At 67.5% G+C, this 57,671-nt stretch carries 49 protein-coding genes, 1 tRNA gene and 1 pseudogene (2 of these 51 cut by a window edge); 28 read left to right on the top strand and 23 right to left on the bottom strand.

Annotated features, from left to right (window positions below; translation table 11 throughout):
* The 4 genes in view from N536_RS0115270 to N536_RS0115285 are tightly spaced (at most 2 nt apart) and all read right to left on the bottom strand, a layout consistent with a single transcriptional unit that may run on beyond the window.
* Window positions 1-1,179, bottom strand: the 5' portion of a protein-coding gene (locus tag N536_RS0115270; RefSeq protein ID WP_369798424.1) for a tetratricopeptide repeat protein. 1,098 nt of this gene lie to the left of the window's left edge; only the first 1,179 of its 2,277 coding nucleotides appear in the window; the start codon lies at window positions 1,177-1,179; its stop codon lies off the left edge, out of view.
* On the bottom strand, window positions 1,101-2,246 hold the full coding sequence (locus N536_RS0115275; RefSeq protein ID WP_029114400.1) for a hypothetical protein: 1,146 nt from the start codon (window positions 2,244-2,246) through the stop codon (window positions 1,101-1,103). Before N536_RS0115275 ends, N536_RS0115270 begins: the two co-directional genes overlap by 79 nt.
* Before the next feature lie 2 nt (window positions 2,247-2,248).
* Window positions 2,249-3,214 (bottom strand): glutamate ABC transporter substrate-binding protein, encoded by a 966-nt coding sequence (locus tag N536_RS0115280; protein WP_029114401.1) that lies wholly within the window; start codon window positions 3,212-3,214, stop codon window positions 2,249-2,251.
* Complete coding sequence (locus N536_RS0115285) at window positions 3,211-4,470, bottom strand: hypothetical protein (RefSeq protein ID WP_231514539.1); 1,260 nt, start codon at window positions 4,468-4,470, stop codon at window positions 3,211-3,213. Before N536_RS0115285 ends, N536_RS0115280 begins: the two co-directional genes overlap by 4 nt.
* 246 nt (window positions 4,471-4,716) lie before the next feature.
* Here N536_RS0115285 and N536_RS42215 point away from each other — a divergent pair, with 246 nt between their 5' ends.
* From N536_RS42215 to N536_RS0115330, 8 genes are all read left to right on the top strand, one after another.
* A complete protein-coding gene (locus N536_RS42215) occupies window positions 4,717-4,806 on the top strand; it encodes a potassium-transporting ATPase subunit F (protein WP_155948606.1) in 90 nt (29 codons plus the stop codon).
* Window positions 4,807-6,477: a potassium-transporting ATPase subunit KdpA gene (kdpA, locus tag N536_RS0115300; RefSeq protein ID WP_029114403.1), complete on the top strand. Its 1,671-nt coding sequence runs from the start codon at window positions 4,807-4,809 to the stop codon at window positions 6,475-6,477.
* 2 nt (window positions 6,478-6,479) lie between these two features.
* Window positions 6,480-8,639 (top strand): potassium-transporting ATPase subunit KdpB, encoded by a 2,160-nt coding sequence (kdpB, locus tag N536_RS0115305; RefSeq protein ID WP_029114404.1) that lies wholly within the window; start codon window positions 6,480-6,482, stop codon window positions 8,637-8,639.
* A gap of 2 nt (window positions 8,640-8,641) precedes the next feature.
* Window positions 8,642-9,535 (top strand): potassium-transporting ATPase subunit C, encoded by an 894-nt coding sequence (locus N536_RS0115310; protein WP_029114405.1) that lies wholly within the window; start codon window positions 8,642-8,644, stop codon window positions 9,533-9,535.
* Between the two features lie 7 nt (window positions 9,536-9,542).
* Window positions 9,543-12,065: a DUF4118 domain-containing protein gene (locus N536_RS0115315; protein ID WP_029114406.1), complete on the top strand. Its 2,523-nt coding sequence runs from the start codon at window positions 9,543-9,545 to the stop codon at window positions 12,063-12,065.
* On the top strand, window positions 12,062-12,742 hold the full coding sequence (locus N536_RS0115320; RefSeq protein WP_029114407.1) for a response regulator: 681 nt from the start codon (window positions 12,062-12,064) through the stop codon (window positions 12,740-12,742). The genes N536_RS0115315 and N536_RS0115320 overlap by 4 nt, the downstream gene beginning before the upstream one ends.
* 71 nt (window positions 12,743-12,813) lie before the next feature.
* Window positions 12,814-14,802 (top strand): APC family permease, encoded by a 1,989-nt coding sequence (locus tag N536_RS0115325; protein WP_029114408.1) that lies wholly within the window; start codon window positions 12,814-12,816, stop codon window positions 14,800-14,802.
* Between the two features lie 111 nt (window positions 14,803-14,913).
* Window positions 14,914-15,153, top strand: coding sequence for a hypothetical protein (locus N536_RS0115330; protein WP_029114409.1), 240 nt, complete (start codon window positions 14,914-14,916; stop codon window positions 15,151-15,153).
* Here N536_RS0115330 and N536_RS0115335 read toward each other — a convergent pair.
* On the bottom strand, window positions 15,150-15,977 hold the full coding sequence (locus tag N536_RS0115335) for a class I SAM-dependent methyltransferase (protein WP_029114410.1): 828 nt from the start codon (window positions 15,975-15,977) through the stop codon (window positions 15,150-15,152). The genes N536_RS0115330 and N536_RS0115335 overlap by 4 nt on opposite strands.
* A 134-nt stretch (window positions 15,978-16,111) precedes the next feature.
* On the opposite strand from N536_RS0115335, the gene N536_RS38545 reads away from it, so the two are divergent.
* Complete coding sequence (locus N536_RS38545; protein WP_036436452.1) at window positions 16,112-18,952, top strand: aminotransferase class I/II-fold pyridoxal phosphate-dependent enzyme; 2,841 nt, start codon at window positions 16,112-16,114, stop codon at window positions 18,950-18,952.
* Window positions 18,953-19,006: 54 nt separating this feature from the next.
* Here N536_RS38545 and N536_RS0115345 read toward each other — a convergent pair whose 3' ends face one another.
* Window positions 19,007-19,894 carry an alpha/beta fold hydrolase gene (locus N536_RS0115345; RefSeq protein ID WP_036436454.1) on the bottom strand — a complete coding sequence of 296 codons (888 nt, stop codon included), beginning with the start codon at window positions 19,892-19,894 and terminating at the stop codon, window positions 19,007-19,009.
* Between the two features lie 43 nt (window positions 19,895-19,937).
* Between N536_RS0115345 and N536_RS0115350 the strand changes: the two are divergent.
* A pseudogene (locus tag N536_RS0115350) lies at window positions 19,938-21,830 on the top strand (propionyl-CoA synthetase); the annotation flags it as partial.
* 104 nt (window positions 21,831-21,934) lie between these two features.
* Window positions 21,935-23,098: an SRPBCC family protein gene (locus N536_RS0115355; RefSeq protein WP_029114413.1), complete on the top strand. Its 1,164-nt coding sequence runs from the start codon at window positions 21,935-21,937 to the stop codon at window positions 23,096-23,098.
* Between the two features lie 221 nt (window positions 23,099-23,319).
* On the opposite strand, the gene N536_RS0115360 is transcribed toward N536_RS0115355, so the two are convergent.
* The 5 genes from N536_RS0115360 to N536_RS0115380 all read right to left on the bottom strand — a co-directional run bounded on the left by N536_RS0115360 (window position 23,320) and on the right by N536_RS0115380 (window position 27,576).
* The gene (locus N536_RS0115360; RefSeq protein ID WP_029114414.1) at window positions 23,320-24,267 is read right to left on the bottom strand and encodes a Ppx/GppA phosphatase family protein; all 948 of its coding nucleotides are present in this window, start codon (window positions 24,265-24,267) and stop codon (window positions 23,320-23,322) included.
* 10 nt (window positions 24,268-24,277) lie between these two features.
* A complete protein-coding gene (locus N536_RS0115365; RefSeq protein ID WP_029114415.1) occupies window positions 24,278-24,769 on the bottom strand; it encodes a DUF501 domain-containing protein in 492 nt (163 codons plus the stop codon).
* Window positions 24,762-25,460 carry a septum formation initiator family protein gene (locus tag N536_RS0115370; RefSeq protein WP_029114416.1) on the bottom strand — a complete coding sequence of 233 codons (699 nt, stop codon included), beginning with the start codon at window positions 25,458-25,460 and terminating at the stop codon, window positions 24,762-24,764. Before N536_RS0115370 ends, N536_RS0115365 begins: the two co-directional genes overlap by 8 nt.
* Before the next feature lie 10 nt (window positions 25,461-25,470).
* Window positions 25,471-26,760: a phosphopyruvate hydratase gene (eno, locus tag N536_RS0115375; RefSeq protein ID WP_029114417.1), complete on the bottom strand. Its 1,290-nt coding sequence runs from the start codon at window positions 26,758-26,760 to the stop codon at window positions 25,471-25,473.
* A gap of 84 nt (window positions 26,761-26,844) precedes the next feature.
* Window positions 26,845-27,576 carry a lytic transglycosylase domain-containing protein gene (locus N536_RS0115380; RefSeq protein ID WP_029114418.1) on the bottom strand — a complete coding sequence of 244 codons (732 nt, stop codon included), beginning with the start codon at window positions 27,574-27,576 and terminating at the stop codon, window positions 26,845-26,847.
* 163 nt (window positions 27,577-27,739) lie between these two features.
* Between N536_RS0115380 and efeU the strand changes: the two genes are divergently transcribed.
* From efeU to efeB, 3 genes are read left to right on the top strand one after another with little or no spacing between them, the layout of a single operon-like run.
* Window positions 27,740-28,729, top strand: coding sequence for an iron uptake transporter permease EfeU (gene efeU, locus N536_RS0115385; protein WP_029114419.1), 990 nt, complete (start codon window positions 27,740-27,742; stop codon window positions 28,727-28,729).
* Window positions 28,726-29,898 carry an iron uptake system protein EfeO gene (gene efeO / locus N536_RS0115390; protein WP_036436456.1) on the top strand — a complete coding sequence of 391 codons (1,173 nt, stop codon included), beginning with the start codon at window positions 28,726-28,728 and terminating at the stop codon, window positions 29,896-29,898. Before efeU ends, efeO begins: the two co-directional genes overlap by 4 nt.
* Window positions 29,899-29,911: 13 nt before the next feature.
* Entirely contained in the window at window positions 29,912-31,201 is a 1,290-nt protein-coding gene (gene efeB / locus N536_RS0115395; protein ID WP_029114421.1) for an iron uptake transporter deferrochelatase/peroxidase subunit, read from the top strand.
* Here the strand turns inward: efeB and N536_RS0115400 are convergent.
* The 3 genes from N536_RS0115400 to N536_RS0115410 are packed head-to-tail and all read right to left on the bottom strand — an operon-like array spanning window position 31,174 to window position 36,635.
* Entirely contained in the window at window positions 31,174-32,325 is a 1,152-nt protein-coding gene (locus N536_RS0115400; protein ID WP_029114422.1) for a nucleoside triphosphate pyrophosphohydrolase, read from the bottom strand. The genes efeB and N536_RS0115400 overlap by 28 nt on opposite strands.
* Before the next feature lie 19 nt (window positions 32,326-32,344).
* Window positions 32,345-36,010, bottom strand: a complete 3,666-nt coding sequence (gene mfd / locus N536_RS0115405; protein WP_029114423.1) for a transcription-repair coupling factor — start codon at window positions 36,008-36,010, stop codon at window positions 32,345-32,347.
* 34 nt (window positions 36,011-36,044) lie between these two features.
* On the bottom strand, window positions 36,045-36,635 hold the full coding sequence (locus N536_RS0115410) for a TetR/AcrR family transcriptional regulator (RefSeq protein WP_029114424.1): 591 nt from the start codon (window positions 36,633-36,635) through the stop codon (window positions 36,045-36,047).
* 128 nt (window positions 36,636-36,763) lie between these two features.
* Here N536_RS0115410 and N536_RS0115415 point away from each other — a divergent pair.
* From N536_RS0115415 to pth, 8 genes are all read left to right on the top strand, one after another.
* A tRNA-Gln gene (locus N536_RS0115415) sits at window positions 36,764-36,835 on the top strand.
* A 19-nt stretch (window positions 36,836-36,854) separates the two neighbouring features.
* Window positions 36,855-38,333 carry a bifunctional UDP-N-acetylglucosamine diphosphorylase/glucosamine-1-phosphate N-acetyltransferase GlmU gene (glmU, locus tag N536_RS0115420; RefSeq protein WP_029114425.1) on the top strand — a complete coding sequence of 493 codons (1,479 nt, stop codon included), beginning with the start codon at window positions 36,855-36,857 and terminating at the stop codon, window positions 38,331-38,333.
* 102 nt (window positions 38,334-38,435) lie between these two features.
* A complete protein-coding gene (locus N536_RS0115425) occupies window positions 38,436-39,416 on the top strand; it encodes a ribose-phosphate diphosphokinase (protein WP_029114426.1) in 981 nt (326 codons plus the stop codon).
* The gene (gene arsC / locus N536_RS0115430) at window positions 39,416-39,760 is read left to right on the top strand and encodes an arsenate reductase (glutaredoxin) (RefSeq protein ID WP_029114427.1); all 345 of its coding nucleotides are present in this window, start codon (window positions 39,416-39,418) and stop codon (window positions 39,758-39,760) included. The genes N536_RS0115425 and arsC overlap by 1 nt, the downstream gene beginning before the upstream one ends.
* Entirely contained in the window at window positions 39,757-40,413 is a 657-nt protein-coding gene (locus N536_RS0115435; protein WP_029114428.1) for an LpqN/LpqT family lipoprotein, read from the top strand. The genes arsC and N536_RS0115435 overlap by 4 nt, the downstream gene beginning before the upstream one ends.
* Before the next feature lie 14 nt (window positions 40,414-40,427).
* Window positions 40,428-41,294 carry an oxidoreductase gene (locus tag N536_RS0115440; protein WP_029114429.1) on the top strand — a complete coding sequence of 289 codons (867 nt, stop codon included), beginning with the start codon at window positions 40,428-40,430 and terminating at the stop codon, window positions 41,292-41,294.
* A 144-nt stretch (window positions 41,295-41,438) separates the two neighbouring features.
* Window positions 41,439-42,107, top strand: a complete 669-nt coding sequence (locus N536_RS0115445; RefSeq protein ID WP_029114430.1) for a 50S ribosomal protein L25/general stress protein Ctc — start codon at window positions 41,439-41,441, stop codon at window positions 42,105-42,107.
* An 8-nt stretch (window positions 42,108-42,115) separates the two neighbouring features.
* Complete coding sequence (gene pth, locus N536_RS0115450) at window positions 42,116-42,694, top strand: aminoacyl-tRNA hydrolase (protein WP_029114431.1); 579 nt, start codon at window positions 42,116-42,118, stop codon at window positions 42,692-42,694.
* Between the two features lie 112 nt (window positions 42,695-42,806).
* Here pth and N536_RS0115455 read toward each other — a convergent pair whose 3' ends face one another.
* Complete coding sequence (locus N536_RS0115455; protein ID WP_029114432.1) at window positions 42,807-43,850, bottom strand: 4Fe-4S binding protein; 1,044 nt, start codon at window positions 43,848-43,850, stop codon at window positions 42,807-42,809.
* A 111-nt stretch (window positions 43,851-43,961) separates the two neighbouring features.
* On the opposite strand from N536_RS0115455, the gene N536_RS0115460 reads away from it, so the two are divergent.
* Window positions 43,962-44,480 carry a DUF6611 family protein gene (locus N536_RS0115460; protein WP_029114433.1) on the top strand — a complete coding sequence of 173 codons (519 nt, stop codon included), beginning with the start codon at window positions 43,962-43,964 and terminating at the stop codon, window positions 44,478-44,480.
* Window positions 44,481-44,488: 8 nt separating this feature from the next.
* On the opposite strand, the gene N536_RS38550 is transcribed toward N536_RS0115460, so the two are convergent.
* Both N536_RS38550 and N536_RS38555 read right to left on the bottom strand, forming a co-directional pair.
* Window positions 44,489-45,067 carry a VOC family protein gene (locus tag N536_RS38550; protein WP_029114434.1) on the bottom strand — a complete coding sequence of 193 codons (579 nt, stop codon included), beginning with the start codon at window positions 45,065-45,067 and terminating at the stop codon, window positions 44,489-44,491.
* The gene (locus tag N536_RS38555; protein ID WP_081809219.1) at window positions 45,064-46,485 is read right to left on the bottom strand and encodes a cytosine permease; all 1,422 of its coding nucleotides are present in this window, start codon (window positions 46,483-46,485) and stop codon (window positions 45,064-45,066) included. Before N536_RS38555 ends, N536_RS38550 begins: the two co-directional genes overlap by 4 nt.
* Before the next feature lie 85 nt (window positions 46,486-46,570).
* Between N536_RS38555 and N536_RS0115475 the strand changes: the two genes are divergently transcribed.
* Window positions 46,571-48,154, top strand: coding sequence for a PucR family transcriptional regulator (locus N536_RS0115475; RefSeq protein ID WP_231514540.1), 1,584 nt, complete (start codon window positions 46,571-46,573; stop codon window positions 48,152-48,154).
* On the opposite strand, the gene N536_RS0115480 is transcribed toward N536_RS0115475, so the two are convergent.
* The 4 genes from N536_RS0115480 to N536_RS0115495 all read right to left on the bottom strand — a co-directional run bounded on the left by N536_RS0115480 (window position 48,147) and on the right by N536_RS0115495 (window position 51,850).
* The gene (locus N536_RS0115480; protein WP_029114436.1) at window positions 48,147-49,265 is read right to left on the bottom strand and encodes an NADH:flavin oxidoreductase; all 1,119 of its coding nucleotides are present in this window, start codon (window positions 49,263-49,265) and stop codon (window positions 48,147-48,149) included. The two genes, N536_RS0115475 and N536_RS0115480, sit on opposite strands and share 8 nt — an antisense overlap.
* A gap of 4 nt (window positions 49,266-49,269) precedes the next feature.
* Complete coding sequence (locus N536_RS0115485; RefSeq protein ID WP_231514541.1) at window positions 49,270-49,884, bottom strand: DUF1989 domain-containing protein; 615 nt, start codon at window positions 49,882-49,884, stop codon at window positions 49,270-49,272.
* Window positions 49,885-50,054: 170 nt separating this feature from the next.
* Window positions 50,055-50,903, bottom strand: coding sequence for an ABC transporter permease (locus N536_RS0115490; RefSeq protein WP_029114438.1), 849 nt, complete (start codon window positions 50,901-50,903; stop codon window positions 50,055-50,057).
* Window positions 50,900-51,850, bottom strand: a complete 951-nt coding sequence (locus tag N536_RS0115495; RefSeq protein WP_029114439.1) for a daunorubicin resistance protein DrrA family ABC transporter ATP-binding protein — start codon at window positions 51,848-51,850, stop codon at window positions 50,900-50,902. The genes N536_RS0115490 and N536_RS0115495 overlap by 4 nt, the downstream gene beginning before the upstream one ends.
* A gap of 121 nt (window positions 51,851-51,971) precedes the next feature.
* Here N536_RS0115495 and N536_RS0115500 point away from each other — a divergent pair, with 121 nt between their 5' ends.
* The gene (locus N536_RS0115500; protein ID WP_029114440.1) at window positions 51,972-53,408 is read left to right on the top strand and encodes a lipase maturation factor family protein; all 1,437 of its coding nucleotides are present in this window, start codon (window positions 51,972-51,974) and stop codon (window positions 53,406-53,408) included.
* Here the strand turns inward: N536_RS0115500 and N536_RS38560 are convergent.
* Together N536_RS38560 and N536_RS0115510 are read right to left on the bottom strand one after the other, a co-directional pair.
* Window positions 53,383-54,861, bottom strand: coding sequence for a PLP-dependent aminotransferase family protein (locus N536_RS38560; RefSeq protein WP_051574520.1), 1,479 nt, complete (start codon window positions 54,859-54,861; stop codon window positions 53,383-53,385). The genes N536_RS0115500 and N536_RS38560 overlap by 26 nt on opposite strands.
* A gap of 25 nt (window positions 54,862-54,886) precedes the next feature.
* Window positions 54,887-56,107, bottom strand: coding sequence for an MFS transporter (locus N536_RS0115510; protein ID WP_036436459.1), 1,221 nt, complete (start codon window positions 56,105-56,107; stop codon window positions 54,887-54,889).
* Between the two features lie 245 nt (window positions 56,108-56,352).
* Here N536_RS0115510 and N536_RS0115515 point away from each other — a divergent pair, with 245 nt between their 5' ends.
* The 3 genes in view from N536_RS0115515 to N536_RS0115525 are tightly spaced (at most 38 nt apart) and all read left to right on the top strand, a layout consistent with a single transcriptional unit that may run on beyond the window.
* A complete protein-coding gene (locus tag N536_RS0115515) occupies window positions 56,353-56,580 on the top strand; it encodes a hypothetical protein (RefSeq protein ID WP_029114442.1) in 228 nt (75 codons plus the stop codon).
* Window positions 56,580-57,164, top strand: a complete 585-nt coding sequence (locus N536_RS0115520) for an NAD(P)H-binding protein (protein WP_029114443.1) — start codon at window positions 56,580-56,582, stop codon at window positions 57,162-57,164. The genes N536_RS0115515 and N536_RS0115520 overlap by 1 nt, the downstream gene beginning before the upstream one ends.
* A gap of 38 nt (window positions 57,165-57,202) precedes the next feature.
* A protein-coding gene (locus N536_RS0115525) for a TIGR00730 family Rossman fold protein (RefSeq protein WP_029114444.1) crosses the window boundary here: on the top strand, window positions 57,203-57,671 show its 5' portion. 83 nt of this gene lie beyond the right edge of the window; the window shows 469 of its 552 coding nt (coding positions 1-469); its start codon is at window positions 57,203-57,205; its stop codon lies off the right edge, out of view.

Raw genomic sequence — 57,671 nt, forward strand, 5'->3', positions numbered from 1 at the left:
GATCGCGCGGTACAACGACTCGTACTTCGCCAGGACCGGGACCTCGGCAGGCCCGGGTAGCTGCTCGACGAAGTGCCCGTTCTCCTGGGGAACGTCCATGACGAGGACGGCGAGCGTCCGCCCGACCGTGTACACGTCGCTGGCGACGGTGGGGCCGGTCTCGGCGATCTCGGGCGCCTGGTAACCGAGCGTCCCGTAGAGCGCGCTCGTCTCGTCGTCCATGGGGACCACGGCGCCGAGGTCGATCAGCTTGAGCTGCTCGTCGGTCTGCATCACGTTGTCCGGCTTGAAGTCGCAGTAGGCCAGCCCTTCCGAGTGCAGGTAGCCAAGAGCCGGTGCGATCTCGACGATGTAGGCGACGGCCTGGTCGGCGGGAAGGGGGCCGTTGCGGGCCTTGCGGATCTGCTTGAGCGACGTGCCGCCGACGAATTCCATGACGATGTAGCCGACGGGGACGCCGGCAGCGTCGGGATGGGTGACGAAGTTGTAGATCCGGACGATGTTCGGGTGTTCCACCTCGGCAAGCGCGAGCACTTCGGCTGCGGCGGCGGCCATCGCGTCCGCATCGCCGGAGTTCAACAGGCCCTTGAGCACCACCCAGCGGTCGTGCACGTTGCGGTCGATCGCCAGGTAGATCCAGCCGAGCCCGCCGTGCGCGAGGCAGCCCTGCACTTCGTACTGACCGCCGACCAGGTCGCCGCGAGACAGCTTGGGCACGAACGAGTATCGGGTGCCGCACTGGGTGCAGAAGCCCTCCGGCCTGCCGGGTTGCCCCTCGCGTCCACGCCCGACGGGCTGATGGCATTCGGGATTGCCGCAGAACCGCTTGCCCTCCGGCACCTGAGGGTCCGTCATGATCGCCGAGGAGGGATTGCCCTTCGGAATCCGCGGCATCGCGACCACTCCTGCGCCGAGACGGCCGCGGGCACTGGACGATCGCGACGACCCCGTGCGTGCGGTGCGCGCCGACGGAGCCGATCGGGCGGTCGACTCGCTGCGGGCCGTTGCCGCCGGCTCTTGCACGCCGGTCGCGGGCGCGGTGCCGCAGACGTCGCAGTAGCCGTCGACGACGGTTCCATCGCATCCCGGTTCGGCACACCTCATCTCGTCGTCCCCTGCTTCTGCACGATCAGCTGCTGGTAGTCGGTGATGGCCCGCGTCGCGGCGCGCAGGTCGCATGGCCGCCGCGACAGCAGGCCCGCGGCAATCCGGCCGGACGCCAACAGGTCTGGCTCCTCGCCGAGTCCGAGCCTGGCCGCCTTCGCCTGGTAGGCCGTCAGCCGCCCCTTCAGCTCGCTGCGCCGGTCGAGCAATCCCTGCGCGAGCTGTTCGTCATCCTCGACGATCCGCAGCGCAGCGTCGATCCGCTGTCGCAACGACCGCAGCGCCGCCGGATCCGGCGCGGTGATGGACTCGAGCGTTGCGCGCAGTTCGGGTTCGACGTCGCCGTGTACTGGCAGTGGTCCGGACACGACGGCTTCCTCGACGTGCGCGCGAACCTGCGCCGCGCGTTGGGTCGCGTCCCGCAACGCGTCCAGCCGCATGGCGGTCGTCGCGACCGCATCCGGCCAATGTGATTGCAGTGCAGCGAGGTCGGCGAGTTCGGTCGATCGTCGGTCGACGATCTCCACGATGGCGTCGATGCGCCGCCCGACGTCCTGCGGCGTCAGCGACAGCGGATCGGTGGCCGAGACCTGCAACAGGTCAGCGATCTCGGATGGGCCGGCCGCACCAGCTTCGTCGAGCCGGTCCTGCGTCGCCCCGAGCCGTTCGGCGATCAAGGAGTTGACCGCGTCGATGGCATCGAAGAACTCGGCGACCGCCGGATAGTCGGCCTGCATCCGCTCCGCGAGGACGGCGAGTCCGACCGACTCGACCGCTTCCGCGGGTCCGGTGATGGTGCGCTTGCCCAACGGGATTCGCTGGCGCGACACTTCGAGCGGACGTCCGAAGAGCAGCCTGGTCAACTCCGCACGATCGTCGTCGTCGACGTTGTTGCGCCGTCCCCGCACCGCCCGGGCGGAGTCCAGGATGGACGTCATCCGCCCCAGGTCTTCCCACAACTCCGCCAGTTCCTTCTCGACCACCACCCAGCGCTGCGCGGTCAGGCCCGTCGGCGGATAGCGGCGCACGTGCTCGAGGCCGGGATGGCTTTCCAGTTCGATGAGCGTCGACGACATGGCCTCGACCTCCTTGGTGCGCGAGGCGAGCGCGCGATCGATCTCTTCGGTGCTTCTGGAGACCATGGTCAGTCCTCGTACCGCGGCGTCGGCGGGCCGGGTGATGGTCCGAGGCCGCCGCGCAACCAGGCGTCGTAGATGCGTTGCCACGTCCCATCGGCACGCATCTCGTCGAGAGCACCGTTGACGAACCGAACCAGATCCTTGTTCTCCTTCTTGATCCCGACCCCGTAGGGCTCGAGTCCGAGGCTCGGTCCGATCACCTCCACGTTCGGATCCTGCTTCGCTAGGCCCGCCAACACGGCGTCGTCAGTGCTGATCGCGTCGACCTGGCCCTGTTGCAGCATCACCAGGCAGTCGGTCCAATTGCTAACACCGAACAGCGTCGGCCTCGGGTCGAGCGCGAACAGTGCCGACAGCGACGTCGTGCCTTTCACCGCGCACACTCGCTTGCCTGAAAGCGCACCGGGAGAATCGATTCCGGACCCCTTCAAGGCGAGGATGCGCTGGCTGGCATTGAAGTACGTCGTGGAGAACGCGACCTCCTTCTTGCGGTCGCAGGTGATCGAGTAGGTCCGGACCACGAGGTCCACCTCACCCGATTGCAACGCCGCTACCCGTTGGCTCGCTTCGACTGCACGCAGATCGATGCGGTCAGGATCTCCGAAAATGCTTCGGGCGATCTCGCGGGCGACGTCGATGTCGAAGCCCTCCAATCGTCCCGAGGAGGGATTCCGGAATCCGAGTAGATACGAGTTCTGGTCGACACCGACGATGAGCCGGCCACGTTCGGCGATCTTCGCCATCGTCGAACCGGGCGGCATGGCACCCGGCCGGGGCTGCGGACCGGGGCGCAGGCTGGCTTCGCGATCGCAGTCCGCGTTCCCCGCGACGGGAGCAGTCGTGACTTCCTCCGCCTTGGCGGGCATGGCGTCGACCGGCGCGACCGTCACCGACGGCGGCGGTGTTGACGAGGATCCACATCCGGCGGCGAGCGCCACTGCGAGCGACGCCACGATGACTCGGGCTCTCATAAGAACTCCTTGAGTCGCGGCCACAATCCGACGACCGCCGCCGCCGCCGCGACGATCATGAGCACGAGCGTCCCCGTTGGGCTCCACGCAAGGAAGTCGCCCGCGGCAGACACTCGGTCGCGGAGGGTGGCGCGGGTTTGTTCGATCTCGTCGCGCAAGCTGGCTTCGACGACGGTGAACTGCGCTGCCGACGCGGCTGGATCGGTTCCGATCGCCTGCGCAAGTGCGGCCGGATAGTCGCCGCCCAGGTAGGCCTCCACCTGCTTGCGGTGGCTCGCGGTCCATTTGGCGACAGCATCTGCAGCTGCCTGCGGCCCCGTGCCTAGATGGGCGACCAGATCGTCGATGTGACCGTTGAACGACTCTTCGCCGGCAGTGACGTCGCCACGAGCGATCAGTTGCAGGGTCTCGTCCGTACGGGCCTTCTGCGCGAGGATGCGAGCCTGCGCGAGCTGATCGAACCTCGCGGTGCCGTCGGCTCGGCTGTCCTCGATGGCGCCCGCCGCCAAGCGGGTGGCCGTGACGATCCACGCGATCACCAGCAGCACCACGGCCCCGGCGACGACGAGCCCGAGGTTGAAACTTCGGTTCGTGCGGCGGCGCACGATTACCGAGCCGACGGCGATCGCAACCAGGACGAGTCCCAGCAACACCAGGCTGGCCATGGGCATCGAACCAACGGCCCGCTGGTCAGCGTCGACCGTGGCGAGGTCACCGGCGTAGATCTTCTCGGCGCCGGGAAGCAACGAGGTCTGCATCAACGACGACGCTTCCCGCAAGTAGGCGGACCCGACCGGATACCCCTGTCGACTGTTCGCCCGCGCCGACTCCACCAGCCCGGTGTATGCCGCCAGTTGCGCCGATATCTCCGCCACCGCGTTGCGAGTCTTCGCATCAGTGGCGCCCCCGGTCACATCCGCGAGTGCCGATGCCGAGTCGGCCAGGGCCTGTTGATAACGCGCCCGCACCGGGGCTGTTTCGATCCCGCCGAGGAACGCCGATGCCGCTGCAGCATCGGCGGCCGAAAGCGCGGCGTAGAGGTTTTGCGCCCCGTAGGCGAGCGGTTCGGAGCGGTCCATAACCGCGTTGCGCTCGTCGATCCGCCCGTCGAGCTGACCCCCACACACCACCCCGGCGATTACGCACAGCGCCGCGACGGCGACGGCGACGATGCTGACCACACCGGGCGTCGTACGGGTGAAGCGTCGCAACCACGCAACCGTCGACCGCGCCTCCACCGTGCGCGGAGAGCTCATCTCGTCCACCACCCCGCTCCCCCCAAAACGTGATCGTAAGCGCAGATGGGGCGACCGTAGCTTGATTTGCGCCCACCCGCGCACGAGAGCCGTAAAGACGGCGCCGGCCGGCGTCAAGAAACCGTTAGGGCGCCCGTTTGGCCTATTGGCGCCGCATAGCGTCGGCGACATGGCTGTCCTGGTATTCGTGCTGCTGACGCTCGCGGTCTTCGCGCTACTCGGCGTCGTTCAGAAGATGTTCGAGTCATGAGCCTCGCCAACACGGTCGGGCTGATCCTCGCCGTCCTGTTGGCGGTCTTCATGGCCGCCGCCCTGCTGTTCCCCGAGAGGTTCTAAGTGACGTCGACTACGGCGGGAATCCTGTTTCTCGCTTCGCTGATCCTTGCGCTGGCGGCCGTGCACGTGCCGCTCGGCGACTACATGTACCGGGTGTACAACTCCGAGAAGCACTCTCGGGTGGAACGCGTCATCTACAAGGCCATCGGGGCAGACCCGAAGTCCGAACAGGGCTGGGGCGCTTACGCCCGCAGCGTGTTGGCGTTCTCCGCGGTCGGCGTCCTGGTGCTCTTCGTCTTCCAACTGGTGCAGGGCAAGCTGCCGCTGCACCTGAACGATCCCGGCACCCCGATGACGCCCGCACTGGCGTGGAACACCGCGGTCAGCTTCGTCACCAACACGAACTGGCAGGCCTACTCGGGTGAGTCGACGCAGGGTCACCTGGTCCAGATGGCCGGCCTCACCGTGCAGAACTTCGTCTCCGCGGCGGTCGGCATGGCAGTGGCGGTCGCACTGGTACGGGGGTTCGCGCGTCGTCGGACCACGGAGCTCGGCAACTTCTGGGTCGATCTCGTCCGCGGCACGATCCGCATCCTGCTGCCGATGGCCGTCGTCGCGGCCTTGGCGCTGATCACCGGCGGCGTCATCCAGAACTTCCACCTGCACGACCAGGTGGTGAACACCATCGCCGGTGCGCAGCAGACCATCCCGGGCGGACCGGTCGCCAGCCAGGAGGCGATCAAGGAACTCGGCACGAACGGCGGCGGCTTCTACAACGCGAACTCGGCGCACCCGTTCGAGAACCCGACCGCATGGACCAACTGGCTCGAGATCTTCCTGCTGCTGGTCATCTCGTTCTCCCTGCCGCGGACGTTCGGCCGGATGGTCGGCAGCCGCAAGCAGGGGTACGCCATCGTGGCGGTCATGGGTGTCATTGCGACGCTGAGTGTTTCACTGATGCTGTTCTTCCAGATCCGCCACCACGGGACGGTGCCGACGGCGGTCGGTGCGGCGATGGAGGGTGTCGAGCAGCGGTTCGGCGTGCCCGACTCGGCGGTGTTCGCCGACGCGACGACGCTGACGTCGACGGGCGCGGTGGACTCGTTCCACGATTCCTACACCAGTCTCGGCGGCATGATGAACCTGTTCAACATGCAGCTGGGCGAGGTGGCGCCCGGCGGCACCGGCTCTGGCCTCTACGGCATGCTCATCCTCGCGGTGATCACGGTGTTCGTCGCGGGCCTGATGGTGGGCCGGACGCCGGAGTACCTCGGCAAGAAGATCACGCCGCGTGAAATCAAGCTCGCCGCAGCCTATTTCCTGGTCACCCCGCTGGTCGTGCTGACCGGTACGGCGCTGGCGATGGCGATGCCCGGGCAACGGGCAGGCATGCTGAACACCGGACCGCACGGCCTCTCCGAGGTGCTGTACGCCTTCACGTCGGCGGCCAACAACAACGGTTCGGCGTTCGCGGGCATCAGCGTCAACACCGAGTGGTACAACACCGCGCTGGGGTTGGCGATGCTGTTTGGCCGCTTTCTGCCGATCATTCTCGTGCTCGCGCTTGCGGGATCGCTGGCAGCGCAAGGCAACACGCCCGCGTCGGTCGGCACGCTGCCCACCCATCGTCCTCAGTTCATCGGCATGGTCACCGGCGTGACGCTGATCCTCGTCGCGCTGACCTTCCTACCCATGCTGGCACTCGGACCACTCGCCGAAGGAATTCACTGAAAATGACGGTCACCACGGTCGCATCCCACAAACCGAAGGGCGACGAACCCGAACCCGCACCGAAGAAGCGCGCCGTAGGAGGCGGCCTGCTCGACCCCCACCTGCTCTGGACGTCGCTGCCCGATGCGCTGCGCAAGCTGGATCCCCGCACGCTGTGGCGCAACCCGGTGATGTTCATCGTCGAGGTCGGCGCCGTATGGTCCACGATTCTGGCTGTTCTCGATCCTACCTGGTTCGGCTGGCTGATCGTGTTCTGGCTGTGGCTGACGGTGATCTTCGCCAACCTGGCCGAAGCGGTCGCCGAGGGTCGCGGCAAGGCCCAGGCCGACACGCTCCGAAAGGCCAAGTCCGACACCGTCGCCCGGCGCCTCACCGGGTGGGCGCCGGGTCGACCGGGCACCGAAGAGGAAGTCGCCGGACCGCTGCTGCAGCAGGGCGACATCGTCGTCGTGGAAGCAGGCCAGGTGATTCCCGGCGACGGCGACGTGGTGGAAGGCATCGCGTCGGTGGACGAGTCGGCGATCACCGGCGAATCCGCACCGGTGATCCGCGAATCCGGCGGTGACCGGTCCGCGGTGACCGGCGGCACCACGGTGCTGTCCGACCGCATCGTCGTAAAGATCACCCAGAAGCCCGGCGAGAGCTTCATCGACAGGATGATCGCGCTCGTCGAAGGCGCCAACCGGCAGAAGACCCCGAACGAGATCGCGCTCAACATCCTGCTCGCCGCGCTGACGCTCATCTTCGTGTTCGCGGTCGCGACGCTGCAGCCGCTGGCCATCTACTCGAAGGCGAACAACCCCGGCGTGCCGGACACTTCGGCGCTGGACGGCAACGGCATCAGCGGCATCGTGATGGTCGCCCTGCTGGTCTGCCTCATCCCGACCACCATCGGCGCGCTGCTGTCGGCGATCGGCATCGCCGGCATGGACCGCCTGGTGCAACGCAACGTGCTGGCCATGTCGGGGCGCGCCGTCGAGGCCGCAGGTGACGTCAACGTGCTGCTGCTCGACAAGACCGGCACCATCACGCTGGGCAACCGGCAGGCCGGCGACTTCGTACCGCTGCCCGGGGTGACGCCGGAGCAGCTCGCCGACGCCGCGCAGTTGTCCAGCCTGGCCGACGAGACGCCGGAGGGCCGGTCGATCGTGGTGTTCGCGAAGGAGAACTACGGTCTGCGGGTACGTACGTCGTGTGAACTGAGCGACGCCCACTGGGTGGAATTCACTGCCGCCACACGGATGTCGGGCGTCGACCTCGCGGAGGGACATAGCCTGCGCAAGGGCGCGGCCGCCTCCGTCGCCGATTGGGTGCGGGGTCTCGGCGGCACCGTTCCCCCCGAACTCGGCGCGATCGTCGACGACATCTCGTCGGCGGGCGGCACACCGCTCGTCGTGGGCCAAACGTTGAACGGCAAGGCCGAGGCGCTGGGCGTCATCCATCTCAAGGACGTCGTCAAGGAGGGCATGCGGGAGCGGTTCGACGAGATGCGCCGGATGGGCATCCGCACCGTGATGATCACCGGCGACAACCCGTTGACGGCCAAGGCCATTGCCGACGAGGCCGGTGTCGACGACTTCCTCGCCGAGGCCACGCCCGAGGACAAGCTGGCGCTGATCAAACGCGAACAGGAGGGCGGCAAGCTCGTCGCGATGACGGGCGACGGCACGAACGACGCTCCTGCCCTCGCGCAGGCCGACGTCGGCGTCGCGATGAATACCGGCACGTCGGCCGCCAAGGAGGCCGGCAACATGGTCGACCTCGACTCGGACCCAACCAAACTCATCGAGATCGTCGAGATCGGCAAGCAGTTGCTGATTACCCGCGGCGCGCTGACGACGTTCTCCATCGCCAATGACATCGCGAAGTACTTCGCGATCATCCCGGCGATGTTCGTCGTCTTGTTCCCCGGCCTCGACCTGCTGAACGTCATGCGGTTGCACAGCCCGCAGTCGGCGATCCTGTCGGCGGTCATCTTCAACGCGCTCGTCATCATCGCGTTGATCCCGTTGTCGCTGCGCGGCGTGCGCTACACGCCGAGCAGCGCGTCGAAGTTGTTGAGCCGCAACCTCTACGTCTACGGGCTCGGCGGCATCATCGCACCGTTCATCGGCATCAAGCTCATCGACCTCGCAGTCCAATACCTCCCCGGGATGTCCTAACCATGAAGTTCTCCAGCATCGTTCGCCAGCACTGGGCCGCGCTTCGCGCCCTGGCCGTGCTCACCGTGATCGTCGGAGTGGCGTATCCGTTGGCCATCTGGATGATCGCGCTGCTTCCCGGACTCAGTGAGAAGGCCAACGGTTCCATCGTGCAGGTCGCCGGAAAGCCGGTCGGCAGCAGCCTGATCGGCCAGCTGTTCACCGACGCCGACGGCAACCCACTGCCGCAGTACTTCCAGAGCCGGCCGTCGGCCGCGGGCGATGGCTACGACCCGCTGGCCTCGGGCGCAAGCAATCTCGGCCCGGAGAGCATCGTCGACGCTCCCGTCGGCGGTGCCGACAATCCGGCCGAAGCCAAGCCCAGCCTGCTCACCCAGGTGTGCACGAGAAGCGCCACTGTCGGCGCGCGCGATGGGGTCGACGGCGCCCGCCCGTTCTGCACCGGCAGTGGTGTCGGGGCGGTGCTCTCGGTGATCGGACCCCGTGACGCATCGGGCGTGGTGGCCCACCCGACCAGGGTGGTCAGCGTCAACGAACCGTGTGACACGACCACCACACCGTTCCTGAACACCTACGAAGGCGTGCGGGTCGAGTGCGCAAAGCCCGGCGAGGACTACGCGCTCGGCCAGCTCGTGCCGATCCGCGGCGTGGCGGCCGCCGACCCAGAGGTTCCGGCCGACGCCGTGACCGCCAGCGGCAGCGGCCTGGACCCCGACATCTCTGCCGCGTATGCAGAACTGCAGGTCAATCGGGTCGCGAAGGCCCGTGGCATCAGCCCTGACGAGGTGCGCGGCGTCGTCGCCGCCCACACCACCGGACGCGCGCTGGGCTTCATGGGCGAACCCGCTGTCAACGTGCTCGAGGTCAACCTCGCCCTCGACCAGCTAGGTGGATGATGGGCAGGTGAGCGTCGCGCCGCCCAAACCGAAGAAGCGGGGTGAGCTGCGCGTATACCTCGGCGCGGCACCCGGCGTCGGCAAGACGTTCGCCATGCTCGGCGAGGCGCAGCGCCGCCGGGAACGGGGCACCGACGTGGTGGCCGCGGTCGTCGAAACCCACGGCCGCAAGAAGACCGCCGACATGCTCGACGGCATCGAGATCATCCCCCCGCGCTACGTGACCTACCGCGGCTCCGACTTCCCCGAACTCGACGTCGAGGCGGTGCTGCGCCGCTGCCCGCAGGTGGTGCTCGTCGACGAGCTCGCCCACACCAATACCCCCGGCAGCAAGAACGCCAAACGGTGGCAGGACGTCGAGGAGCTGCTCGACGCAGGCATCACCGTCGTCTCGACGGTCAACGTGCAGCACCTGGAGAGCCTCAACGACGTCGTCGCGCAGATCACCGGAATCGAACAGCAGGAGACCGTTCCCGACGAGGTGGTGCGCCGAGCCGGGCAGATCGAGCTGGTCGACATCACCCCGGAAGCGCTGCAGCGCAGGCTATCCCACGGCAACGTGTACGCACCTGAGCGCATCGACGCCGCATTGAGCAACTACTTCCGCCGTGGCAACCTCACCGCCCTGCGCGAGCTGGCATTGCTGTGGCTGGCCGACCAGGTCGACGCCGCACTCGCGAAATACCGTGCGGAGAACAAGATCACCGATACCTGGGAGGCGCGCGAACGCGTCGTCGTCGCGGTGACCGGTGGTGCCGAGTCAGAAACGTTGGTGCGCCGCGCCTCTCGCATCGCCTCCAAGTCCAGCGCCGAGCTGATGATCGTGCACGTGGTGCGCGGCGACGGGCTGTCCGGCGTGTCGGCCCCGCAGATGGGCAAGGTGCGGGAGCTGGCGTCGAGCCTCGGCGCGACGGTGCACACGGTCGTCGGCGACGACGTGGCCGGGGCGCTGCTCGACTTCGCCCGTGAAATGAACGCGACCCAGCTGGTGCTGGGCACCTCGCGCCGGTCGCGCTGGGCCCGCGTCTTCGATGAGGGCATCGGCGCGGCCACCGTGCAGCGTTCGGAGAAGATCGACGTCCACATGGTCACCCACGGAGAGGCCGGATCGCGACGTCGGATGCCGCGCCAGGGTCACGTGACGTCGTGGTTGGCTGCCCTCGTCGTGCCGTCCGCGATCTGCGCCGTCACCGCGCTGGTGCTGGACCGGTTCCTGAGCATCGGCGGTGAGAGCGCGCTGTTCTTCGTCGGGGTGCTGGTCGTTGCGCTGCTCGGCGGCGTCGCACCGGCGGCGCTATCCGCGGTGCTGTCGGGGATGCTGCTCAACTACTTCCTCGTCGAACCCCGCTACACCTTCACAATCTCCGAACCGGACAGTGCCATCACCATCGTGGTGCTGCTCGCCGTCGCCGTTGCCGTCGCTGCGCTGGTGGACGGCGCGGCCAAGCGGGCGCGGGAGGCCCGCCGCGCCTCGCAGGAGGCCGAGTTGCTGGCCCTGTTCGCCGGCTCGGTGCTGCGCGGCGCCGACCTCGACACGCTGCTGGAGCGGGTCCGCGAAACGTATGCGCAGCGTTCGGTCAGCATGTTGCGCTCCCGTGACGGCGGCGATCAGATCGTGGCGTGCGTAGGCGCCGACCCATGCGTGAACGTCGAATCCGCCGATACGGCAATCGAAGTCGGCGATGACGAATTCTGGATGCTGATGAGCGGACGGCAGCTCGCCGCCAGGGACCGGCGGGTGCTCACGGCGGTCGCCAAGCAGGCTGCGGGCTTGGTGCGCCAACGCGAACTGATCGAAGAGGCAGGCCGCGCCGAGGCCATCGAGCGAGCGGACGAGCTGCGGCGCTCCCTGTTGTCGGCGGTCAGCCACGATCTGAGGACGCCACTGGCCGCGGCGAAGGCGGCGGTCTCGAGCCTGCGCGCCGACGACGTCGGGTTCTCTCCCGAGGACACCGCGGAACTGCTGGCCACCGTCGAGGAATCCGTCGACCAGCTGACGGCGTTGGTCGGCAACCTGCTGGACTCGTCGCGGCTGGCCGCCGGCGTCGTCCACCCGGAACTGCGCCAGGTCTACCTCGACGAGGTGGTACACCGGGCGATACTCGGAACGCCAAGGGCGGCGGGCGGTCCCGGATGGCCGGGCGTCGGCCGAGTGAAGGTGGAAGTCGGCGACACCTCCGTCATGGCCGACAGCGGACTGCTGGAACGCGTGCTGGTCAACCTCATCGACAATGCGCTGCGCTACGCGCCCGACGGCGTCGTGCGGGTCAACGCGGGTCGGGTGGGCAACCGCGTGTTGATGAACGTCGTCGACGAAGGCCCCGGCATCCCGCGCGGAGCGGAGGACCAGGTGTTCGCACCCTTTCAGCGCCTCGGCGACAACGACAACACCACCGGCGTGGGCCTCGGCCTGTCGGTGGCCCGCGGGTTCGTCGAGGCGATGGGCGGCACGATCTCGGCGACCGATACCCCCGGCGGCGGGTTGACCGTCGTCGTCGATCTGGCCGCCCCGGATGGAGAGCGGCCGTGACCCGGGTATTGGTGATCGACGACGAGCCACAGATCCTGCGCGCCTTGCGAATCAACCTCTCGGTGCGCGGCTACGACGTCACCACCGCGGCCGACGGGGCCAGCGCATTGAAGGCGGCGGCCGAGCACCGTCCCGACGTCGTCGTGCTCGATCTGGGTCTGCCCGACATGTCCGGCATCGAGGTGCTGGAGGGCCTGCGAGGGTGGCTCACGGCGCCGGTCATCGTGCTGTCGGCGCGCACCGACTCGTCGGACAAGGTGGAGGCGCTCGACGCGGGCGCGGACGACTACGTCACCAAGCCGTTCGGCATGGACGAGTTCCTGGCCCGGTTGCGGGCGGCGGTCCGACGTGGCGCCGCGGCATCCGAGACCGACCAACCCGTTGTCGAAACCGCCTCGTTTACCGTCGATTTGGCTGCCAAGAAGGTGATCAAGGACGGCAACGACGTGCACCTCACCCCCACCGAGTGGGGCATGCTCGAGATGCTGGTGCGCAACCGCGGCAAGCTCGTCGGCCGCGACGAGTTGCTCAAGGAGGTGTGGGGACCGGCCTACGCCAAGGAGACTCATTATCTCCGCGTGTACTTGGCACAGCTACGGCGCAAGCTGGAGGACGACCCGTCACACCCCAAGCACCTGTTGACCGAAGCCGGGATGGGTTATCGCTTTCAGGAGTAACCGAGAATCTTTACGGAATCCGTACACCTGTGAGCCGTTCTCGATGGGCGGGGCGACACTAGGCTCCGACCGTGTCGTCACCGACGTCAGTGTTGAAGCGCTTGGTAGTCGGGCGGCCGTTCCGCAGCGACCGACTGGGCCACACGCTACTGCCCAAACGGATCGCCTTGCCGATCTTCGCGAGCGACCCGTTGTCCTCGGTCGCGTATGCGACGCAGGAAATCCTGCTGATGCTGACCTTGGGTGGTCTCGCCTACCTGTATTTGACGCCGTGGCTCGCCGGCGCGGTCGTGCTGTTGCTGGCCGTCGTGGTGTTGTCCTATCGCCAGGTGGTGCAGGCGTATCCCAGCGGTGGTGGTTCATACGAGGTGGCCTCGAAGAACCTGGGCCCGCGTGCCGGACTGGTCGTGGCGGCCGCGTTGCTCGTGGACTACGTGATGACGGTGGCCGTCTCGGTGGCAGCGGGAGTCGACAACATCATCTCGGCGATACCCGAGCTGAATCCGTATCGGGTCGCCGTCGACATCGGCTTCATCGCGTTGCTGACCGCGATGAACCTTCGCGGGGTACGTGAATCTGGGCGGACGTTCGCAGTGCCGACGTATGCGTTCATCGCCGGCGTGATGCTGATGATCGGACTCGGCTTGACCCGAGCGCTTCTCGGTGACGCACCGCGGGCGGAGAGTGCCGGTTACGGCATTCGCGCGGAACACGTCGGTCTCAGCGGTCTAGCGATCGCCCTACTGGCACTTCGCGCCTTCGCCTCCGGCTGCACCGCCCTCACCGGCGTGGAGGCTATTTCCAACGGCGTGCCCGCGTTCCGTAAACCCAAGGCTCTCAACGCCGCCCGGACGATGACGGCCATGGGGATTCTGGCGATCACGATGTTCGCCGGAGTGACCGCGCTCGCACTGGTTTCGCACACGCGAGTCGTCGAGAACACCTGTGACCTGATCGGATTCACCGGCGATTGCAACCGCGACCCGCAACGCACGGTGATCGCCCAGATCGCCGCCGCCGTATTCGGCAACAACAGCGTGATGTTCTTCTTCATGCAGGCGGCGACGGCGCTGATCCTGATCCTCGCGGCGAACACCGCGTACAACGGGTTCCCCCTGCTCAGCTCGATCCTCGCGCGCGACCGCTACCTGCCCAGGCAACTCCACAGTCGCGGCGACCGGCTAGCGTTCTCGAACGGCATCATCCTGCTGGCCTCGATAGCGGGTGTGTTGATCTACACGTTCGACGGGTCCACGACCCGGCTCATCCAGCTCTACATCCTCGGCGTGTTCACCTCCTTCACGTTATGCCAGATCGGCATGGTGGTGCACTGGAATCGGCAGTTGGCCGTCGCCGTCACGCCGGCGGAACGGCGGCACGTTCACCGCGCCCGAGCAATCAACGCACTCGGCGCCTGCTTCACCGGCGTCGTGCTGGTCGTGGTCATGGTCACCAAGTTCACCCATGGCGCCTACCTGGTGGTCATCGCGATCCCGGTGCTCTGTGTCCTGATGCAGAGTGTCCACCGGCACTACGCCGCGGTCCGTGCCGAGCTTCGTGAAGGCATGAACGACGACCGTGTGCTGCCGAGCCGAGTGCACGCGATCGTACTCATTTCGAACTGGCACAAAGCAACTCAGCGTGCGCTGATGTTCGCCAAGGCGACCAGGCCGGATACGCTCACCGCGCTCACCGTGAACGTCGACGACGATGACACCAGGGCCCTCCTTCAGGAGTGGGAAGAGCTCGAGATCGATATGCCTCTCATGGTCATCGAGTCGCCCTACCGGGAGATCACCCGGCCCGTCGTCGACTACGTGAAGAAGTTGCGAGGAAACCAGCCCCGCGACGTAGTCAACGTCTACATTCCCGAATACGTAGTCGGCCGGTGGTGGGAGAACTTGCTACACAACCAGAGTTCACTGCGACTCAAGGGACGGTTGTTGTTCGAGCCGGACGTCATGGTCACCAGCGTGCCCTGGCAGTTGCACTCATCGGAGCGCCTCGACCTCGCCCGAGTCACGCACGGTCCCGGCGAAATCCCAAGTGGCATCGAGTGAGCAAGGGCTGGGTTACCGCACCCAGGAGTACCGAGCCCCCGCCGAACGTGAGCATGTGGTCGAGATCCGGGCCGGACTTCGACAACTCGCTCACGTTCGGCGTCGACCTCGGTGCCGCCAACCAGCAATATCGTCGCCGCGCTGCTCGAAATGATGGGCACCCCAGCGTCATCGGCGGATGCGAGCGGCCGTCAGCGCCACTACGTCGGTGCGATCACCGCGCCCGTCTTCAACGCCGTTGGCCGCGTCACGCACAACATCAGCGTGCACCCGTTCGCCAATCTCTCACCACGAAAGATCGAACAAATGGGCCGTCGGCTACGGCGGGCTGCCGACGCCGTCGACGACTAGCCCTTGACCGCCTGCAGGGTGTAGGTCATAGGCATCCGGTCGGCGTCGTGCGCGAGGATGAATTCACCCTTGAATTCGGGGCTGGGAACCATGCTGTCACCCAACGGATTCCACGGCACTTCGCGGTGCTCCTCCAACGCGGTGACCGTCAGTCCGGCATCGGTCAGCGCGGTGAAGATCTCACCGAGCCCGTGGTTGAAGATCACGGACTCGGGCGCGGCGACGACGCCCGAGCCGCCATAGGTGTCGTGTTCGACGAACGTCGTTCCCGCCGTTTCGAAATAGGGAAATTCGATCACCAGCAGTCCGTCGTCCCTCGGGTCGGACATCGCCCACAGCACCGGGTGGCTCTCGCGGATGAACAACCGACCGCCCGGCCGCAGCAGGCCTGCAACCACGTCCGCCCAGCGGCGGATGTCGGGCAACCAACACAGCGCGCCGATGCCGGTGTAGACCACGTCGCAGCACGCCCCACCCAGCGTCGCGACGGCGTCGAAGACGTCGGATTCGACGAAGCGCACGTCGGCGCCCGCGCGTTCGGCCAGCGCGCGGCCTGCCTCCAGCGCGGAGGGCGAGAAGTCCAGCCCGGTCACTGACCGCGCGCCGAGGCGGGCCAGTGACACCGTGTCGGTGCCGATGTGGCACTGCAGATGGACGACGTCGCGGCCGTCGAGTCGCCCCAGCCGCGGCACGTCGTAGCGCACCACGTCCGACAGATAGTCGGGGTCGTCGAAGGCGGCGAGGTCGTACCCGCCGGGTGCGGTGTGGAGCGGGACGCGTGATTCCCAGTTCGCCAGGTTGATGCTGCGCCAGTCGTCGGTCACGGCCTCATTCTCACAGGTCGACGTCGGTTGGTGGTCACGTGATCGACGTACACCGTTCGTCTGATGATCGCTTGCCCGTCTGTGCTGCGGTGCCACGCTTGACGCCAGCAACGATCAGGGCGAAAGGGCCGACCATGTCAGACAATTCGCACGCCTACAACAGCGTATGGCAACTGCGCGGCGACGCGTGGTGCCGGCTGGAGGAGGCCGCCGACCGGCTGACGCGGACCACCACCACAGGCGAGCTCAAGGACCAGTACGTCGGCATCTGCCACGAGTTGCTCGCGACGCTCACCCCGCTGGAGCCGTACTGGGCGTACCCAGGGTCGCCACAGTTCGCGAAGGTGCAGCGGCTGTTCAACGCCGGTAATTACGACAAGTTCTCCCATTCGGTCGCCAGGATCAACCGCGCGCTGACCACCGAGTCGTATCGCAGCGGCGACGTCGATACCGCCGGGCTCGACGACACCGACATGTTCCCAGCCGACCCCCGCACGCTTGAGCAGCAACCGGTCAACCGCAAGGAGCAGCTCTACTTCGAGGTGCTCGTCGTCGAGAAGATGACCGAGGCCCAGGAACGCGCGCTGCGCAAGGAGGTCCGCAGCTGGCGGCGGCCCGACGACGAGTTCGTCTACGAGTTGGTAGTGGTGTCCAGTGGCGACGAGGCGCTGATCGCGGCGCGACTCAACGTCAACCTTCAGGCGGTGGTGATCCGGCGGCGGTTCAGTCACCAGTCGTCGCGCGACCTGACCGCGCTGGCCGAGTTCGTCGACACCCGGGTATCGGCCGAACTCGACGACCACAAATCCCCCGACGAACGCGCCCAGATCCTCGCCGCGTCACTGCGCGACTTACGGCCCGAACTCGACATGTATCTGATGACCGAGATCGAGGTCGAGCAGATCGCCGGCCGGCTTGGCCCCTTCTTCCGCCGCGTGTTCCATGCTCGCGAGGGCGTATTGGAGCTGCACCTGTCGATCCTGCACGGTGTCGCCGAGCGGTATCGGACGCCGTTCTTCAGCGCGCTGAAGCAGTACAGCCACCGTCCCACCGGGGTTTTCCACGCTCTTCCGATTTCGCAGGGCAAGTCGATTGTGAACTCGCACTGGATCAAGGACATGGTCGGCTTCTACGGCCTTGACGTGTTCATGGCCGAGACGTCGGCCACCTGCGGCGGCCTGGACTCACTGCTGGAGCCCACCGGTCCGCTGCGCGAAGCCCAGCAGCTGGCGTCGGAGGCGTACGGCTCGCGGCACACCTACTTCGTCACCAACGGCACGTCGACGGCCAACAAGATCGTCACCCAATCATTAGTGGCGCCCGGGGACATCGTGCTGCTGGACCGCAACTGCCATCAGTCCCACCACTACGGGATGATGATGGCCGGCGCGAATGTCATCTACCTCGAGGCGTATCCACTGCCCGAATACACCATGTACGGTGCGGTGCCGCTGCGCGAGATCAAGTCGAAGTTGTTGGCGCTCAAGCGCGCAGGCAAGCTCGACCGCGTCAAGATGATGTCGCTGACGAACTGTACGTTCGACGGCATCGTCTACGACGTCGAGCGCGTCATGGAGGAATGCCTCGCCATCAAGCCGGATCTGGTGTTCCTGTGGGACGAGGCATGGTTCGCGTTCGCCCGCTTCCACCCCGTGTACCGCGGACGGACCGCGATGGCCACCGCGCGCAAGTTGCGAGAACTCCTGCAGGACAAGGTGTACCGGGCCGAGTACGACGAGTACCTCAAGGTCGAGTCGGAACATCCGTCCACCGACGAGGATCTGCTGAACCGCCGGCTTCGACCCGATCCGGCCAAGGCGCGGGTCCGGGTGTACGCCACCCAGTCGACGCACAAGACGCTGACCTCGCTCCGCCAGGGCTCGATGATCCACGTCTTCGACCAGGACTTCGAGCAGAAGGTGGCCGAGGCGTTCCACGAGGCCTACATGGCGCACACGTCGACATCGCCGAACTACCAGATCCTGGCGTCGCTCGACCTAGGCCGGCGCCAGGTCGCACTCGAGGGCGTCGAGCTGGTACAGCGCCAGATCGAGAACGCCATGCAACTGCGCGACGCCATCGACAACCACCCGCTGTTGAGCAAGTACATGACGTGCCTGCGAACCTCTGACCTGATCCCGGACGAATTCCGGCCCTCGGGCATCGGGCAGCCCTTGCGGTCCGGGCTGCGGAACATGATGGCGGCGTGGGACTCCGACGAGTTCGTACTCGATCCGTCACGAATCACGTTGTCAATAGGCCGCACCGGATACGACGGTGACACGTTCAAGCGCGAGCAGTTGATGGACCGCCACGGCGTCCAGATCAACAAGACGTCTCGCAACACCGTGTTGTTCATGACCAACATCGGCACCACCCGCAGCTCGGTGGCATTTCTGGTCGAGGTGCTGGTGAAGATCGCAGGCGAACTCGACGAGAGCATCTCGGAGATGGGGCTTGGTGAGCGCGGCCGCTTCGAGCAGAAGGTGCGCCAACTCACCACTAACACCGCGTCGCAACCAGACTTCAGCGGCTTCCACCCGGTGTTCCGCGACCTCACGGGGGAGCAACCGACGCCGGAGGGGGACGTGCGGCGGGCGTTCTACCTGTCGTATGACGACACCAATTGCGAGTACCTGACCGGCGAGGAGATCGACGACAAAATCGACGCCGGGATCGACGTCGTCTCTGCGACGTTCGTGACGCCCTACCCGCCGGGCTTCCCGGTGCTGGTTCCAGGCCAGATGTTCAGCCGCGAGATCCTGAAGTTCATGCGCGAACTCGACACACCCGAGATCCACGGCTACAAACCGGAATTCGGGTATCGCGTCTACACCGAGAAGGCCATCGAAATGTGCCGTCCGACGCCGGCGGTGCAGCCAGTGCTGATCGACGCTCCGCTGCCGACGCCGCCGCAGCCGTCGAAGCCGAAGAAGAGCAACGGAAACAAGCCGCCGGAACCCGCCCTCCCCTGAGCGATTTCGGCGTGATTCGTTGCGCCCAGCGAGACGGATCACGCCGAAATCGCCCTAGCGGGGGACGGTTTCGGCGGCCAGCTCGATCAACGCCGCGCGCACCAGCTCGGGCCGCTCGTCGACGATGAAGTGCGACGCGTCGGCCGTTTGCAACGTGTAGTCGTCGGCCTTCGCCGTTTCTGGCGCGACCAACGACAGATGCACCGCCGCGTCGCCCGTTCCGAACAGCGCGCGGATCGGCACCGTCGCGCGGCGTCGCTCAGGATTCCGTCGCCCCTCGGGAACCTCGCGGAGCAGGAACGTCCGATACGTGTCGCGGCCGGCACGCGCACCGACCGCGGTCCGGAAGCGGTCGGCATAGACGCGCACCGTCGCGGCGTCCAACCGCGATCCAATTTTGAACACCAGGTCGACGTACTTCATGTGGCGCTGTGCCGAGATACCGAACGACGCGAGCGGCAACTGGTAGGCGAAGCGCCACAGGATCGGCAGCACGGTTCGTGGCTTGATCCCCCAGGGGTGGGCCATGTTCAGCGCGAGATAGCCGTCGAAGCGCTGCGGTTCGCGCAGCACCATCAGATAGCCGACGTAGCCGCCCCAGTCGTGGCCGACGAGGATGACCCGATCGAGGCCGAGCGCGTCGATCAGGGCCAAGATGTCGCTGGCGACGTCCTCCTTGGCCCACCGGTGCGGCGGCGGCCCGGACCAGCCGTACCCCGGCAGATCGGGGGCGATGATGCGCAACCCGGGCGGCGGGTCGGCCAGCAGATCGCGGTACGCCCAGTGGTGCTGCGGCCAGCCGTGCAGGGCGATCACGGGTCGACCGTCCTCGGGCCCTGACTCCGTGACATGGAACCGCACCCCGCGCGCCTCGACGAACGACCGGCGCACCCCGGCAATGGCGGGCGGCTCGCTGCTTGTTGACGTTTTGTCAGTAACCATCCCTGGACTATAGAAACCCGTCGATGAGCCAGACAAGACCGCCCCGCGCGCTAACGTGCCCGATATGGCCGGCTACCGCGAACTGTTCGACGCCAGCATCGACGACCCCACGACGTTCTGGGCCGACGCCGCACGTGCGGTGACCTGGGCCCGCGAGCCTCAACGCGTCCTCGATGACTCCAATCCGCCGTTCTACCGGTGGTTCCCCGATGGGGAGCTCAACACGTGCGCCAATGCGCTCGACCGCCATGTCGAGCAGGGCCGCGGCGAGCAGGCAGCGCTGATCTACGACTCCCCCGTCACCGGCACCAAGCGCACCTACACCTACCGCGAACTGCTCGACGTGACGGCACGGTTCGCCGGCGTCCTGCGCGGCCTCGGCGTCGACAAGGGCGACCGCGTGGTGATCTACATGCCGATGGTGCCCGAAGCGGTCATCGCCATGCTGGCCTGCGCGCGGCTGGGCGCCGTGCACTCGGTGGTGTTCGGCGGCTTCGCCGCACACGAACTCGCCGCCCGCATCGACGACGCCCGCCCGGCCGTCGTCGTCTCCGCGTCATGCGGCGTCGAACCGACCCGCATCGTCGACTACAAGCCGATGCTCGACGCGGCACTCGAGCTCGCCGAGCACGCCCCGCCGCACTGCGTGATCTTGCAACGCGAGCAGCATCCCTGCGCGCTGGTGCCCGGCCGCGACGTCGACTGGGCCGAGGCCGTTGCCACCGCCGAGCCCGTAGCGCCCGTCCCGGTCGCCGCGACCGACCCGCTCTACGTCCTGTACACGTCCGGCACCACCGGCAAGCCCAAGGGCATCGTGCGCGACAACGGCGGCCACGCCGTCGCGCTGCTGTGGACGATGCGCCACATCTACGACACCAAGCCCGGCGAAGTCTATTGGGCCGCTTCGGATGTCGGCTGGGTGGTGGGGCACTCCTACATCGTCTACGGCCCGCTGCTGCTCGGTGCGACGACCGTGCTCTACGAGGGCAAGCCCGTCGGCACCCCCGACGCGGGCGCGTTCTGGCGGGTGACTGCCGAGCACGGCGTGACGACGTTGTTCACCGCACCGACCGCGATGCGGGCGATCAAGAAGGAAGACCCCGAAGGCACCCACCTCGCCCGCTACGACCTTTCGGCGCTGCGCCACCTGTTCCAAGCCGGCGAGCGGCTCGATCCGGGCACCTACCACTGGGCGGCGCAGCGCCTCGGCATCCCCGTCATCGACCACTGGTGGCAGACCGAGACGGGATGGCCGATCGCCGCGGGACCGATGGGCATCGAGGCCATGCCGGCGAAGCCGGGTTCGGCGACGGTGCCGATGCCCGGCTACGACGTCCGCGTCCTACGGCCCGACGGCACCGAGTGCGACGCAGGCGAGGAGGGTGCGATCTGCGTGAAGCTGCCGCTCCCGCCCGGCACGTTGCCGACGTTGTGGGGCGACGACGACCGGTACGTGGCGTCCTACCTCTCGGCGTTCCCCGGTTACTACCTATCGGGCGACGGCGGCTACGTCGACGAGGACGGCTACCTGTTCGTCATGGGCCGCACCGACGACGTCATCAACGTCGCGGGCCACCGCATGTCGACCGGCATGATCGAAGCGGTGCTCGCCACCCATCCGGCGGTCGCCGAATGCGCCGTGATCGGCGTCGCCGACGACATCAAGGGACAGGTGCCACGGGGATTCGTGGTCCTCAAGGCGGGCGCCTCCGCCGAGGACCTGACCGGCGAACTGGTCGAGGCGGTGCGGCAGAACATCGGCGCGGTGGCCAGCCTGAAGCGCGTCGACGTCGTTGCGGCACTTCCCAAGACGCGCTCGGGCAAGATCCTCCGCAAGACGATGCGGGGCATCGCCGACGGTCGCGAAGAACCGCCACCATCGACGATCGAGGACGTCGCGGTGCTCGACGCGCTGCGGCCGGTGCTGCAGAGTTGACTCTGCGCGTATGGCGCAAATGTGCGAGTGGCCAACGCCCCCAGCGCAGAGTCAACGGTGCGCGAGCCATTGCCGCGGGACGAGTTCTGTGATACTCCCCCAGTATGGGCACTCCGACAACTACGTCGGTCGCCGGGGACGCGGAGATCGTTCGCCGCATCCTCGCGCACATCGACGCGGGCACGACCGATGAAGGTGACGCATGGCGGGAGCCGGTCGAGAACTACCTGGACCCAACCCGATTCACCAATGAACTCGCGACGTTGCGCTCATACCCAAGCGTGTACCTACCGTCAGCAGCGATTCCCAACGCGGGCGACCACGCCGAACGGGTCACCTTCGGCATACCGCTGTTCGCGGTGCGCGACCGCGACGGCAGGGCGCGGGTATTCCGCAACTCGTGTCGCCACCGCGGGATGGCCCTCGTCGAAGGGCCGGGTTGCTCGCACGCGTTGGTGTGCCGCTATCACGGCTGGACGTACCGCCTCGACGGCTCGCTCTCGCACGTCCCGCACGCGGAGGCCTTCCCCGACCTCGACGTGGCTGCCCGCGGGCTGGTCGAGGTCGACAGCCGCGAGGTCGACGGCCTGATCGTCATCGGCCCGCTGCAATCGCCCGCGCCGCATGCCGACGCGGCGATGGCCGCGCTGTCCGACGGCAGCCCGTGGCGCGACAAGCTGCTACCCGCCGGGCGGCTCTTCGCCGTGCGGCCGGCGCTGCGCGCGATGAACTGGAAGGTTCTGGTCGAGCAGTTCCTGGAGGGCTACCACATCCGCACGACGCACAAGGACACCTTCTATCCGATCCAATACGACGACCTCAACGTCGTGGAACCATTCGGCCCGAACACTCGAATTACGTTCCCCTACCAGAACATCGAGCGTCTGCGTGACCGTCCCGAGGCCACCTGGAACGTCGACCACCGAGTGACCTACGTCTACCACCTGTTCCCCAACGTCATGGTCGCGACGTTCCCCAATCAGGTGCTGGTGATCACCATCGACCCGATCGACGTCGACCACACCACCGTCACGATCTACGCCATGGTCGCGCATGACCTGGCCAAGCGCGTTTCGGCGAGCCCCGACGCGAACGCGGGCGCTCGCGACCTGCTGAACGAGGGCGGCGTCGAGGACAACGAGATGTCGGAAGGCGTACAGCGCGGCCTGCACGCCGGCGCCAACACCTTCGTGGAGTTCGGCACGCACGAAAGCGCGATCGGGCGCTTCCACGCCAACCTCGACGAACGGCTGACGTGCGTCCGGTGAACGCCCGATCCATTGATGCCGACTTTCCCTAATTCCGGCGCGGCGCGAACTATGGTGATCTCGGCATGAGTTGATACCGACAAAGGAGATTGGCGATGCGCAAATCGGAAGCCAAGGCAGGATCCGGGTGTACGTGTAAGTGCAATGCCTGCGACGGCGGACATCACTGCGGCAACCCGCCGAACTGCAACATCAGGAGGTAGCCGCCCGGCGGGGAGCCCTCAGGCGATCGACAGCGCGATCCCGTCGAGGATGTCGTGCTCGCTGACCACGAGTTCGTCGATCCCGGCACGGCCGCGCAGTTCGCGCGCCAACTCTTCGACGACGATGGCGCCGCCGCCGATCACGTCGACGCGACCCTCATGCATGGGGCCCAGCGCCGCGCGCTGCTTGCGCGTCATCGCGATCAGGTCCTCGCAGACCGGCAGTAGTTCGTCGAACCCGACGCGCGACAGGTGAATCGCGTCCGAGTCGTAGGTGGCCATCCGCTGAGCCAGCGCCGACAACGTGGTCATCGTGCCGGCCACGCCAACCCACGTCCGCGCGCCCTCGACGGGCACGGCGCGGAACGACTGAGACAGCCCGTCGCGCACCACTTCTCGGGCGGCCTCGATCTCGGCGGCGGTCGGCGGGTCCGAGTGCAGGCAGCGCTCGGTCAGCCGCACGCACCCGATGTCGGCGGAGAAGCTGGCCGTCACGCCCGTCGAATCGGGACGGTCGCCCACCACCACCTCGGTGGACCCGCCGCCCAGGTCGACGACGACGAAAGGCGCTGCCGAGGCGTCCAATTCGCCGACGGCACCCGTGAACGACAGCGCCGCTTCCTCGGTTCCGCTGATCACCTCGGCGACGGCGCCGGACACCACCGGGTCGAGCAGCTCGGCCGTCATCGCGAAGAACTCCTCCCGGTTGCCGACGTCCCGAGCGGCCGACGTCGCGACCATCCGCACCCTCTCGACCTGGTGGACCTTCAACTCGTCGGCGTACTCGGCGAGCGCCGCGCGGGTGCGTGCCAGCGCTTCCGGCGCGAATTGCCCTGTGGCGTCGACACCTTCGCCCAGCCGGACGATGCGCATGTCGCGAAGCACGTCACGCAGCCCGCCGTCTCCCACGTCGGCGATCAACAACCGGATCGAATTGGTTCCACAGTCGATCGCGCCAACCCTCATGCTTCGACCCTCACGTCCAGCTCCCCTTGTCCAGAATTCCCGCCATCCCCGGCTCGACGGCCAACACGGCCAACGCCTCGTCCCCCAGCGGGTTGACGCCACGCCCCTTCGCGAGCGAATGCGCCATCAGCACGTGGAGGCACTTGACCCGGTCGGGCATGCCACCGCCGGAGAACGTCGTGCCCAACGGCTCGATGGCGTCCCGCTCGGCCAGATATGACTCATGCGCACGGCGGTAGGCGGCGGCCAGCTCCTCGTCGTGTTGGAGTCGTTCGGTCATGTCCCGCATCAGCCCCGAGGACTCCAGCCGGCTCGCCGCGGCCGTCAGCGCCGGGTGCGTCAGGTAATACAACGTCGGGAATGGGGTGCCGTCGGGCAGACGCGGCGCGGTCTTGACCACTCCCGGTTCGCCGTTCGGGCAGCGGTAGGCGATCTCCAGGACGCCGCGGGGCTCGCGGCCCAGCTGCCGCGCGACGGCGTCCAGGTCGGCTTGCTCAACCACCGGCGGGTGCGGGGGGTGGCAGCGGAACACCCGGGTCGACGGGCGGCGGCGCGGCCGGTGGTGGCCCGTGCGGCGCATCGGCGATGGTGTGCCACAACGACGTGTACCACGGCTGCCCGCTGGGCACTGCTGTAGCGGCCGTCCCGGGCAGCGCTTCCGGCCCGACCGTCTGAGGCAGCTGCACCTGGTACGGAATCTCACCGGGCATCACGAACCCGAGCCGTTCGCGCGCTTGCGCGGCGATGAACACCGGATCACCGAGCTTGACCTTCTGTTGCTCCAAATCGGCGATCTGCGAGCGCAACTGGGATTGCACGTCCTGCAGCTGCTTCATCTCGGTCCGCTGCCCGAAGTAGGTGCGCACCGGTCCGGCGATGGTCAGCGTGAGCACGCAGACCACCGCGGCGAGGATCGCCGCGCGCCGGGCCGCCGAACCCAACCGCTGCTCGGACTGCAGCTCGGCGGCGTCGGCGATCGACTGCCTGATGGGTTCGACGGCGGTCGACGTCTCCGTCGTCTCGGTCTTGTCCGCATCGTCGGCCTGCTCCGACGCGGCCCGCGGCAGCGCCGGCCGGGGTTCCCGCCGCGAGGGCGCTGCACCCCGCGGGCGACCCCGCCCCGACTCGCCCGGCTTGCCCGGTCGCGACGCTGGAGTGCGTCGCTTCGGGTCTGGCCGCTTCGGGTCGGGCATGAATGAAAAGCTACTGGGTCGCCGGCGAGAACCGCGGGAACGACAGGTCACCGGCATACCGCGCGGCGTCGCCCAGGATTTCCTCGATGCGCAGCAACTGGTTGTACTTGGCGACCCGCTCGCTGCGGGCCGGCGCACCGGTCTTGATCTGCCCGCTGCCCACCGCGACCGCAAGGTCGGCGATGGTGGTGTCCTCGGTCTCGCCAGAGCGGTGGCTCATCATCGTCCGGTAGCCGCTGTTGTGCGCAAGGGCGACGGCGTCCAGCGTCTCGGTCAGCGTGCCGATCTGATTGACCTTGACCAGCAGCGCGTTGGCCGCGCCCTTGTCGATGCCCTCCTCGAGACGCTCCGGGTTGGTGACGAACAGGTCGTCGCCCACGATCTGGACGCGGTCACCGATCGCGGCGGTCAGCGACACCCAGCCGTCCCAGTCGTCCTCGGACAGCGGATCCTCGATCGACACCAGCGGGTAGGCGTCGAGGAGCTCGGCGTAGAACGCGGTCATCTGCTCGGCGGTGCGGGTCTGCTTCTCGAAGGCGTAACCCGTGCCGTCCGTGTAGAACTCCGTGGCCGCGACGTCGAGCGCGAGCGCGACATCGGAGCCGAGCGTGAAACCGGCGCCTTCGATCGCGGAGCTGATCAAGTCGAGCGCGGCCTTGGTGCCCGCGATGTCGGGAGCGAAGCCACCCTCGTCGCCGAGACCCGTGGACAGGCCCTGCTTCTTGAGCACCGACTTCAGCGAGTGGTACACCTCGGCGCCCCAGCGCAGCGCCTCCTTGAACGACGGCGCACCGATCGGCGCGACCATGAACTCCTGGACGTCGACGCCGGTGTCGGCGTGCGCGCCGCCGTTGACGATGTTCATCATCGGCACGGGCAGGATGTGCGCGTTCGGGCCGCCGATGTAGCGGAACAACGGCAGACCCGCCGACTCGGCCGCGGCCTTGGCCACCGCCAGCGAGACGCCGAGGATGGCGTTGGCGCCAAGCCGCGACTTGTCCGGGGTGCCGTCGAGGTCCAGCAGCGCCTGATCGATGACGCGCTGATCGTCGGCGTTCAACCCGATGACGGCGGGCGCGATCTCGTCGAGGACGGCCTCCACCGCCTTCTCCACGCCCTTGCCGAGGTACCGGTCGCCACCGTCGCGCAGTTCGACGGCCTCGTGCTCGCCCGTCGACGCACCGGAGGGCACCGCAGCCCTGGCGAACGTGCCGTCGCTCAAGGCCAGCTCGACCTCGACCGTGGGGTTGCCGCGGGAGTCGAGGATCTCGCGCGCGCCGACCTGCTCGATGATGGGCACTGGCATCTCCTTAAGAGGTGGTCCGGATTGCGCCCATCAGCCTAGAGGGTGGGCGAATCGCACGCCGATCGCGAGTCCGAGGACCTACAGCGGGTGGCCGTTGGCGTAGGCGGTCGCCCAGTCGCGGACCGTGCGGGCGTACTGGTCGGACAGGTTGTAGGCGCGCAACGCGTCCATCCAACCGCGCGGCTTCGACAGGTCCTTGCCCCGCCAACACAGGTAGCCCGCCGCGGACAGCGCGGCGTCGTCGATGTTGTCCGGGCTGATCACGCCGTCGTTGTTGGCGTCGACGCCGTACAACCGCCACGTCTCGGGGATGAACTGCATGGGCCCCATGGCCCGGTCCAGGGTGGCGTCGCCGTCGAGCTTGCCGCCGTCGGTGTCGGGGATCTGCATGTTGCCCATCGACCCGTCGAGCCGAACGCCGCGGACGGGTGGCGAGACGGTGCCGTTCGCCGCGACCACGGAGCCGCGGTAGGTGCCGTGATGGCTCTCCACCATCCCGATGCCCGCCAGCGTGGTCCAGGCCAGATGGCAGTCGGGGTTCTCCACCTCCGCCACCCGCGCGGCGTAGGCGTACGCCTCCAGCGCCGTGACCGGGATGCCGAGAGCCGGGGCGCGCTTCACCGCCCAGTCGTGCAGCTGGTCGGCGGGCCGCCCCTTGGCATGCGTGTCGACCTGAGGCACCGGGTCGCCGGTGGGCGGCGGTACACCCTCGGGGATCGGGATGCCGGTCTGCCACGAACAGCTGGATGCCATGAGCAGGGCCGTTGCGCAGATGACCACGACGGCCCGCAGCCAACGCACTGGCGACACTGCACTCCCTCGACCTACTCGAATCAACGCCATCGTCCCACGCGTCGCGAGTGTGCCAGCGCAGCGTTGGGGAGCGCTGCAGACGCCCCGGTCGCGCTGCTAAGGTCAGCCATACCTAGCATTGGCTAGCCAAAGCTTGGTTGCGGAAAGGATCGACATCGGGATGACCGCCGTCGGAGACGTTTCGGTGTCCGTTCTGGCCGCCGGCGCCAGCGTTTCATCACAACTGTTCGGCAGCGGGTTGATCGGCCTGCGCGAAGGCCTCGAAACCGCCATCGTCGTCACGATACTGGTCGCCTTCCTGGTCAAGTCGGACCGACGCGACGCCCTCAAGTGGGTGTGGGCGGGCGTTGCGGCGGCCGTTGCGATGACCGTCGGGGTCTTCCTGGTCATCCAGTTCGGCGAGAACACCATCACCGGACTGGCAGCCGAGGCCATCGCGGGCGTCGCCTCCCTGATCGCCGTGGCCATCGTCACCACCATGGTGCTCTGGATGAAGAAGGCCGCCGCCACCATGTCCGGTGCCCTCAAGGGCGACATGGCGCGGGCGCTCGAGACCGGCGGACTCGCCGTCCTGGCGCTGGCCTTCCTCGCCGTCGGCCGCGAGGGCGTCGAGACGGCGCTGTTCATGGTCGGCTATGCCGAGGCCGAAACCGCCTGGCCTCTGGTCGGACTCATCGTCGGGGTGTTGATCGCCGTCGCCATCGCCTACGGCATGTACATCGGCGCAGTGCGGATCAACCTCGCCAAGTTCTTCAAGTACACCGGCGTGTTCCTGATCGTCGTCGCCGCCGGCATCCTGTCGTACGGGATCGGCGCCCTGCAGACCGTCGGCTGGCTCCCCGGCCTGGCCAACAAGGCCTTCGACATCAGCTCCTGGTTCGACTGGTCGTCCTGGTACGGCGAGGTCATCCAGGGCGTCTTCAACGTCACGCCCACCCCGACGGTCCTTCAGTTGACCGCCTGGCTGGCCTACCTCGCCGTCGTCCTCGTGCTGTTCCTGCGCCCGATGCGCGCATCCGCCACCCCGAGCGACACGCCACCGCCGGACACCACTCCCTCCCAAGCAGACCCCTCCCATGCCGACCCCTCCCACTCCGATCCGACTCCCGAACCGGAGCCGGCAACCGCATCCGAAAGGTCCAATTCGTGATCCTCACCCCCCTGCCTGCCAAGGCCGGCGTTGCCGCGACCGCGGCACTGCTGACCGGGCTCTCCCTCGTTGGCTGCACCGCAAAGGATTCGGCTCAGTCGACCGACGGCGGCAAGACCGGCCCCGGGCAGATCACGGTCGCCGCGTCCGACACCGAATGTCAGCTGTCGGGCACTGAGGCGACCACCGGTCCCAGCACGTTCGTGGTCACCAACAACGGCACCAAGGTCACCGAGTTCTACGTCTACGGCGAGGGCGAGCGGGTGATGGGCGAGGTGGAGAACATCTCCCCCGGACTGGAGCGCAAGCTGATCGTCCAGCTGACCGAGCCCGGCACCTACCAGACGTCGTGCCGGCCCGGGATGATCGGCGACGGCCTCCGCGGCGAGTTCAAGGTGACCGGCGACGCCGTTCAGATCGACACCGAGGGCAAGTTCAAGGAAGCCGCCGACAGCTACAAGCGCTACGTGATCAGCCAGTCCGACGCGTTGGTGACCGCCACCGAGGCGTTCGTGGCGGCCGTGAAGGCCAAGGACGTCGCGTCCGCGAAGGCGCAGTTCCCCACCTCGCGGGTGTACTGGGAGCGCATCGAGCCGGTCGCGGAGTCGTTCCCCAACGACCTCGACCCGCGCGTCGACCTGCGTGAGGCCGACCTCGAGCCCGGGCAGAAGTGGACCGGCTTCCACCGCCTGGAGAAGGACCTCTGGGTGACGGGCCTGCAGCCCGACTCCAACGCGATTGCCGACCAGTTGGTCGCAGACGTCAAGGAGCTCAACGCGGGTGTGAAGGCCCCGGACTGGACCATCGACTCCACCCAAATCGCCGGTGGCGCACAGGGTCTGCTCGACGAGGTCTCGGCAAGCAAGATCAGCGGCGAAGAGGACATCTTCAGCCACACCGACCTCTGGGACTTCCAGGCGAACGTCGAGGGCTCGCAGACCGCCGTGGCGTCGGTGCGACCGATCCTCGACGAGCGCAACGCCGAACTCGGCAAGAAGGTCGACCAGCGGTTCGCCGAAGTCGAGGCGCTGCTGGCCAAGTACCGCCAGGGCGACGGCTTCGTGTCCTACGACAAGGTGACCGAGCCGCAACGCCAGGAACTGTCCCGCGCGATCGACGCCCTCGGCAAGGAAGTCAGTCAGGTGCAAGGTGTCATCGCACCCCAGTGATCAGGCGCCGGAAGTGACTCCGGCCGAACCTGATTCGACGCGAACGGGACTGTCGCGGCGCAAGCTGTTCGGTGCGGCCGGAGTGGGCGTGGCCGTGGTCGGCGCGGCCAGCGCGGGTGCCCTGGCCGGCAGGGCGTCAGCGGCCGCAACCGAGCTCGGGCTGCACCAGCCGGTGCCGTTCCGCGGCGAACGCCAGGCCGGGATCATCACTCCGGCACAGGATCGCATGCACTTCGCGTCCTTCGACGTCACCACCGACAACCGTGAAGACGTCGTGGCGATGCTCAAGGAGTGGACCGCCATGGCCGAGCGGATGACGCGCGGCGACGAGGCCGTGGCGGACGGCGCGATCGGGCTCAATCCGTATGCGCCGCCCGCGGATACCGGTGAGGCCCTTGGTCTTCCGGCCTCAGCGCTGACGCTGACCATCGGGTTCGGCCCGTCCTTCTTCGAGAAGGACGGCAAGGATAGGTTCGGCATCGCCGATCAGCGCCCGGCCGGGCTGGCCGATCTGCCGAAGTTCACCAACGAGATCCTCGACCCCGCCAAGTGCGGCGGCGACATCTGCATCCAAGCCTGCGCCAACGACCCGCAGGTCGCCGTGCACGCCGTCCGGAACCTCGCCCGCGTCGGCTTCGGCACCGTCGCGGTGCGGTACTCACAACTCGGGTTCGGTCGCACCTCCTCGACGACGCGTGAACAGTCCACCCCCCGAAACATGCTCGGGTTCAAGGACGGAACCAACAACATCAAGGCCGAGGACACCGCGACGCTGGACAAGAACGTCTGGGTCGCCAAGGGTGACGGTCCCGACTGGCTGGCCGGCGGCAGCTACCTCGTGACACGGCGCATCCGCAACCGGATCGAAGCGTGGGATCGCACGACGCTGCGCGAGCAGGAGCGGGTGATCGGCAGGCAGAAGGGCAGCGGCGCACCCAACGGGTACGACGACGAGTTCGCGCCGGTGGACTTCGACATCAAGGACGCCAAGGGAATTCCGCTCGTCGACGTCGACGCCCACGTCCGGCTGGTGTCCCCCGATCACCTCGGCGGCATCAAGATGCTGCGGCGCGGCTACAACTTCACCGACGGCTCCGACGGATTCGGCCACCTGGACGCCGGCCTGTTCTTCATCGCCTTCGTGCGCAACCCGGCGACGAACTTCATTCCCGTGCTGTCGCAGATGTCGACAGATGCGTTGAACGAGTACATCTTCCACACCGGCACAGCGGTCTTCGCCTGTCCGCCGGGGATACCCGAAGGCGACTCGTCGGCCTACTGGGGTTCGACGCTGTTCGGCTGAGCCTCGGCGTCGTCGGGGTCATCGGCTTCGCCGGTGTCTTCCTCGACCGGTTCTTCGACGGACTCGGGCTCGGCTTCTTCCTCGGCGTCGTCCTCACCCTCGCCGGGCTCGACCTCGACCTGCGCCTCGTCAGCCTCGTCGGTCTCGTCGACCGCCTCGTCCTCCGGCTCCAGTTCCGCCTCGGGCTCGGTCCTGGCCGTCGGCCAGTGCGCGCGCCACTCGTCTTCGGTGACGACACCGAGTTGCGAGACGTCCAGCGCCTCGGGCACGTCGTCACCGCGACGGCTGGCGGCGACGGCCTGCTCCACCTTGCGGATGGTGTCCATGAATTCGAGCGTGGCCGAGCGCAGCGTGTTCTCAGCGTCGTCGCCAAGCCCGACCGCGATCGTCGCCAGCCCGTCCGGAATCAGATCCTCTGGCAGCCCCGCGGCGACCACGCGTTGGTAGACCTTCTGCGTCAAGGCAAGCGCCGGCTGGCCGGTCGGCACGTCGTCCATCGACGAGTTCCTGGTCTTCTCGGTGGCCTTGCGCTCCTCCCACTGGGCGAGCTGCTCCTCGAGCGTGATCGACTCACCGGCCAGGACGCCGGGCGCCCGGTTGCTCAGCTTTCGCACCAGGGTGTCGGCGACGTCGTCGATGGTGAAGGCCTGGTGAGTCGCGTCCTCGGCGATGCGGGCGTGGAAGAGCACCTGCAGCAACACGTCCCCGAGCTCCTCGCGCAGTTCGTCGGCGTTGCCACTGCGCACCGCGTCGAACAGCTCGTAGGTCTCCTCCAGCAGGTAGCGGCGCAGCGAGTCGTGCGTCTGCTCGCTCTCCCACGGCCCGGACGACCGCAGCCGGTCCATGAGCGCGACCGCGTCGACGAGCCGCTCGCCTGCCTGCGGCGCTGGCGCCGAGATCACCTTCTCGCCCGCGTCCAGCCGGGCTCTGACCTTTGGATGGTCGGGGTCCGAGGACAGCAGCACCTCCGCGTCCTCGCCGTCGTAGGCCGGCCGCGCGGCGGGCAACGACCAGGGCACCTTGACCGGCATTTCCTCGGTGTACTGCACGTCACCGGTCAGCAGGCTGATGGCGTCGACCGGGATGAGCGACGGACGGCGCGGATCGACCAGAACGACGGTCATCGCGCTTGTTGTCGCTGGGTCATCGGGTTCCTCTGCTCTTCGCGCGGGCGCTCACCGCGTCGCCGCCGAGGTTGGTTATATCAACATCCGTTTGCGGTTTGCCATCCAGCGCCAGTAGCAAACCTGCCACGACGTTCACCAACTCGACGTCCCGAATTCGTGGCGCGCCGATGCCCGTACCGACTCGAGGGATCGGCAACACGACCGTCGACGTCGTCGCGCGGAACGTCGCACTGGGATACATGCGCTTGAGCCGTAGTTGCTGGGAGTCCATCAGCGGCAGCGGCGCAATCCGCACCGACGCCTCGCCCACGGCGGCGACTTCCGTGACGCCGTACTCGCGGCACAGCAACCGCAACCGGGCAAGTGCGAGCAACCGTTGGGCGGGTTCGGGCAGCGGCCCGTACCGGTCGACGAGCTCCTCGACCACAGAGGCGATGCCGGCCTCGTCGGGAGCGGCGGCCAACCGGCGGTAGCCCTCCAGCCGCAACCGGTCACTGCCGATGTAGTCGGGCGGCAGGTGCGCGTCGACCGGTAAATCGATGCGGACCTCCTTCGGTTCCTCAACGGCCGCAACGGTTTCCCCGTCGACCACGGCGCGGTAGGCCTCCACGGCCTCGCCGACCAGGCGCACGTAGAGGTCGAAGCCCACGCCGGCGACGTGACCGGACTGCTCGGCGCCGAGCACGTTGCCTGCGCCACGGATCTCGAGGTCCTTCATCGCCACGGCCATGCCCGCGCCGAGCTCGTTGTTCTGCGCGATGGTGGCCAGCCGGTCGTACGCCGTCTCGGTCAGCGGCACCTCGGGCGGATAGAGCATGTACGCGTAGCCGCGTTCCCGGCTGCGACCCACCCGGCCGCGCAGCTGATGTAGCTGCGACAGGCCGAACGTGTCGGCGCGCTCGACGATCAGCGTGTTGGCGTTGGAGATGTCCAGGCCCGTCTCGACGATCGTCGTGCAGACCAGGATGTCGTAATCGCGGTTCCAGAACCCCTCGACTGTGCGTTCCAACACTTCTTCCGGCATCTGCCCGTGCGCGACGACGACGCGCGCCTCCGGCACCAACGCGCGCACCTTCGCGGCCGCGGAGTCGATGGAGCGCACGCGGTTGTGGATGTAGAACGCCTGCCCGTCGCGCAGCAACTCGCGGCGCAGCGCCGCAGCCACCTGCTTGTCGTCGTGCGGCCCGACGTAGGTGAGCACCGGGAAGCGTTCCTCGGGTGGCGTGAGGATCGTCGACATCTCCCGGATGCCTGCCAGGCTCATCTCCAGCGTGCGCGGAATCGGGGTGGCGCTCATGGTCAGCACGTCGACGTGGGTGCGCATCGACTTGATGTGTTCCTTGTGCTCGACGCCGAACCGCTGTTCCTCGTCGACCACGACCAGGCCGAGGTCCTTCCACGTCACACCGGTCTGCAAGAGCCGGTGGGTGCCGATCACGATGTCGACCGAGCCGTCCTTCATGCCCGCCAGCACGGCCTTGGATTCGGCAGGGCTGGTGAACCGCGACAGCCCCTTCACGGTCACCGGGAACCCGGCCATCCTGGCCGTGAACGTCTGCAGGTGTTGGTCGGCCAGCAGCGTCGTCGGCACCAGCACGGCGACCTGCTTGCCGTCCTGCACCGCCTTGAACGCCGCGCGCACCGCGATCTCGGTCTTGCCGTAGCCGACGTCGCCGCAGATCACCCGGTCCATCGGAACCGGTTTCTGCATGTCGGACTTGACCTCGGTGATGGCGGTCAGCTGGTCGACGGTCTCGGTGAACCCGAACGCGTCCTCCATCTCGGCCTGCCACGGCGTGTCGGGGCCGAAGGCGTAGCCAGGCGCGGCCTGCCGCTTCGCGTAGAGGGCCACCAGCTCCCCCGCGATCTCGCGCACCGCGCGGCGCGCCTTGGTCTTGGTGTTGGTCCAGTCGCTGCCGCCGAGCTTGCTCAGCGACGGCTCGGCACCGCCGACGTAGCGCGACAGCTGATCCAGCGAGTCCATCGGGACGTAGAGCTTGTCGGAGCCGCCGCCGCGCTTGGCCGACGCGTACTCCAGCACCAGGTACTCGCGCCGCGCGCCGCCGACGATGCGTTCGGTCATCTCGACGAACCGGCCGATGCCGTGCTGATCGTGCACGACGAGGTCGCCGGCGGTCAGGGCGAGCGGGTCGACGACGTTGCGCCGCTTGGCGGCCAGCCGCTTGCCCTCGGTGGCGTTGGCGCGGTTGCCGGTCAGGTCGGTCTCGGTGATGACGACGAGGTTCGCGCCCGGCAGCACCACACCGTCGCGCAGCGGTCCCCGCAGGACGCCGACCACGCCCGGTTTCGGCGAGGCGCCCGGCTCGAGCATGGCGGCGGGAACGTCGGCTTCGCCGAGTTGCTCGACGACGCGGTGCGCGGTGCCGGTGCCTGGCGTGACGACGGCGGCCAGCCCGCCCGTCGCGATGTGCGCCCGCAGCATCGCGAACATCTCGTCGAGGTCGTGCTGTTGCCCGCGCGCCGACGGGGCCGGGCGGATGTCCACCTCGATGGCCGACTCGTTGGAGAGCTGGCTGAGCGTCCACCACGGATGCCCGGTCTCGATGGCGCTGGCGCGGGTGTCCTCGAGTTCACGGAAACCGGAACCGCCCAGCTGCTCGACGTCGATGGGCGCGTCGCCGCCGACCGCGGCCACCGACCAGGACGCCTCGAGGAATTCGCGGCCGGTCTTGATCAGGTCGCCGGCGCGCGTGCGCACCTTCTCCGGATCGCACACCAGCACCGGCGTGCCCTCGGGCAGCAGATCGTGCAGCAGCGCGAGGTCGGTCGGCCGCAGTACCGGCAGCAGGGCCTCCATGCCGTCGACCGGGATGCCCTCGGTGAGCTTGGCGAGCATGTCGGCGACGGTGCCGCTGACGCGGTTCTCCACGCTCGGCATCTCGGCCGAGAGCGCGGCGGCCCGCTGGCGCACCTCGTCGGTGAGCAGCAACTCGCGGCAGGGCACGGCGATCAGCGTGTCGACGGCGATCTCGGGGATCGAGCGTTGATCGGCGACGGCGAACATCCGCATCTCGGACACCTCGTCGCCCCAGAACTCGACGCGCAACGGGTGCTCGGCCGTCGGCGGGAATACGTCGAGGATGCCGCCGCGCACCGCGAACTCGCCGCGCTTGCCGACCATGTCGACGCGGGTGTACGCCAGGTCGACCAGCCGCGCGATGACGTCATCGAAGTCCGCTTCGGCGCCGACGGTCAGCGTCACCGGCTCGATGTCGGCGAGGTCGGGCGCCATCGGCTGCAGCAGCGAGCGCGCCGTCGTCACCACCACCCGCAGCGGCGGGCCCAGCCGGGCGTCGTCGGGATGTGCCAGCCGGCGCAGCACCATCATCCGGGCGCCGACGGTCTCCACGCCCGGTGACAGTCGTTCGTGCGGCAGCGTCTCCCAGGACGGGAACATCGCGACGGCGTCACCGAGGACGCCCTTCAGCTCGCCGGCCAGGTCGTCGGCCTCGCGCCCGGTGGCGGTGACGACGAGCAGCGGACTGGTCCTGGCCAGCGCGGCCGCGACGAACAACCGCGTCCCGATGGGACCGACCATGGCGAGCTCGGCGGGCCGCTCGGCGGCGCGGTCGATCAGATCGGTGAACGTGGGAGCGGTCAGTGCCAGCTCGACGAGCCCGGCAATCGGGGTTTGGACAGACGTGTGCCCCGGTGCGGTCATGATGAAAGCCATTCTACGGTGCGCCTTCTCGGCGTCACTCCTGCAGCCGAGGGTCGGCCTCGAGGTGGGTGAGGCCATTCCACATCAGGTTCACCAGGTGCGCGGCGACGACTTCCTTCTTCGGCTCCCGGGTGTCCAGCCACCACTGCGCCGTCATCGACACCGATCCGACCAGAGCCTGGGCGTACAGCGGCGCGAGCTCGGGGTCCAGGCCGCGGCGGGAGAAGTCGCCGGCCAGGATCGACGCCACTTGCGAGACGGCATCGTTGAGCAGGCTGGAATAGGTGCCCGACGTGATGCTGGCCGGGGAGTCGCGGATGAGGATCCGGAAGCCGTCGGTGCGCTCCTCGACATAGGTGAGCAGGGCCAGCGCGACCCGCTCCACGCGCACCCGGGACCTGTTGTTGGTCAGCGACGACGTGATGCCATCGAGCAGCGCCGACATCTCGCGGTCCACCACGACGGCGTACAACCCCTCCTTGCCGCCGAAGTGTTCGTAGACGACGGGCTTGGACACGTTCGCGCGCTGGGCGATCTCCTCGATGGACGTGGCGTCGTACCCGCGTTCGGCGAACAGCGACTTGGCGATCTCTACGAGCTGCTGACGGCGCGCGGTACCGGTCATCCGGGCACGAGGTGCGCGCGGTTCTTTCTCCGGAGCTGCCACGGCCTGAGCGTAATCCCCCGCTCGGCGCTGCCCATGCGCCGAGCGTGACGAGCCTCGTGGGCGTTCGACTAAAGTCTTTCCGACAGTCCGTCGTGGTGTAATCGGCAGCACCTCTGATTTTGGTTCAGATAGTTCAGGTTCGAGTCCTGGCGACGGAGCCCGCGCACGGGAGAGGTTATGACGACAAGAGGCGAAGCCGCCGTCATCGTCCTGGCGGCCGGGGCAGGCACCCGGATGCGCTCCGACACCCCGAAGGTGCTGCACACGCTGGCGGGCCGCAGCATGCTGGCACACACGCTGCACGCCGCAGCCAAGGCCGCTCCACAACACCTCGTCGTGGTGGTCGGACAGGACCGCGACCGCGTGTCCGAGGCCGTCAACGCATTGGCCGAGGAGCTCGGCCGCCGGATCGACATCGCGGTGCAGGACGAACAGCTCGGCACCGGCCATGCCGTCGGGTGCGGGCTGACCGCGCTTCCCGACGACTTCGACGGCACCGTCGTGGTGACTACGGCCGACGCGCCGCTGCTCGACGCGGACACGCTGGCCGAGCTGGTCGACGCGCACGGCGCCGAATCCGCCGCGGCGACCGTGCTGACCACCACCGTGCACGACCCGACGGGCTACGGCCGCATCCTGCGCACCCAGGACGGCGAGGTGATCGGCATCGTCGAGCAGGCCGACGCCACCCGGCAGCAGCAGGCCATCAGCGAGATCAACGCGGCGGTCTACGCGTTCGACAACGGGGCGCTGCGCTCGGCGCTGAGCCGGTTGAGCTCGGACAACGCCCAGCGGGAGCTGTACCTGACCGACGCCATCTCGATCGTGCGGCAGGACGGGTACGTGGTGCGGGCCCGCCACGTCGACGACAGCGCGCTGGTCGCGGGCGTCAACGACCGGGTGCAGCTGTCGGACCTGGCCGCCGAACTCAACCGTCGCATCGTGGCAGGCCACCAGCGGGCCGGTGTCACCGTCATCGACCCGGCCACCACGTGGATCGACGTCGACGTCACCGTCGGCCGCGACACCGTGATCCGGCCAGGCACGCAGCTGCTGGGCGCCACGCACGTCGGCGCGCGCTGCGAGATCGGGCCGGACACGACGCTGATCGACGTCACCGTCGGCAGCCAGGCGTCGGTGGTCCGCACGCACGGCTGCGAGTCGTCCATCGGCGACGGCGCGACCGTCGGCCCGTTCACCTACCTGCGGCCCGGCACCGAGCTGGGCGCGGACGGCAAACTCGGCGCCTACGTGGAGACCAAGAACGCCGTCATCGGCAAGGGCACCAAGGTTCCGCACCTGACGTACGTCGGCGATGCCGAGATCGGCGAACACTCCAACATCGGCGCCTCCAGCGTGTTCGTCAACTACGACGGAGAAAGCAAGCGCCGCACCAAGATTGGCTCGCACGTGCGTACCGGATCGGACACCATGTTCGTCGCGCCGGTCACCATCGGCGACGGCGCGTACACCGGTGCGGGCACCGTGGTGCGCGACGACGTGCCACCGGGAGCCCTCGCGGTGTCGGCCGGTCCGCAGCGCAACATCGAGGGCTGGGTCGTGAACAAGCGGCCCGACAGCGCCTCCGCGGAGGCCGCTCGCAAGGCAACAGCGGCCCGCAGTGACGACTCCGAAGACGACTCCGAAGACGACTGATCCGTCGTCCGTTGTTGGCAATCTGGTAACCCGGCAACGCGGTGCGGGCAACCGTACGTACCATTGCCCCGTATCGATCCCCCACCGCGAAAGCAGCTCTAAGTGGCCACGGACTGGACCGACAATCGCAAGAACCTGATGTTGTTCGCCGGGCGGGCGCATCCGGAGCTGGCCGAGCAGGTGGCCAAGGAGCTCGACGTTCACGTCACTGCTCAGACCGCCCGCGACTTCGCCAACGGTGAAATCTTCGTCCGGTTCGAGGAGTCCGTGCGCGGGTGCGACGCGTTCGTACTGCAATCGCACCCCGCGCCGCTGAACAAGTGGCTGATGGAACAGCTGCTCATGATCGACGCGCTCAAGCGCGGCAGCGCCAAGCGCATCACCGCGATCCTGCCGTTCTATCCGTACGCGCGGCAGGACAAGAAGCACCGCGGCCGCGAGCCCATCTCCGCCCGGCTGATCGCCGATCTGTTCAAGACCGCCGGGGCGGACCGCATCGTGTCGGTCGACCTGCACACCGACCAGATCCAGGGCTTCTTCGACGGCCCCGTCGACCACATGCGCGGCCAGTCGCTGCTGTGCGGCTACATCGGGGAGAACTACACCGACCACGACATGGTGGTCGTCTCCCCCGACTCTGGCCGCGTGCGCATCGCCGAGAAGTGGGCGGATTCGCTCGGCGGCGTACCGCTGGCCTTCATCCACAAGACCCGTGACCCCAGGGTGCCCAACCAGGTGAAGTCGAACCGGGTGGTCGGCGACGTCAAGGGCAAGACCTGCATCCTGATCGACGACATGATCGACACCGGCGGCACCATCGCAGGCGCCGTGAACCTGCTGCGCCAGGACGGTGCGAGCGACGTGATCATCGCCGCCACGCACGGCGTGCTCTCCGACCCGGCCGCCGAACGCCTGGCCAATTGCGGCGCCCGCGAGGTCATCGTCACCAACACGCTGCCGATCGGCGAGGAGAAGCAGTTCCCCCAGCTGACCGTGCTGTCCATCGCGCCGCTGCTGGCCAGCACCATCCGAGCGGTGTTCGAGAACGGCTCGGTGACGGGACTGTTCGACGGAGAGGCGTGATGGGCGAGCCGGTCATCTACCACAACCCCAAGTGCTCGACGTCACGCAAGACACTGGATCTGTTGCGGGACAACGGGTATGAGCCAACCGTCATCCAGTACCTCAAGACCCCGCCGACGCGCGCACAACTGGTCGAGCTGATCGCGGACGCAGGCATCGAGGTCCGCGCGGCGGTGCGCAAGCGCGAGGCCCTGTACACCGAGCTGGGCTTGGCCGACGCGTCCGACGACGAACTGCTCGACGCGATGGCCGAACATCCGATCCTCATCGAGCGCCCCTTCGTCACCACGGACAAGGGCACGCGGCTGGCCCGCCCGATGGACTCCGTTCGCGAGATTTTGTGATCCGCTGGGTCCTGCCCGTCGTACTGGTCGTCTTCGCCGTCGCCGGCTGCGGACCCTCCTCGCCCGACTATCAGTCGATCTGGTCGACGTCGGCCACCACCACCGCGACGCCGACGAGCACCGAAGCGCCAGTCCCGCTTTCGACCTACCTGGAGAGCGTCGGCGTCACCGGAGCCCCGGTGGCGCCCGACAAGCTCACCGACATCACCGTCTCGATTCCCACGCCGCCGGGATGGACGCCATACACCAATCCCAACATGGCCCCGGGCACGCGCATGATCGCCAAGGGCGACACCTATCCGACGGTGATGCTGCTGGTGTTCCAGCTGTCGGGTGACTTCGACGTCAAGGAGGCGCTGAAGCATGCCGACGGCGACGCCCAGCGGTCGGAGAACTTCAAGCGTCTCAACGGATCCGCCGACAACTACCGCGGGTTCCCGTCGTCGATGGTGGAGGGCACCTACGACCTCAACGGCCGGCGGATGCAGACCTACAACCGCGTCGTCGTCGCCACCGGCACGCCCGTCAAGCCCAACCAGCCCGGGCAGAAGTACCTGATCCAGCTGACCGTGACGAGCTATGCCGATCAGGCCGCCGAGCAGGGCCCCGACATCGAGGCCATCATCAGGGGCTTCGTCGTCAAGCCCAAGTAACTACGCTGAGCGGCATGAGCGAATGGACCGCCGCCGACCTGCCCTCGTTCGCCGGCCGCACGGTCGTCGTGACCGGCGCCAACAGCGGACTCGGGGAGGTCACCGCCCGCGAGCTGGCGCGGGTCGGCGCCAGGGTGATCCTCGCGGTGCGCAACACCGGCAAGGGTGACGCTGCGGCGTCCGGCATGACGGGTGACGTCGAGGTCCGCAAGCTCGATCTGCAGGATCTGGCGTCGGTGCGGGAGTTCGCCTCTGGGGTCGACGGCGTCGACGTCCTGGTCAACAACGCCGGCATCATGGCCGTGCCGTACGCGCAGACCGTCGATGGGTTCGAGAGCCAGATCGGCACCAACCACCTCGGCCACTTCGCGCTGACCAACCTGCTGCTGCCCAAGATCACCGACCGGGTCGTCACGGTGTCGTCGCTGATGCACCTGATCGGCAAGATCAGCATCAAGGATCTGAACTGGAAGTCGCGGCCCTACTCGGCATGGCTGGCGTACGGCCAGTCCAAGCTGGCCAACCTGCTGTTCACCAGCGAGTTGCAGCGCAGGCTCGATGCCGCCGGTTCGTCGGTGAAGGCGCTGGCCGCACACCCCGGCTACTCCGCGACCAACCTGCAGGGCCACACCGGCAACCCGATCGGGACGAAGTTCTGGCTCGCCGCCAACCGGCTGGGCACCGACGCCGACTTCGGCGCCCGCCAGACCCTGTTCGCCGTGGCCCAGGACCTTCCCGGCGACAGCTTCGTCGGCCCGCGCTTCGGCATGCGCGGCCCCGCCGGGCCCACCCTCCGCAGCCCGCTGGCCACGTCGGCGAGCACCGCGTCGGCGCTGTGGGAGCTATCCGAGCAGCTCACGGGCACCAAATTTCCAGTCTGAGGTGCCGATGCGCTAGCCTTGCGGACGATCACGGCGAGGGTGGCCTACTGAGGACCACCGTTATCGACGGGAACCGCTCCGCAGCCCAGCTGCTTCGAGTCGCCCTTGCCGCGCCCACCAGAGACCGGCACAGGAGCACACACCATGGCCAAGACCAAGGCCCACCTCGCGAACAATCTCACCGCTGAAGTCCGCACCAAGACGGGCAAGGGCGCGTCGCGTCAGGCCCGCCGCGATGGCAAGGTGCCCGCCGTGCTCTACGGCCACGGCACCGAGCCACAGCACCTGGCGCTGCCGGCCCGCGAGTTCGCCGCCGTGCTGCGCAACTTCGGCACCAACGCGGTCTTGACGCTCGACATCGACGGCACCGAGGCGCTCGCGCTGCCGAAGTCGCTGGACGTCCACCCGATCCGCCGGTCCATCCAGCACGTCGACCTGATCATCGTCCGTCGTGGCGAGAAGGTCACCGTCGAGGTCAACGTCCTCGTCGAGGGTGACGCCGGCCCGGACACCCTGGTCAACCAGGAAGCCAACAGCATCGAGATCGAGTCCGACGCGATGTCGATCCCCGAGAGCCTGACGCTGTCGGTCGAAGGCTCCCCGGCAGGCACGCAGTTCACCGCCGCCCAGGTCCCGCTGCCCGACGGCGTCACGCTGATCTCCGACCCCGAGTTGCTCGTGGTCAACGTCATCCCCGCCCCGACCGCCGAGGACCTCGAGTCCGAGGGTGGTGGCGAGACCGCCGAGCCTTCGGGTCAGGCCGAGGCAGCCGGCGGGGCCGAGGAGTCCTCCGCCGAAGCCGGCTCCGAGTAACTCCCGTCGTGGCCGAACCGCTGTTGGTGGTCGGCCTGGGCAACCCCGGACCCAACTACGCCAAGACCCGGCACAACCTCGGCTTCATGGTCGCCGACATCCTTGCCGACCGCATCGGCTCGGGGTTCAAGGTGCACAAGCGCTCCGGCGCCGAGGTGACGACGGGCCGGTTGGGCGGCAAGTCGGTGGTGTTGGCCAAGCCGCGCACGTACATGAACGAGTCGGGTCGCCACGTCGGGCCGCTCGCCAACTTCTACTCGGTAGCGCCGGCCGACGTGATCGTCTTGCACGACGAACTCGACCTGGACTTCGGTCGGATCAGGCTCAAGTTCGGCGGCGGGGCGGCCGGGCACAACGGGTTGCGTTCGGTGTCGTCGGCGTTGGGTACCAACGACTTTCAGCGGGTCCGGATCGGCGTCGGACGTCCCCCCGGCCGCAAGTCGGGGGCGACGTTCGTGTTGGAGACCTTCAGCTCGGTCGAGCGGCCCGAGGTGCCGACCATCTGCGAGCAGGCCGCCGACGCGACCGAGCTGCTGATTCAGCTGGGCCTGGAGCCGGCGCAAAACACCGTGCACGCCTGGACCTGACGGCTGTTCTTTTGCGCGGTTGCGGCTTCCCCCTTTGCGCCGAGACTGCTGTCAGATCGCGAAAAGCGCGATTCGAGCGATCTGACAGCAGCGTCGATGCGGTGGTTCGGCGCTAGCTGGGGCGACCCCGGATGCCGCTGTCCACCACCTTCACGTCCTTGTGCGGGTAGCGGCGTTCGGCGTGTTCCTTGGCCGCCGAGTTCGGCAGCACGTACAGCGTCTCGCGCTTCTCCTGCAGGGGTTTGAGGACGAGATCCATGAAGCCCTTGCGGTCGTCGAGGTAGGGCTCGATGACGTCCTCACCGGCAGGACACACCGCCAGGCAGTACGCCGCCTTGTAGTTCGCCTTGAACGACAGGCTCTGCCACATCGATGCGTTCTCGGAATCGCTGACGCGGGAACGGAAGTCGGCGGCGTCGTCGCTGTCGGCGATCGTCTGCACCCAGTCGGTGAACCCGCCCATGAACTCGCGGTAGTTGTGCACCGAGCACGCGACGAAGTCGAAGTCGCCGTCCTTCTTGATCGCACCCACCGGGCAGGCGGCAACACACAGCTTGCACTCCAGGCACGGCGAATAGTCCAGTGGCTCACCGTAACTGGTGACCGGGGCGGCAACCAGAATGGTGCCGAGCAGGATGAAGTTGCCGAACTTCGGATGAATCACGTTGCGGTGGATGCCCATCACGCCAAGGCCGGACGCCACGGCCACCGGCTTGTGCGCCACCACCCAGATGCGGGCGGGATACTTGTCCATCTCCATCGGAAAGGACATCGACGGGTTGATGGCGCGGTAGCCCGCGTCCTGAAGTGCCCGCGTAACGCGGTGGGCTGCCTCGTTCATGATTTCGCCGCTGCGGTGGAATTCCTGATTGGCCACGCTGCGGGCGGTCGACCGGACGTTGTCGCGGTTCATCTTCACGACGAGCGAGACGTAGCTTTGCGTTCCCGGCAGCGCGGCATCGACGTGCTCCCTTTCCGACGCCAGGTCGGGATTCTCGACGCTGGCGAAGGCGACGTCGTCGGCCCCGGCGTCCAGGCACACCTGGCGCAGCCACTCCGCGTCGATCACGCCCGGCGGTTCCGTCCGGCGGGACATCACCTTTCGCACCGTGGGATGGTCGGCCAGGCGCGGCGGGATCTTGCGAGACGACGTCATGCAGTCTGAGTATAGTCAGCAATACTTAGAGGCGTAAAGCTCGAGGCCCGGCGCATCAGAATTGCGTGCGGGCCCCGCGTCACGGCGCTCACCGTGGGTACACCTGAAGGCATGAGCGACACGATGCACGAGCCGCGCTGGCGGCGAGTGCTCGACAGCGGCCGCACCTGGGGCTCGCTGGACGTTGCGCCGAGCCGCTACGGCGTCACTCGCCATCGGCTGGTGGTCTTCCCGCCGGGCATCTCCCCCGATGAACGGATACTGCTGCGGTTGTGGCGGTCCTGGCCGGTCTGGGGCACGGTGACCTGGCTGACGCTGGAGACCGTTCTGGTGAATGTCGTCGGCCCCGGTTCGGCGTTGGCCATCTCCTCCGGCGTCTGCCTGGGCGGCGGAGCGGTGGCCATGGCGCTGACGGGGGCCAACCGCGCCAAGGTCCACACGCTCACCGTCGTGCGGATGGCCGGGGTCGACGACGCGATGACCGCCGAGCTGTGCGCCGAGTTGTACCGACTGGCCGAGGAGCTTGCCGATGCCGACCGCCGGCTGGCCGACGGCGAATTGAGCGTCGTCGGCCACGAAGCCGTGGTGTGGCGGGTCTACGACCATCTCGCCGCCGGTCTGCGCTCCTGATTCGACGTTCACACGCGTTGTTCGCGAACCGGTGGCGCCTCGCCGTCCGGCGGCGGGGCCGGGTACCACTCCTCGGGCTCCGGCCAGACGAAGCCCGGCGGGATGGAGTAGGTCTCGAAGGTCGTACCCGTCGCCGCGGCGGTGCCGAAGAACGCGAATGCGTTGAGATCCATGAATCGTCCGGCCTGGACGAGTGGGAAGCCCCGGTCGGTGAATTCGGCTATCCGCTCGGCCCAGGGCCGTTCCTCGCAGTCGAAGGCGATGTGCTGGATGCCCTCGCCGTGTTCGTCGAGGAACTCCTGGAAGATCGACGGCCCGTACAGGGGCTGCATGATTTCGACCGCCAGGTCACCGGCGTCGGCGAAGCACACCTTGATCGCGTAGTCGACCGGCGCGCCGTGGTAGGTGCGGTCCGTCACCGTCGCCGAGTCGAACGTGTACACCCGCCATGGCCCAATGCCCAACAGCACCAGACCTTCCATGGTCTTGCGGTAATCCCCTGTGACGAAGCAGATTTCGATCAGCTTCCCGAGGAAGCCGTTCGACAACCGGGTCGCGCTCAGCACGGATGGAAGGCGACCGGTCATGCGCGCATCCCGCGCCGCGCCAGGACGAAGTACAGTCCACCGGCGACGGCGCCACCCGACAGCCAGGAGAAATCGGAGTTGCCCAGCGCGGTCGCCACCGGGCCCTGCATGACGGGGACGAGTCCGTACTGCCATGCCCAGCCGGCGACGATTCCCGCCGCGAGACTGATCAGCCCGCTCCAGTCGAAGTTCGGGTATCGGACCGGCGCGTAGAGCGACGAAACATCCAGTGCGCCACGGCGAATCACCCAGTAGTCCACCAGCATGATCGCCGCCCACGGACTGATCCAGACCAGGATCGACACCATCCAGTTGTCGAAGGCGTGCGCGAAGCTGTCGGCTTCGATGAACACCGCGAGGACCGCCGAAGCCACCAGGCCGGCGGTGAGGGTGACCTTCCAGCGCGCGGCGCGCACCCCGATGGACAGCGCCGCCAGCGAGCAGGAGTACAGGTTGAGGATGTTCGTGGCGATGGGCCCATGGATGAGCAGCAGCAGCACCGGGATCGCCGTCACGCCGAATGTGCTGACCACCAAGGTCGATGGGTCGCTGCCATTGCCGGCGCTTGCCAGGCAGGCGCCCAGCGCGGCCAGCCAGACCGTCGGGATGTACATGCCCAGCGCCGACGACCAGAACACCGCTCTCGACGTCGCACGGACCCGGACGAAGCGGCTGTAGTCCGAGGCGTACGGAATCCACGTCAGCCCCCAGCCGATGCCGATGGCGGTGAGCAGTTGAGTGACGGCGGTGAACTTGCTTCCCGGATCGACGGCCGTGCCGGACAGGGTCCAGTCGACGTCGGTGGTCGCCATCGCCAGCACCGTCATGAGCGCCATCACCAGGACCGTGACGGGCACCGTGTACTTCTCGAAGCTCCGGATGGCGTAGAAGCCGTACAGGGCCAAGCCGAGCTGGACCGCCATGATGGCCGCGGCGACCACGACGTCCAGCCATGGCGCCTCGCGGACCCCGAACTGGCCCAGAATCGCCAGGACGAGGTCCAGCACCACCCACGTGTTGACGCCGACCCAGCCCATCGTCAAGACGAACTGCATCACGCCAGGCAGCATCGATCCATAGCGGCCGAACGGTGCCCGCCCGAGGACCATCTGATTCACCGCGGTCCGGTGCCCCATCACGTTGAACGCGCCGAACACCGCGCACCCGATGACGTTGCCGAGCACGACGACCAGCAGGGTCTCGATCAGGCTGAGCCCCAACGTGATACCCAAGGCGCCCAGCACCCAGTTGATCGGTGCGATGTTGGCACCGGACCAGATCCAGAACAGCTCCCAGGGGGAACAGTCCCGGCTCTGGTCGGGTATCGGCTCGATGCCGTGCGCGTCGAACGGCACGCCGCCGTCCTCGGCGACGGTAGTGGAACTAGTGGTCGGTGAGTCGATCGGGCTGATGGACATTTTGCAGGCTCCTCACGTGGCTTCCGCTCATCGAAACACCGCCGCAGCCGGCCGAGCAGTGTATAAACATCCACTACTGCCCCACGTGATTGGACGTAAGTACACCGTGCTGAGTTTGGAAGCCATCGTCGACGACCCGTCGCTGGAGTTGACTCTGGTGGTTCCGGGCCCACCCGGCGCGATCGGCCGGGAAGTGCTGTGGGTGCACAACACCGAGTTGCCGGACCCGTCGCCGTACGTCAGGGCGACGGAGCTGGTGCTCACCAACGGCCTGTGGCGCGGCGGCGTCACCGCCGACCGGTTCGTCGCTGCCCTCCAGCGCGCCCGTGCGTCGGGACTAATCTTCGGGCTCACAGAGGAAACTCCGCAGCTGCCAACCGATCTCGTCGACGCGTGCACTGCCGCAGAGATGCCGCTGGCGTCGGTGTCGATCACCGTGCCGTTCACTGCGATCACCGAGGCGGCGGCGCGTCTCCAGGGAGCGTCTCGTCAGGAAGCGCTCGCCAGCCTGGTCCGGCGCGGCAACGCGTTGGCGACGTCCATCTCCAGGGGTGGCGGCGCCGAGGGCGTCCTCGAGGTGTTGCGCCGCGACTACGACCTGCCGCTGATCGTGGTGGATCGGCTCGGCCGACGGCTGGCAGGCATCGTCGGCGATAGCGGTAGTGCCGACGTCAATCATGCTGCTGCCGAAGCGCTTTCCCGGCGGCCGCCGCCGTTGGAAGCCGACCTGCCCGGCATCGGCACGGCGTCGTTGTTCCTCGTCGAGGGCGCAATGGGTGACGTCGACGCGGGAGTGTTCTGCCTTCGACCGCTGCGCGAACTTTCGCCGGCGGAACGGGACGGCATCGAACAAGCGGCAAGGTTCCTCAGCCTTGAAGTGACGAAACAACAAGCGCTGCAGGCGATCGAGTCCCGGTTCGCCAGTGAGCTGTTGGAGATGATCCTCTCCGGGGCGGCTCGCGCGGCCGACGTACCGCAGAGGTTGCGCGCCTTCGGCATCGACCCGTCCGGGCAACTGGCGGTCCTCACCATGATCGTCGGTGACGACCGACTACGTCCCAGCGGATCGACCGACGAGATCGAAGCCTTCTTCACCCGGCGAGGAATTCCGGCCGTGGTGGCAGCCGGAAGCCAGGACACCGTGGCCGTGATCCCCTGGAGTGCAGCGATTTCCGAGCTCGTCGAGCTGGCCGAGCACCTGGTCGATGCGGTGGCCAGACGCTTCCCCGACGACCGCACCGTCGTCGGCATCGGTGACCTGGCCCCGGACTCGACCGGCTTGCGCGAGCCGCTGATCCGTTCTCGGGAGGTCTGCCAGGTCCTGCGCCGTCGCACGACGGGGTCCCGTGTCGGGACGTTCGCCGACATCGGTACTCACCGCATGCTGCTGGGTTTGCACGACCGCAACCTCCTGCGGCGCTTCGCCGATGACATTCTCGGGCCGCTGCGGGCGCACGACGAGCAGAACGGCACCGAGCTGGAACGCACGCTGCGAGCCTTCCTCGGCAACGACGGACACTGGTCCACCACGGCCGGCGACCTGTACGTCCACGTCAACACCCTGCGCAACAGGGTGACGCGGATCGGCGAACTCACCGGCCGCGACCTGACCAAGCTGCCGGATCGGGTCGACCTGTTCCTGGCCCTAGAGGCCGACGCGCTCAGCTGACTGCGACGCGCCACGCCTGCGAATTGGCAATGGTGGCCATGGGCGAAAGCATCGCGTGGTCGAACGGATCGAGAGTGGCGCCGGCTGCCAGGCGGACGGGGAGGTCCGGGTTCGCCAGGGCGCCGCGCCCGATCGACAACAGGTCGGCGTGACCGCCGTCCAGGACTGCGCTCGCCTGATCAAGGTCGTGCATCCCGCCGTTGGCCATCACGGGCAACCCGGTCACCTCGCGTGCCACCGCGGTGATGGTCCGTCCGTCTGGCAGACGGGCAGTATCGATGAAATCCTTGCCCTCACTGGCGATGTGCAGGTAATCCACACCGGCCGATGCCAGGGCGGCGAAGATGGTCTCGGCATCGTCGGCACCGCCGGGCCAGCGGTAGGTGAAGTCGTTGACCTTGGTCTGCGACAACCGCACTCCGAGCAGAAAATCGCGACCGAGTCGGCCCCGAATTGCGGCAACGACGTCGGCGGTGATCCGGATGCGATTGGCGACAGGCCCGCCGAACTCGTCGTCGCGCGTGTTGGTGTAATCGGTGAGGAACTCGTCGAGCAGATATCCGTTCGCGGCGTGCACCTCGACACCGTCGAATCCCGCGGCCTTGGCGCGGGCCGCTGCATCGACGAATCCTTCGATGACGGAGTCGATGTCGTTCCGGTTCATGCCCCGGGGCGTCGGCCAGGGGCCGGACCCGCCGTACTCCTCGAGCTTCTCGCCCCGCGGCGGCACTGGCGACGGCGCGATCGTCCCCACGCCGTACGAGTTGCCCTGCGACAGCGCGCCGGCGTGCATCAGCTGCGCGATCAGCGGCACGTCCTCGGCATGCACGGCGTCGACCACTCGCCGCCAGCCCTCGACGTGAATTTCGGCGGCCAACCCGGGTTGATTGAGGTAACCCTGGCTGTGGGCGGTGTCCGTGTAGGTCCCCTCGGTGATCACGACGCCGAATCCACCGCGCGCGAATCCACGGTAGTACTCGGCCATCTCATCGGTCGGAGTGCCGTCCGAGGATGCAGACACCCGGGTCATCGGCGCGACGGCAAGGCGGTTCCTCAGGTCGATGCGCCCGATCCGTTGTGGTGCCAGGGCGGGATGCGTGGTGGTCTGCATGTGCTCAAATCTCCTTCGAGTGAATGGAAATGATCTCGACGACAAGGTCCGTCGGCCGTTCGCCGTTGATGGCGTTGAGGTCCATGGGGCATGCCGACACCACGACGGCGCAGTCCATCTCCCCCTGGAAGGTCACGGCGTCTCCTGGCCGGCTGGTGGCAGGCAACCAGCTCAGTTCGCCGCTCGGCGCGACGGGGATGTTCATGAAGACGTTCACGGGTTGGGGGACGACGTTGACGTTCATCCCGATCATCGCCATGGTGTCGCGCAGATTGTCCGCGCACGAGGCGTGCTCCGCGGTGCCCAGCGCCCGGTAGCGCGCCGGATCGCAGGCGGCGATCAGCATGTCGTGCACGCCGGGCGAGGTGTCCTCGACGAGCGTCAGGATAGGTCGCCGCCGGGTGGTGACGAACTGTTCGCCGACCAGCGGGAAGAGCCGCCCGGTCGACGTGCGGGTGTGCGATGCCGACAGGTGCTCGCCCGGATCGTCCGCCGCGAAGGCGAACACGTCAGCGACCTGCCCGCCCTCGACGTCGATCACCCGCACGCGCTCGCCGCGCCGCACCCAGACGGCTCGGCCTGCCCCGGCGGGCACCACGACGCGGGACGTCGTACTCATCAGCTCCATGGGGACCATTGAATAGCCGCCGCGGACGGTTGCCCATGGAGATCAGCCCACCGTTGCGGCCGATCCGGTGGAGGTTCCTACACGTCGAGACATTCTGCGAGTGGCGACCTCGATAACTCCAGCCTCAACAACTCCAGGCTCGACGCAACGAGCTTGGCGCGCTAATCCGACGTCCGGCGCGCGTAGGCACGCAGCGCGAACGGCGCGAGCACCGCGGTCAGCGCCACCGACCACAACAGGGTCGCCACGATCGGATGGTGCAGCGGCAACTGGGCGGCTGCGGGCGCGGCGGGACCATTGCCCCAGAGTTCGCGGGTCGCCTGCGCCAGCGACGAAACCGGATTCCATTCGGCCATCACCCGCAGCCACTTCGACATCGGCTCGGTGGGCGCAAAGGTGTTGGCCAAGAAGGTGATCGGGAACAACACGGTGAACATCACGCCGTTGACCGCCTCGACCGACCGCATCAGCGAACCCACCAGGATGCCGAACCAGATCATCGCGAGCCCGAAAGTCAGCATCAACGCGAACGCCAGCACGGCCTCGGCGACGCTGCCGCGGATCCGCCACCCGATGCATAGCCCGGTGACCGTCATGACCACGATCCCGATCGAGGAGTGGATCAGGCTCGCGACGCTGCGACCGATGAGCACCGACGACCGCCGGATGGGCAGCGACCGGAACCGGTCGATGATGCCCTTCTCGACGTCGGCGGTGATGCCGGAGGCAACCACGAACGCGGTGAACACAATGGTCTGCGCCATGATGCCGGGCAGCAGGAACTCGCGATAGGAGGCGTTGCCGCCGGTGGCGATCGACGCACCGAACACGAACGCGAACAGCAGCACGAACATGATCGGCTGCACGGTGACGTCGCTGAGCATCTCGGGCATCCGCTTGGTGTGGATCATGTTGCGCTTCACCATGATCCAGGACTGTTGCGCGATGTTGGTTGGGCGGGTGCGGGCCGGTTGCACCTGCTCTTGCACCGCTGTGGCGAGTGCGGTCATGCCTCTACCTCCTCTTCGGTCCGGTGCCCGGTGAGCGACAGGAAGACGTCGTCGAGGCTGGGCCGGGATAGCCCGATGTCGTCGACGTCGATGCCGCTGTCGCGCAGCCACCCCGCGACGCGGACCATGTCGGCCAGCCCGTCCGCGGCCGCGGTGAGTTCCCGCGCGCCGGCATCGACGAACACCTCGGCGCCGGTCTTGGCCAGCAGCGCCTTCGCCGCCGGTAGATCGTCGGCGTTCGAGACGGTGACCACCAGGCTGGCGGCGCCTGCCTCGTCCTTGAGCTGCAACGGCGAGCCCTCGGCGATGATGCGGCCCTTGTCGATCACCACGATGTTGTCGGCGAGCTGGTCGGCTTCCTCCAGGTACTGCGTGGTGAGCAGCAGCGTCCTGCCCTGCTCGACGAGGCCGCGCAGCACGTCCCACAGGTCGCTGCGGCTGCGCGGATCGAGGCCGGTGGTCGGTTCGTCGAGGAACAACACGGGCGGCGATGCCAGCAAGCTGACGGCCAGATCGAGCCTGCGGCGCATTCCGCCCGAATACGACTTGACCACGCGGTCGGCGGCGTCAGCGATCGAGAACTGTTCCAGCAGTTGATCTCCCAGCCGCGCCAACTCCTTGCGCCGAATGCCGTACAGTCCGCCGATCATCCTGATGTTCTCGCGCCCGGTGAGCAGCTCGTCGACCGTGGCCACCTGGCCGGTGAGGCCCATGCTGCGGCGCACCTTGTCCGGCTCGCGCAGGACGTCGTAGCCCGCGACGGTGGCGGTGCCGCTGGTCGGCTCGGTCAACGTCGTCATCATCCGCACCGTGGTGGTCTTGCCCGCGCCGTTGGGACCGAGCAGGCCGAGCACCGTGCCCTGCGGCACGGAGAAGCTCACACCGTCGACCGCTGTGTTGTCACCGAACACTTTGACCAGGTCGATGGCCTCGATCGCGGGTGTCATGTCATCGACGGTATCGGCCGGCACCGACAATTCGCCAATCGTTTTCGGCCGAAGTGGCTGGCCAGCTCCAGATTGGGTACAGCGCTTGGTACGGCGATCCATCGCCCGAGGAGAGGCGGAGATGGAGTGGTTTACCGCGCCCGAGTTCTGGCTGGCGAGGCAGGTGCTGCAACGCGGAATCGCGGCGATCTACCTGATCGCGTTCGTCGCCGCTGCACGCCAGTTCCGGCCGCTCATCGGGGAACACGGCATGCTCCCGGCGCCAAAGTTCATCGCCAGACGCGGGTTTCGAGCCGCCCCAAGCCTCTTCCAGCTGCACTATTCCGATCGGTTCTTCGCCTTCGTCTGTTGGTTCGGGGCAGCGCTGTCGGCGCTGCTCGTCGCGGGCGGGGCCGACTGGGTGCCGCTGTGGGCGGCAATGCTGATGTGGCTGGTGCTGTGGGCGCTCTATCTGTCGATCGTCAACGTCGGGCAGCAGTGGTACGGATTCGGGTGGGAATCACTCTTGCTGGAGGCGGGATTCGTCGCAATCTTCCTCGGCAACGATGACACGGCACCCCCGCTGCTCGCGATTCTGGCGGCGCGCTGGCTCGTGTTCCGCGTGGAGTTCGGCGCCGGCCTGATCAAGCTTCGCGGCGATTCGTGCTGGCGTGACCTGACGTGCCTGTACTACCACCACGAGACCCAGCCGATGCCGGGTCCGCTCAGCTGGTTCTTCCATCACCTGCCCAAGCCGCTGCACCGCATCGAGGTCGCGGGAAACCATGTCGCCCAACTGATCCTGCCGTTCGCGCTGTTCGCGCCCCAGCCGGTGGCTAGCGTGGCGGCGGCCGTCGTCATCGTCACGCAGCTGTGGCTGGTGCTCTCGGGCAACTTCGCGTGGCTGAACTGGATCACGATCATCCTGGCCGTCAGCGCAGTCGACGACGCCGCGGCCGCAGCGGTGCTGCCGGTTCCGCACCCGCCGCCACTGCTCGATCCGCCGACGTGGTTCGTCGGCCTGGTGATCGGGTTCGCGGTGCTCACGGTGTTCTTGAGCTATTGGCCGGTGCGCAATCTGGTCTCGTCGGGGCAAAGAATGAACGCGGCCTTCAACCCGTATCGGCTACTCAACACCTACGGCGCCTTCGGCAGCATCGGCAGGATCCGCCGCGAGGTGGTGATCGAAGGCACCGACGACGTGGAGATCACGGAGCAGACGGTGTGGAGGGAATACGAATTCAAGGGCAAGCCCGGCGATCCGCGACGGATGCCGCGGCAGTGGGCGCCGTATCACCTGCGCCTCGATTGGCTGATGTGGTTCGTGGCGTTGTCGCCGGCCTATGCGAGGGAGTGGTTCGGCGTCTTCGTCGAGCGGTTGCTGCAGAACGACGCACCGACGCTTCGCCTCATTCGGCACAACCCGTTCCCCGACTCGCCGCCGCGATACGTGCGGGCGCGGCTGTACGAGTACCGATACACCACGTGGCGGGAACTGATTCACGACCACGCGTGGTGGCGACGCACGCTGGTCGGTGACTACCTGCCTGCGGTCACACTCGGCGGCCGGGGCGGCTAGTCCCACCGCGGCCGCCGGCCAGCACCTTGCACAGCGCCTCGAGTGCGCCTTCCCACGCACTGTCCGACGGTGCGGCGTATCCGACGACCAGTGCGTCCTGCTCGGGCAATCGCCAACTGACGCCGTGGCCTTCGTAACGGAACTCCCGCATCCCGCTGATCACCAGCCCTTCGCTAGCCGCCGCCTCGACCACCGATTGCTCGGTGCCGTGTGGAAGCTCGAGCACCGCCTGCAGCCCGGCGGCCATGCCGCTCACCCGGATTCGCGGCGCCCTGTCCGCGAGCACCGCGACGAGTTGGTCGCGGCGGATCTTGTAACGGTGCCGCATGGAGCGAACGTGACGGTCGTATGCACCTGCCGCAATGAACTCAGCGAGCGTGAGCTGCTCGAATGAGCTCGCAGCATCGACGATGCCCTTGGCATCCAAGACATCTGGGACCAACCCTTCGGGCAGAACCATCCAGGCGAGTCTCAGGCCGGGGGCCAGCGACTTGCTCGCAGAGCCGAAGTAGACGACCCTGTCCGGGTCAAGACCCTGCAGGGCGCCGACCGGTTGTCGGTCGTATCGGAACTCCCCGTCGTAGTCGTCCTCCAAGACCAGCCCGCCGGTGGCACGCGCCCAGTCGATCACGGTCGCGCGCCGGTCTGGTCGCAGCTCAACGCCTGTCGGGTACTGATGCGCCGGCGTCAACAGCACCGCGCCGACCTCGCGCAAACCCGCTAGATCGTCAGTGCGTGCGCCCCGTTCGTCGACGTAAACGGGTGGGGTGTGCAGTCCGGCGGCGGCTAGCAAGTCACGATGGACGCCGAAACCGTAGGACTCGACGGCGACCGCGCGTACGCGTCGCGCCTTGAGTGTCTGCGCCATCAGCGTCAGCCCGTGATGAAACCCCGAGCAGATGATGATGCGGTTCGGATTGGCGTACACACCACGGGCCCGCGCGAGGTAGTTCGCAAGAACGGTGCGCAGTTCGATGCGGCCGGCGGTATCGCCATAGCCGAACGCGTCGTGTGGTGCCGCGTTCAATGCGCGGCGTGCCGCGGCGAGCCACTGGGCGCGTGGGAATTCGGCGAGATTTGGTGACCCCGGCATCAGCGCGTGCGTGGGACGTTGGCGGATACGCAACGTATGACCGATGCCCGGTCCAGTCGGGCGCGGCGCGGCGCGCTTGGCCACTCGCGTCCCAGAGCCCTGCTGCGCGGTGAGCCAGCCCTCGGCGGCCAGTTCGGTGTAGGCATCGGCGACGGTGTTACGGGCAACACCAAGGTCGGCTGCGAGCACGCGTGACGACGGCAGCCTCGAGCCGGGCGCCAGACGCCCGGTGCGCACGGCCTCACGGAGGGCATCCGCGAGTCCGGAGCGCAATCCCGATCCCGTCATCATCTCCAGGTGTAGATCCGTACCGAAGGCCGGTCCCCGGCCCGGCCTGGAAGTGGACCTGCCATCCGTCATGGAATTGGACACTATCTCCATGCCATTAACCGCGGTTGATTTGAAGCTGGGCGCGCAAACTGATGAGCGCCAACAAGACCGTCACCCCGGCGTACCAGAACACCGTTGACTCCATGCCTAGTCGGCCGACAACGAAACCCGCAATGACGACGGGGATGCCGAAGGCGCTGTAGGACACCAGATATGTGAGGGCGGCGATGCCGGCATGTTCATGTGGTGCGACCAGCCGCACGACGAGGCGCAAGAACGCCGTGAAGGATGCGCCGAATCCAGCGCCGCCGATGGCTTGTCCGATGATCATCACTGGCAACCATCCCCCCGCGAGCCCGCCGACGATGACGGCTGCCCCGACGATGGACATGAAGATGCCGATGATCATCGAGCGTCGAGGGTCGAGTCGTGCAAACCCCAAGCCGATGCCGACCGACGCTGCCGGGGCGACGAATCCCGACACGCCGTTCAGAAGTCCACTGTCGACGTGGAAGATGCTGCGCACCATTGCCGGAGAGAGGCCGCCGGACAGCCCCGAGAGCATCCAGACCGCAGCGATGACAGGCGCCCCCGCCACGAATTCCGCTCGGGCACTTGACGGAACGGCGATGCGCGGGAGGAGTGAGCGAAGCGCACCCGGTGTGCGAGCCATGCTCTCCGGACAAAAAGCGATCACGGCGACCCCGAGAATCGTCGCGACGGTTAGCCCGATGAAGATGGTGGAGTTCGCCGTCGTGGTGAACTGGATCAAGAGACCCGCCAACAGGGATCCGCTCGCGAGACCACCCGTGAGACAGATACTGCCCAGGATCACACCCAGCCTCTTACGGTTCGGCGGTGCGATTTCGACGAGCGCCGCGGTGAACGCCGTGGTTGCCGCGCCGGTCGCGATGCCCTGCAGGACACGCCCCGCGATGACCCATCCAACGTCGGGGGCGATGAGAAACGCGACGTTGGAAACGAGCTGCACCGTCAACGCGCCGAACAGAACTGGACGCCGACCAACGTGGTCGGAAAGCGATCCCACGGTGAGGACGGCGGCGAGGAACCCAACTGCGAACACCGCGAACGCCAGGGCCAGGACAGCAGGCGCCAGATCCCATTGCTGCTGATAGACGACCAGCAGCGGCATCAGCGCGCCCGCGGCGAGGTAGAGGCTCGTGAACGTGAGGGCGGCTCCCGTCAACGCCAGTCCTCCCGGCAGTACGCGGCGGACCCGTGACGTCGGCGCGGGAGCGAACGCCGGAAGAGGCATCACGGCTGGCCGTCTCGTGCTGAATCGGTCGTCACGCGTCCGACGCTAGGCCGGTGATGGCCAGGCGATACGGGCCAGTTTCCACTTCGAATCGTGGGCCACTTCGGTCGCGGATGCCGTTGATCGAACGCGAAGTGGCCCACTGAACTCGCCACATAATGGACCAACTAGGCATGCCATTCTGCGCCTACCGTCGGCCTTGCACATCAACTGAGCCCACCCCGGGCATCGACAAGGAGCACGAAATGCGCATCAACTCCACCTTGCATACGGCGCTGTTGGCCGGAGCAGCCGTCGCGACGATCCTCGCCGCACCGATGGCCACGGCCGCGCCCACGCCGCTCAAGGACTGCTTGGTCACCGCCAACGGAAGCACCTGCCAATCACCGGGCAACGTAGAGATCACTGACTCCCGGCCCCCGGTCAACATCTATCCCTACGGCACGATGCCATTTCTGCTTGGCAGGCGCTGATGCGCATCTTCTTCGCGGGCGCCTCGGGAGTCCTCGGCCGACACCTCGTGCCGCTGCTCGTCGACGCCGGCCACGTCGTTGGCGCCATGACCAGATCAGTGGAGAACGCAGACCTACTGGCCTCGGCAGGCGCGCAACCCATCGTCTGCGACGTCTTCGACCGAGCCGGCCTGACCAACGCCGTTCGCGCCTTCGCGCCCGACCTGATGTTGCACGAGTTGACCGACCTCCCCGACGAACTGAAGGACCTTCCCGCCGATTCCGCACTCAACGCGCGGATACGAGACGAGGGCACCCGGAACCTCATCGACGCGATGGGCGGCCTGGCACAGGTCAAGATCGTGGCCCAGAGCGTCGCGTGGAAGATGAGCCCGGGAAGGGAAGCCGACGCGATCTCCGTGCTGGAAGCGTCGGTGCTCGCGGCAGACGGCGTGGTCCTGCGGTACGGCTTTCTCTACGGGCCCGACACCTACTTCGATGTTGACCTTCCGCCCACACCACGGGTACACATCGAGACTGCCGCGGCGCGAACGCTCGACGCTCTCATCGCCCCACCGGGCGTGCTGACCATCGTCGATGACTGACCGGCCCGGCCCGCATCAACCGGAAGCGACGACTCGCCATGAAGATCTGCATCTTTCTGTCCGCCGCCGACCTCGACGAACGCTATACCGTGCCTGCGCGCGAGTTCGCCGAGCTAGTCGGCGGCGGCGGGCACACCCTGATATGGGGCGGATCCGACACCGGACTGATGAAGGTCGTCGCCGATGGAGTTCGGGAGGCAGGCGGCCGGCTCGTCGGCGTTTCCGTCGAGTTCCTCCGCTCCTTCGCAAGGGAGGACGCCGACGAGATGGTGTTTGCCGGCAACCTCGCCGAACGAAAGGCGCTCATGCTCGCCGGCTGCGACGCCGTGGTCGTGATGGTCGGTGGCATGGGCACGTTGGACGAGGCCACCGACATTCTCGAAATGCGGAAGCATCGCCACCACGACAAGCCGGTGGTGTTGCTGAACACTGCAGGGTTCTACGACGGACTGACGCTGCAACTTCGACGGATGGAGGCGGACGGCTTCCTGCCCGTCCCGCTGGACG

Source organism: Mycobacterium sp. URHB0044 (assembly GCF_000620625.1).
In the GTDB taxonomy this organism is placed as follows: Bacteria; Actinomycetota; Actinomycetes; order Mycobacteriales; family Mycobacteriaceae; genus Mycobacterium.

Excerpts from the sequence above, each read along its gene's own strand:
- N536_RS0115275 (WP_029114400.1), bottom strand. The coding sequence starts at position 2,246 with ATGGTCTCCAGAAGCACCGAAGAGATCGATCGCGCGCTCGCCTCGCGC.
- N536_RS0115280 (WP_029114401.1), bottom strand. The coding sequence starts at position 3,214 with ATGAGAGCCCGAGTCATCGTGGCGTCGCTCGCAGTGGCGCTCGCCGCC.
- N536_RS0115285 (WP_231514539.1), bottom strand. The coding sequence starts at position 4,470 with ATGAGCTCTCCGCGCACGGTGGAGGCGCGGTCGACGGTTGCGTGGTTG.
- N536_RS42215 (WP_155948606.1), top strand. The coding sequence starts at position 4,717 with ATGAGCCTCGCCAACACGGTCGGGCTGATCCTCGCCGTCCTGTTGGCG.
- kdpB (WP_029114404.1), top strand. The coding sequence starts at position 6,480 with ATGACGGTCACCACGGTCGCATCCCACAAACCGAAGGGCGACGAACCC.
- N536_RS0115310 (WP_029114405.1), top strand. The coding sequence starts at position 8,642 with ATGAAGTTCTCCAGCATCGTTCGCCAGCACTGGGCCGCGCTTCGCGCC.
- N536_RS38545 (WP_036436452.1), top strand. The coding sequence starts at position 16,112 with ATGTCAGACAATTCGCACGCCTACAACAGCGTATGGCAACTGCGCGGC.
- N536_RS0115345 (WP_036436454.1), bottom strand. The coding sequence starts at position 19,894 with ATGGTTACTGACAAAACGTCAACAAGCAGCGAGCCGCCCGCCATTGCC.
- N536_RS0115355 (WP_029114413.1), top strand. The coding sequence starts at position 21,935 with ATGGGCACTCCGACAACTACGTCGGTCGCCGGGGACGCGGAGATCGTT.
- N536_RS0115360 (WP_029114414.1), bottom strand. The coding sequence starts at position 24,267 with ATGAGGGTTGGCGCGATCGACTGTGGAACCAATTCGATCCGGTTGTTG.
- N536_RS0115370 (WP_029114416.1), bottom strand. The coding sequence starts at position 25,460 with ATGCCCGACCCGAAGCGGCCAGACCCGAAGCGACGCACTCCAGCGTCG.
- efeU (WP_029114419.1), top strand. The coding sequence starts at position 27,740 with ATGACCGCCGTCGGAGACGTTTCGGTGTCCGTTCTGGCCGCCGGCGCC.
- N536_RS0115400 (WP_029114422.1), bottom strand. The coding sequence starts at position 32,325 with ATGACCGTCGTTCTGGTCGATCCGCGCCGTCCGTCGCTCATCCCGGTC.
- mfd (WP_029114423.1), bottom strand. The coding sequence starts at position 36,010 with ATGACCGCACCGGGGCACACGTCTGTCCAAACCCCGATTGCCGGGCTC.
- N536_RS0115410 (WP_029114424.1), bottom strand. The coding sequence starts at position 36,635 with ATGACCGGTACCGCGCGCCGTCAGCAGCTCGTAGAGATCGCCAAGTCG.
- glmU (WP_029114425.1), top strand. The coding sequence starts at position 36,855 with ATGACGACAAGAGGCGAAGCCGCCGTCATCGTCCTGGCGGCCGGGGCA.
- arsC (WP_029114427.1), top strand. The coding sequence starts at position 39,416 with ATGGGCGAGCCGGTCATCTACCACAACCCCAAGTGCTCGACGTCACGC.
- N536_RS0115440 (WP_029114429.1), top strand. The coding sequence starts at position 40,428 with ATGAGCGAATGGACCGCCGCCGACCTGCCCTCGTTCGCCGGCCGCACG.
- N536_RS0115445 (WP_029114430.1), top strand. The coding sequence starts at position 41,439 with ATGGCCAAGACCAAGGCCCACCTCGCGAACAATCTCACCGCTGAAGTC.
- N536_RS0115455 (WP_029114432.1), bottom strand. The coding sequence starts at position 43,850 with ATGACGTCGTCTCGCAAGATCCCGCCGCGCCTGGCCGACCATCCCACG.
- N536_RS0115460 (WP_029114433.1), top strand. The coding sequence starts at position 43,962 with ATGAGCGACACGATGCACGAGCCGCGCTGGCGGCGAGTGCTCGACAGC.
- N536_RS38550 (WP_029114434.1), bottom strand. The coding sequence starts at position 45,067 with ATGACCGGTCGCCTTCCATCCGTGCTGAGCGCGACCCGGTTGTCGAAC.
- N536_RS38555 (WP_081809219.1), bottom strand. The coding sequence starts at position 46,485 with ATGTCCATCAGCCCGATCGACTCACCGACCACTAGTTCCACTACCGTC.
- N536_RS0115480 (WP_029114436.1), bottom strand. The coding sequence starts at position 49,265 with ATGCAGACCACCACGCATCCCGCCCTGGCACCACAACGGATCGGGCGC.
- N536_RS0115485 (WP_231514541.1), bottom strand. The coding sequence starts at position 49,884 with ATGAGTACGACGTCCCGCGTCGTGGTGCCCGCCGGGGCAGGCCGAGCC.
- N536_RS0115490 (WP_029114438.1), bottom strand. The coding sequence starts at position 50,903 with ATGACCGCACTCGCCACAGCGGTGCAAGAGCAGGTGCAACCGGCCCGC.
- N536_RS0115495 (WP_029114439.1), bottom strand. The coding sequence starts at position 51,850 with ATGACACCCGCGATCGAGGCCATCGACCTGGTCAAAGTGTTCGGTGAC.
- N536_RS0115500 (WP_029114440.1), top strand. The coding sequence starts at position 51,972 with ATGGAGTGGTTTACCGCGCCCGAGTTCTGGCTGGCGAGGCAGGTGCTG.
- N536_RS38560 (WP_051574520.1), bottom strand. The coding sequence starts at position 54,861 with ATGACGGATGGCAGGTCCACTTCCAGGCCGGGCCGGGGACCGGCCTTC.
- N536_RS0115510 (WP_036436459.1), bottom strand. The coding sequence starts at position 56,107 with ATGCCTCTTCCGGCGTTCGCTCCCGCGCCGACGTCACGGGTCCGCCGC.
- N536_RS0115515 (WP_029114442.1), top strand. The coding sequence starts at position 56,353 with ATGCGCATCAACTCCACCTTGCATACGGCGCTGTTGGCCGGAGCAGCC.
- N536_RS0115520 (WP_029114443.1), top strand. The coding sequence starts at position 56,580 with ATGCGCATCTTCTTCGCGGGCGCCTCGGGAGTCCTCGGCCGACACCTC.